The organism is Gilliamella sp. B3892, assembly GCF_026536305.1.
Lineage (GTDB): Bacteria > Pseudomonadota > Gammaproteobacteria > Enterobacterales > Orbaceae > Gilliamella.
The window spans coordinates 57672-115342 of record NZ_JAFNOK010000002.1; the positions used below are offsets into that span (position 1 = coordinate 57672).

Sequence of the window (57671 nt, forward strand, 5' to 3'; positions counted from 1 at the left end):
TGAAAACAACCCATCAAAATATGAACAGATCGCTTTTTGTTTGAGTTTTTTAGCGAATATCGCCAAATAGATACGTCTTTAATAATCAGTGAAAAGAATGTAGGTTGAAAGCGTTTTAAGCCGATATGACCACTCATTTAAACTGTTTATTAATTTCATTGATGATTTTGCAATGTTTTGGTCGCTATCAGAAAATCATATTGCTTAACGGTTTTTGATTTGAAAGGGGGTTGCTGAAATATTTAAATAAAACCAACGCTATTAAAATAACGTTGGTTTGGGATGAATTATTATTGAACGATGAATGGTTTAATGTTTACCAAACTTCTTTACACACCTCATGTACCGTAGAAAAAGGAACTGCTGTCCACTTGTTACCTACAACTTTATGCACGCCACTGTTTAACATAAATACCACATGATGCGTATTGCCATTATCAGTGGTATCTGACACCCATGCATGTCGTTGCGATGTACCATTGACTAATCCTGAAGTGAGGAAATCGGATTTAGGATAATATTCTTTTACCACTTGTCCCCATTCGCCATTTAATCCCCCGTCAAATTTTCTGGTCATGGCAACGCCGTGACCGAGATTCCCACTGTCTGCTGTTGGGTCTAATGCTTGCGGGGTATTATTCCAATCGGCGATAGTTAACTGATTTTGAATGCCACCACATAGATCTTCAGAATACTCATTGGTTTCTCTTACATATTTTGCCCAGAATTTAAGATCCGTCCAAAATACGATTCTATCTTCTATACCCTTACTATCTTTTGGCCAAATAAAAACTTGAAATGTTTTTCTTTGTGGCTTCGCGTTAAAGGTGACTACACCAAGTTCATTGACAGATATATTATCATCATCGGTTGAAAACAGATAATCTTGCTGATCGTTACTCAGCCAAAGTTGAAATGTTGCACCTTTGAAAGCAGTTTTAGGAAATTTATTATTATAGCCATTATTATTTAAGAAAAATCCTAATTCCGGATGCCACTGAGATTGTATATATCCACCACCGTGTTTTGTATTTGGCGTTGCACTGATATGATCACTATTCCAGCCATAACCATAAGGCATATCACCGTCATATTGAATCCATGACCAATTTTTGCTACTCATCATTGGGTTAGGTCGGGCGTAGCAAATTTGATTAATGGATGATTTAAAGATATATTCTTGCTTAACATCAGCATAATCAATATTCGATTCAAAAGGCAAGCCGTATTGGGTTGCCGCTTTTATATTTTTGATTGAAAGCACTAATTTATAAGGCGCACGGCAAGGTTCCATTGTGTTATTTAATTCATTTTCCGGCACCTGCTTATACCGACTATCACCCATGCCGTTTCCACCCGGAAGGCTGTAATACCAAGTGGCAGACAATACCCCCTCCGGTATCCCCTCATCACCGTCTTCATCGAAAATCGTCACGCCTAAATTTTCTGCAATATCGGATAATTTAACTTCTTGACCATTGGCTTCAATGATAAGTTTATTATCTTCGTTTGAATCTTGCTTAGCTGGCAAAACCCATTTGATATCGTTATAAGTGGTTGACGGGCTGATCTTAAAATCTTGAATATTGCTTTGACTATCTCGTAACTGCCCGTTCGGCATACTTACAATACTGAGTTTTTCGGCGAAAGCCGATGAATCAACTATCTCACCATTGATTGAGATACTCGGGGAATGACCATGAATTTTTTCGATCGTTGAAATCGAAAATACGGCATTGGCGCAATTGACATAACCTAAAACAAAAACAACAGGCAAATAATTAAACAAATTTACTAATTTATTGTTTTTTAACACCAGCAATAAACTAATACCTCTCTTAATTAAAATTGATATCCAGCTCAATTTGGCTCTCCTTATAAGTCCATTTTTTATAACAAATTATTTTCATAATAATTTAAATGCCTTTTGGGATATTTTTGTTTTATAGTTACATTAGCTAAGCTAGTAATTATTTGCACTAATTGATTAAATAAATATCACTTCTCTAACATTAAATATCTAACTTGATATCTAAGACATTTTGCGAATTATCGTTCTAATTTTTTAAGCAATCAATATGGTGATTATGGCGATTGATCATCAAATATACAGGATGATATTTAGACGATTAAAAAAAATGGACGGGCTTTTTTTAGAAATTTATAAATCTTTTACGAAAATTATTGATTAATATCATTTTAATTCATTTTTTCCAAATAAAATCAATCATTAAAACGATAGAATTTTTATTCAAAACACTTAAATATGTTTTACCTATTAATTCAATATCCAGAATAAATGAACATTTATTAGTTTAATCACATCACTGTTTTAAAAATGCAAATAAATGACTTAACTTATTGAAATATTGATGATATCTAAGATGGATTTGTACACCAACGCTATCGAAATAACGTTGGTGAGATAGGAATGATTATTGAGGAAAGAATGATTTTATGGTTACCAACGCTCTTTACACACTTCGTATACCATAGCAAAAGGAACGGCTGTCCATTGTGTGCCTTGGACTTTATTTACACCACCATTTAACATAGTGACTACGTTATGTATAGAGCCATTCCCATTGGTATCTGATACCCATGCATGTCGTTGCTCTGTACCATTAACGAATCCTGAAGTTGGAAAATCAGAATTAGGATAATATTCTTTTATAAGTTGACCCCATTCGCTATTTAATCCACCATACGTTTTTCTTGTCATGGTCACGTTAGTCGCCATGACATTGTTATCAGTTGCTGGATCTAATGCTTGCGGGGTATTATTCCAATCAGCGATGGTTAACTGATTTTGAATGCCCCCACACAGATCTTCAGAATACTCATTGGTTTGTCTTACATATTTTGCCCAGAAGTCAAATGCTGACCAAAATAAAACCCTATCTTCCAGACCTTTAGCATCTTTTGGCCAAGCAAAAATTTGAAATGCCGCTCTTTTGGGCTTAGCGTTAAAAGTTACAATGCCAAGTTCATCTATCGATATATTTTCATCATCGGTTGACCACAAATAATCTTGCTGATCATTACTCATCCAAAGTTGGAAAGTTGCACCTTTAAATATGGTTCTAGGAAATCTATTGTTGTAATTATCTTCCAGTAAAAATCCTAATTCTGGATCCCATTCTGATTTTAAATATCCGCCACCGTGTTTTGGATCTGGCGTTGAACTTATATTACGACTATTCCAGCCATAACCATATGGTTCATCGCCGTTATATTGCGTCCATGACCATCTATTGCTATTCATCATTGGGTTAGTTCGGGCGTAACAAATTTTATTAATCTTTGATTTAAAGACATATTCTTGTATCACATCCGCATAGTCAATTTCAGATTCTGACGGCAAGCCATATTCGGTTTGGGCTTTAATATTTTTGATTGACAGCACTAATTTATAAGGCGCACGGCAAGGTTCCATTTTGCTGTTTAACTCACTTTCAGGCACCGGTTTATATTGAGCCTCACCTTTTCCTTTTCCACCCGGAAAGCTGTAATACCAAGTAGCAGATAATACCCCTTGTGGTACCCCTACATCACCGTCTTCATCGAAAATACCGACCCCTAAATTTGCTGCAATATCGGATAATTTCACTTCTTGACCGTTGGCTTCAATGATAATTTTATTATCTTCATTTGAATCTTGCTTAGCGGGTAAAACCCATTTGATATCGTTATAAGTGGTTGACGGGTCGACTTTAAAATCTAGAATGTCGCTTTGGCGATCACGTAACTTACCGTCTGGCATGCTTACCACAGTTAATTTATCGGAAAATCCGGATGAATCAACTAACTCATCATTAATGGCAATAGCAGGGTAATGCCCATGAATTCTTTCGAGCGTTGAAATCGATAAAACGGCATTAGCGCCATTGATATGACCTAAAACAATTAATGCAGTCAAACAATGAATTTTTGTGTTAAATTTATTGTCAAAAGATTGAGATAAGAAGCCTAACCCTCTTTTAACAATTGGTGACATCCAGTTCAAGTTTGCTCTCCTTATAATTATAATTTTCTAAAACAAATAATACTGATAGTGTTGTTATGTCCTTCAGATATTTTTCACAATTTAGCTTACTAAACTGGTTAACAACTAAACTCAAAATGGTTAAGTAAAACTCACTGATTTAAATTAAGTTTCTAACATCATATCAATAGACACTGAGCACATTATCGATCGGATTAATCGATCAATCAATGCGCTATTAATGGTGACTGGCTATCAAATGTACAGATCAGTTTTTCAACAGCACAAAAATAAAAATTAATTTGATTAATTTTTTTTCAGAATAAAAATTCATATCTTTATGATTTGTCATTACTTTATCTTTATTTTTCCAGAAAATTGCCTTAATGCCTAACTAAAATATTTTTCAAAATAAAGTTGCTTATTCATGTTATCTATTGAATTAATAGCCAAAAAAATAGGCTTATTTGACTATTATCCGGCAAAATTTAGGGAAAAAATCGAAGATAGCGAGCAGAAGTTTTTTCAAAAAAAGTGGATTATTGGCCAAAATTGCCAAGCTAGCAATTATTCCATTGCTATCCCAATCTCTTAAACTTAATCAGGGCAAATTTAGAAAGTTTTGCTTGTCGAAAAGATAACAAATTGAGGTTGATTAAACGCTTTGTTAATCGTCATTGAGGCGAGATTTCATCAAGTAGTTAAAAAAGATAACTACTTGATGAAAAACTATTTAGAAGTTAATTTCAGCGCCGACAAAATAGCGTCGACCTTCTAATGTTTTACCATAATCTTGATTGCTGACATCTTTATCAAACAGATTATAAACGCCGGCAAACACTTTAGTACTTTTATGCACTTTATAAGCCGCGCCAATATCCCAGAAAGTGTATCCCGGGTATTCAATCTTCTTACCGGTACGGTTAGTGGTGCTTTCTACACCATAGTATGCCATTTTAGCCCATAAATCCCATTGATCTGTGACGTTCCAGTCAAGTTGAGTATTGAACTTTTGTTTAGGCGTACGATTTAATGGTTTACCTTTATTTTTACCGGTCTTTTGTTCGGTCTTCGTCCAGGCATAGTTAGTGCTTAATAAGAATCGATCAAATAACGGTGTTTTAAAGGTTAATTCCAGCCCTTTAAGATCAGCTTTATCGACGTTTTCACGCCCTTGAACAAAATCAAATTTTTCTCGATAGCCATTGATTTGACATTTACGCGATCCTGCTTCACCACGGCAAATATAATAGGATTGAATTTTATCTTTATATTTAGTGTAGAACGCTGTTGCCGACGCATCCACACCATAATCATTGGTATAACCTAAGCCAATTTCGAAATTTTGGGTTTTCTCAGGTCTCAAATCCGGGTTACCCATAATCATTCCTTTATTACCAGTACCGGAACCGCCGGTCACTTGTCCCCAATCAGCAACAACTTGACGCAATTGTGGGGCGGCAAATCCTGTTGAATAACCGCCTTTTAAAGTGAAGTTATCATCGATGTTCCAAACACTATAAATACGTGGATTCCAGTTACTGCCATAATTCTCATCTTTATTAAAACGTAATCCAAAGGTGAAACTTAAATTATCTAAAACCCGCACCTCATCTTCGGCAAATAAAGCGTAGTTCCAACGGTCAATTTTAGTTAATCGAGTATTTAATTGGTTACCTTTATCATGCAACTCTTGATAGTTATACTTTCCACCAACAGTTAACATATTAATTGAAAACGGAATGGTTATTCGTGTATCGGCATCGGTATTTCGAATCTTCATTTTCCTTTCAGGATTGTTGTTGCCTTCATAAGCCACAAAGCTTGTGGTCGAGATATCGCCAAACATGCCGTTATGTGTTAAAGCAAAGCTACTTCGATGATTATCACGTGGGAAGTCGCCTCGATTAGTTGGGCGAGTTTTTCCGGCGCTGGCTTTACTTTTTTGTAAAGAACGGCCAAAATCCAAATCAAACCTTTGGGTATCGCTGGCATTTAACGATAGCTTACCATTCAAACTTTGTAGCTGTTGCTGTGCATGACCATTGAGAAATTTATCTTCATGCCGTTTCGAATATTGGCCGTAAAGTTGAATACCTAAGATATCTTCAATAATGGGTCCCATTGTTGAAAAACTGGTTACATAGGTATTTTTTTCGCTTGAACGATACGGTATAACAGACTCAAAACGTAATCCGGCATGCCATTCATCCGAGACTTTTTTGGTGATAATGTTAATTACCCCACCCATCGCATCAGATCCATATAATGAAGACATTGGACCCCGAACCACTTCGATGCGATCAATAGCGGTCAACGGCGGCAACCAACCTTGCTCAAAACCCGAATTATCGCCATTTGGTCTGGTCTCACGAGTACTGATTTTTTTACCGTCAACGAGAATCATTGTATATTTTGAATCCATACCACGAATACTGATATCGGTAGAATCACCGCCACCAGTAATTGTAACGCCGGGAATATCTTTCAAGGCATCTGTTACATCTCGATAAGGTTTGTTGCTAATCTCTTCTGGTGTAATAACCGATATCGTGGCTGGCGCTTCCTTGACTTGTTGAGCAAATCCCGAAGCTGTAACGACCATAGTTTCAGTTTCAGAATTGGTGTCGGCCATAGCAGCACTTGACAATAATAAAAGGCTAGTGTTAATGACGTGAGTCGCTAACTTCAATTTTCGCTTTATCTCCATTTTTTATAACCCCATTATTTATAATGATATTTTAGACTTCCCCTCAGGTAACACTACAGTAAATGAGAATAATTATCAATATCTTTAATAAAAATTATTTATTAGTAGACAAAGAGCAATTTTTTAAATAATAATGGTTATCATTTTTATTTGCAGAAAGGAAATTATCATGAACAGAAATAAAAAACTACTTTTAAGCACGCTAGCTGCTGTGATTTTAGGTCTTACAGGTTGCCAATCAACCTCAAAAATGAATGTGGTAGTCGATAATAATAGTATTGAAGTGCCTAAATCACCTAAAAAAGTGGTGGTTATGAATTATGGTGCTCTTGATACTTTAGATGCATTAGGTAAAGGCTCAATAGTTACCGCTGTACCACAATCGGTGATCCCTTCTTATCTACAAAAATATAATAATATTGGTATTGCTGATACCGGCAATATGAAAGAACCCAATATTGACGCAATAAAAAATCTTAAACCCGATTTAATTATCATTGACGGTCGACAAGCCAGTAAAGATGCCCAATTAAGACAAATTGCCCCTGTTCTGAATTTAAGTGTTAATGCCAAAAATTACTATGATTCCACCCGAAATCATATCTATGCGTTAGCCACTATCACCGGTACAGAAAGTAAAGGTAAAGCGATCATTGAGTCGCTGGATGTTAAACTTCAACAAGCGCAAGCAATCAGTCATAATAGCCATAAAAAAGCCATTGTTGCTATCCATAATGACGGAAAAGTAATTCTTATTAATAACAGTTCAAGCGCAGCCCTTATTCATGATGTGTTAAACGTTAAACGTGCTGTTCCTGCGGAAAGTAACAAAATCACACAAATTGGCGAAAAACCTAAACCAGTATTTATTGATAATAACTATATAAAATCGGTTAAACCTGACATTATTTACGTTGTCGATCGCAGTAAAGCAATTGGTAATACAGCGATGAAAGAGAACTTTTTCGATTCAAAAGTGCTGAAAAATAGTAAAACACAAGTCGTTTATTTAACACCTGATCTTTGGTACCTATCCGGTGGCGGTGCAGAAAGTTTAGAGCGCCAAATTGACGAAGTTATCAATGGGCTAAAATAAATCTTATCTAAAAGCATGATGATTGCAGTTTGTATCTTATCCTAACTCCACCTGCCCTCACGTACGTGAGGGCTTTATTATTATCCTCAAACAAGATTGACTGATTAAATACATCTATATTGGTGATTGATTGTTATTTGCTTGCACAATATAACAATCAAATCAACTGAAAATTCTGAACAAATGAAAGCAAATCAAAAATCGCTGTTTCAACAAAATTCAAATGTGATAAAATGCCGTCGTTTTTTTAATAATCAACATTAAGCAGTAAAAGTTTATTAATTCTCAACTTTATACCCCTTAAATATTTAACACTATTATAAATACTATGAATATGTCATCCCCTACTATTGGATTTGTGAGCCTTGGTTGTCCTAAAAATTTAGTTGACTCAGAGCGAATTTTAACCGAATTGCGCACGCAAGGTTATCGTGTGGTACCCAGTTACGATAATGCCGATTTATTGATCGTCAATACCTGTGGCTTTATCGATAGCGCTGTACAAGAATCGTTAGAAGCGATCGGCGAAGCATTAAATGAAAATGGTAAAGTCATTGTGACCGGCTGTCTTGGTGCGAAAGAAGATCAAATACGTAATGTTCATCCGAAAGTGTTGGAAATATCTGGTCCGCACAGCTATGAAGCGGTACTGACTCATGTCAATAAATATGCACCAAAACCGGCTTATAATCCGTTTACCAGCTTAGTGCCGGAGCAAGGTGTTAAATTGACACCTAAACATTATGCCTATTTAAAAATATCTGAAGGCTGTAATCATAGCTGCACCTTTTGTATTATTCCTTCATTACGGGGCGAAATGGTCAGTAGACCAATTGGAAATGTGCTTGATGAGGCAAAAAGATTAGCTGAAAGCGGCGTAAAAGAGTTATTAGTTATTGCTCAAGATACTTCAGCTTATGGTGTTGATATTAAAAATCGCACCAATTTTTGGAACGGCATGCCTTTGAAAACCGATATCCAAACTTTGTGTGAGCAGTTAGCTACGCTAGGCATTTGGGTGAGACTGCATTACATGTATCCTTACCCTAGCGTCGATAATTTAATCCCGTTAATGGCCGAAGGTAAAATCTTGCCTTATTTAGATGTGCCACTGCAACATGCCAGCCCAACCGTTTTAAAATCGATGAAACGACCGGGAACCATTGACCGAACGCTTGAACGAATACATAAATGGCGAGATATTTGCCCCGATATAACATTACGTTCAACCTTTATTGTCGGTTATCCGGGTGAAACCGAGCAAGACTTTGAGTTACTGCTCGACTTTTTAACTAAAGCCGAACTTGATCGGGTGGGTTGCTTTCCTTATAGTCCGGTTGAAGGCGCACAAGCCAATGCGCTCGCAAATCAGATTCCGGAAGCGATCAAACAAGAGCGTTTTCATCGCTTTATGCAATTACAACAAACTATCTCAAGCAAAAAACTTCGTAATAAAGTTGGTCAAACATTATCAGTTATCATTGATGAAGTGGATGCCGAAGGTGCCATTGGTCGCAGTATGGCAGATGCACCCGAAATTGACGGTGTTGTTTATCTTAATGATGAAAATAGTGTTAAAGTGGGCGATATTGTTCAAGTTGAAATTGAACACTCTGATGAATATGATCTATGGGGAACTGTTAAACAGTAAACAAATCAAATGAAGCTACATTATCGACACGAAATTAAACATATCATTACACTTGCAATACCGGTAATGATTGCCCAAATATCACAAACCGCCATTACGTTTGTTGATACCATTATGGCCGGCAACTATAGTAAAACGGCGCTATCTGGCGTCGCCATTGCTGTCTCTATTTGGCTGCCGACAATCTTATTTGGGCAAGGGTTGCTCACCGTTTTAACCCCTATCATTTCAAACTTAAATGGTGCTGCTAAGCGTAATTTGGTCGCTGACCACACCCGTCAAGGTGTGGTTATTGCACTGATTTTGTCGGTAATGATGATGCTGATTTTATATCATTCCGATAAAATCATCAGCTTAAGAAGCTCAGCTGAGCACCCTATTGATCCGCAAATGGTTGAGGTTGCTGTCTCATTTTTACGCGCCATAATGTGGGGCGTTCCTGCATTCTTGCTGTTTTTAGTCTATCGTAATCAGTGCGAAGGGCTATCCAATACTAAACCGGCAATGGTGATAATCTTTATTGCTTTGCTTGCTAATATTCCAATCAACTACATTTTAATTTACGGCAAGCTAGGTTTGCCGGCTTTTGGTGGTGTTGGATGCGGTATCACGGCGGCAATTATCTTTTGGTTGATGTTTATTTTAATGCGCCTTTATACGTTAACCACAGCAAGCCAAAAGGATATTCGTAACACGCCTGTCACTAAACTGGTCGACTTTGCGATCATCAAAAAAGTGATTGTGCTGGGCACGCCCTTGGCATTGGCGTATTTCTTTGAGATGAGCTTGTTTGCGGTTATCGCCCTGTTAATTGCCCCACTCGGACAAATAACGGTAGCTGCTCATCAAATTATCTTCACAATCAGCAGTTTAACTTTTGCTATCCCTTTATCACTTGGGGTTGCAACCAGTATTCGTGTTGGATATTTACTGGGTAAACAAAAGCCTTCATTAGCCAAACAAACCGCTTATATCAGTCTGGCAATTTCATTTGCGATAGCCGTTGTTGTGGCACTGATTTTAGTGATCTTCAGAACGCCAATTATCGAATTGTTTACCAAAGAAGCGGCGGTTATTGCTATTTGTATGCACCTGATTATTTTATTAGCCATTTATCAAGCTTCTGATTATTTGCAAGTGGTAGCCAGTAATGTGCTTCGTGGTTATAAAGATACCCAAAGCATCTTTTTTATTACTCTGCTCTCTTATTGGGTTGTCGGCTTGCCAGTTGGATATATTTTAGCTTTGACCGATCTGGTTATGCAGCCATTGGGGGCTGCCGGTTTTTGGATTGGGATTATTTCCGGACTGGCAGTTGCTGCGGTACTCCTGATTGGCAGAATGTTCTATTTACAAAAACAACCAACCGAATTGATTTTAAAACGGGCTTCAAAATAAGCCCATAATAGCCTTAAGCTGAATAAAAATGTATTTCTCAGTTTTAAGGCTATGTTCTCTATTTTCTTTTCATTACTATCATCGCTCTATACCTATTATCTTGCCATACACAGCTTAATAAATTGGTGGATCATCGGTTGAAAACCAACAATAAACCTTTCAGCTAAACTGACTTTTACAACTAATAATTGCGTAAAGTTCGATTATTTATATAATGTATTTTTTTGAAATTCTGTAAATTATTTAATAAATTGTAATGTTATTTAAAAAAACTATTTTTCCCCACCTAGTTTGTATTGTCCTTTCAGCTTTATTGGTATATTTGTTAGGGTATCCTTTAAGAGTTGATCGCATTTTACTCACTTATTTTTCCTTGATATTTTTTGCTCACTTTACGCTAGGCAAATTTATTTTTGGTTTTCTATTTATTTTAGCTGCGATCTACTTTCCAACCTCTTATTATTATGGTTCGCCGAATGTTGCGGTTATCAGTGCGCTTTTGGAAACAAATTTAGATGAATCGAGTGAATACTTCAGCCAATTACCCCCACTATTACTTGTTGCGCCAATATTTTTAATCTTAGTTTTTATCTTCACATTTACCAAACTTCAATTTCCGAAGATTAATAACAAATATTTTATTTTCTTTGCTCTGGCTGTTTGTCTTTATAAACCGGTTAAAATATTATGTAAAAGCAATGCCAATTTGCCCCCTACGTTTGTGATTGATAATTTCAAATATCCTTTTTTTGAATTTTTTACAGATTTATATACCAGTTTAAAAATTTATACTACCGAAAAGCAGGAGCAACTTGAGCAGATTAAGTTCGCAAATACCATTCCAATTATCTCGGTCAGCCCAAAGCATAAAACTTACGTGATTATGATTGGTGAAAGTGTGCGCAAAGATTATATGAGTGCTTATGGCTTTAAATATGACAATACGCCTTTTGCTAATCATAATGCCAGTATCATTTGGGATGGACTTATCGCACCAGCGCCTAATACACAATCATCAATCCCTCATTTTATTAGCCAATCAGTTTTTATCGATGATAAAAAAGTTACCACGCAAATAAATAACAATATAATTAGTATTGCAAATGCAGCGGGGTTTGAAACTTATTGGCTGTCTAATCAAGGGCGATTAGGTAAAATGGAAATTACCGTACCTCGAATTGCCGCCTACTCAAAACATAGTTTTTATACCAAAAAAGGCGAATACAATGGTAAAAATTCCCGTGGAAAACATGATACTTTGCTGTTACCCGAATTAGACACTATTTTATCGACCGAACAAACTCGACCAAGATTGATTGTTATGCACTTAATTGGCTCGCATCCCCACTTCTGCAAACGGTTAGAGTTTGATGTACAGTTTAATCTGAATAATAAAAATATTTCCTGCTATGTCAGTAGTATTAAAGAAACCGACGATTTAATTAAAGCAACGATTGAATCGTTACAGAAACATCATGAAGATTATGCGCTGGTCTATTTTTCCGATCATGGTCTTGCTCATACTGATAACTATCAAGACTTAAGACACAATGCGAGTTATCAAAATAGTTATCAAGTGCCTTTAATCTTTTTTGATTCCAATCGCACTCAACAACAAAGAATCAATAGAACGATATCCGGCTTTCAGTTTGTCTATCTATTAAGCCACTGGTTAGGAATAGAGTTAGATGTTAAGCACGACTATATGCAAAACGAATTAATGGATATTTCAGAACAGAACGATATTAAGATAAAAGACTGGCAAAGCAACGAACTTTATCAGTTTGATAATTTGAAAAAAGATCCTAACCCGTATTAATTGGTTAGTTTATTAATCTTGATATCAATAAAAAACGCTATGGCTAAATTAATCGCCATAGCGTTTTTAATGTCAGTAACGTCTTACTTCAATAAACTAGAAGCTTTTTCAACAACGTTTTTAACAGTGAAACCAAATTTCTCAAAGAGTTGTTCTGCCGGGCCTGACTCACCAAAGGTTGTCATACCCACTACTTTACCATTCAGACCCACATATTTATACCAGTAGTCACTAATGCCTGCTTCAATAGCGACACGAGCAGTTACGGTTGAAGGTAAAACTGATTCTTTATAAGCGCTATCTTGTTTATCAAACGCATCAGTACATGGCATTGAAACAACTCGCACTTTTCGACCTGCTTGAGTTAATTGGTGATAAGCTTCAACCGCAAGTTCAACTTCAGAGCCGGTAGCAATAAGAATTAATTCTGGTGTACCTTCGCAATCATTTAAGATATAGCCACCACGATAAACATTAGCTAATTGCTCAGCGGTGCGATCTTGTTGTTTAAGATTTTGTCTTGAGAAGATTAATGCAGTTGGGCCATCTTTGCGTTCAACAGCATATTGCCAAGCAATAGCCGATTCAACCTGATCACATGGGCGCCATGTGCTGACATTTGGTGTAACACGTAAACTTGCCATTTGCTCAACAGGTTGATGTGTTGGTCCATCTTCACCCAAACCGATAGAATCATGGGTATAAACAAACAGTGAACGAATTTTCATTAATGCAGCCATACGAATCGCGTTACGCGCGTATTCCATAAACATTAAGAAAGTCGCACCATACGGGATAAATCCACCATGAAGGGCAATACCATTCATGATTGCTGACATACCAAATTCACGTACACCATAATGGATATAATTACCATCCGGATTGGCTAAAATTTCTTTCGATCCTGACCACATGGTTAAATTACTCGGTGCTAAGTCAGCCGATCCGCCTAAAAATTCCGGAAGAACAGGAGCAAAAGCTTCGATCGCATTTTGTGATGCTTTACGCGTTGCAATCGTCGCCGGATTTGCTTGTAATTTAGCGATAAAATCTTTAGCTGTTTGTTGCCAGTTAGTTGGTAAATCACCATTGGCTCGACGTTTAAACTCTTTGGCTAGTTCCGGATACGCTTTTGCATAAGCATCAAAACGGCTATTCCATTCGTCTTCAATTTGTTTACCTTTTGCTTTTGCATCCCATGCATCATAATAGGCTTTTGGAATTTCAAATGCGCCATACGACCAGCCCAGTGCTTTACGCGTTGCTTCAATTTCAGCTTCACCTAGTGGCGCACCATGACTATCATGACTACCGGCTTTATTTGGTGAGCCAAATCCAATAACGGTTTTACACATTAAAAGCGACGGCTTATCGGTGACCGCTTGCGCCTCTTCAATGGCAACACTGATCGCTTTAGCATCGTGACCGTCAATGCCACGAATAACATGCCAACCATAAGCCTCAAAACGTTTAGCGGTATCATCAGTAAACCAACCGTCGATTTCACCGTCAATTGAGATACCATTATCATCATAGAAACTGATAAGTTTACCTAATTTAAGGGTACCGGCTAGTGAACACACTTCGTGAGAAATGCCTTCCATCATACATCCGTCACCCATAAACACATAAGTGAAGTGGTCTACAATGGTGTGACCGGGTTTGTTAAATTGTGCCGCTAATGTTCGCTCAGCAATCGCCATACCCACTGCGTTAGCAATACCTTGACCTAAAGGTCCGGTTGTCGTTTCAACACCCGGCACATGACCATATTCGGGGTGGCCTGCGGTTTTTGCATTTAATTGACGGAAGTTAATTAAATCGTCGAGAGTGACGTTATAACCGGTTAAGTGCAATAGACTATAAATCAACATAGACGCATGGCCATTTGATAAAACAAAGCGGTCACGATCAGCCCAGTTTGGGTTTGTTGGATTGTGTTTTAAGAATCCTCGCCATAGTACTTCAGCCATATCAGCCATTCCCATAGGTGCGCCTGGGTGGCCGGATTTCGCTTTTTGTACGCCATCCATGCTTAATGCCCTTATCGCATTCGCCAGTTCGCGGTGAGATAGTGTCGTTGCATTCATGTTCATGATCTCCAAAAAAATTTAATTAATATTCGTTATTGCCGCTACAGTAGTTGACTGTGCAGATTCGTTAATCAAGTTAACGAAAGAAAAAGAAAATTAAAGGGGAGCAAGCCCCCCAATTGTTATAAAAGTTCACCGATCATTTGTTCTAATTTACCTTGGTCAACGGCAAAAGCACGGATACCTTCAGCCAGTTTTTCAACTGCCATTGCATCGCTATTGTGTTGCCATCTAAACTCTGCTTCGCTCATTAATTCAGGGCGAGCAACGATAGGTTGATTCGGGTTAAGTTTTTGAACCACCGGCGCATCAGATTGTTGCATTTCGGCCAGTAAATTAGGTGAAATTGTTAGTCTGTCACAGCCCGCTAGCGCTAAGATTTGATCCACTTTACGGAAACTTGCTCCCATAACAATCGTTTTATAGCCATGTTGTTTGTAATAATTATAGATATTACGAACTGAAACCACGCCCGGATCTTCATCAGCAATATAAGGGTCGATAGGTTTTTTAGCTTGATACCAATCATAAATGCGACCAACAAAAGGAGAAATTAAAAAAGCATTCACTTCGGCACAAGCTCGTGCTTGGGCAAATGAGAATAACAACGTTAAGTTACAGTTAATACCTTCTTTTTCTAAAACTTCCGCAGCTTTAATACCTTCCCACGTTGAAGCGATTTTGATTAAGATTCTGGATTTATCAATGCCCTTCTCTTGATAAAGTTCGATAAGACGACGAGCTTTATCAATACAACCTTGCTTATCAAATGATAAACGCGCATCAACTTCGGTTGAAATGCGTCCGGGAACGATTTTTAAAATTTCCGCACCAATATTAACAGCGACTTGATCACAAGCATTAATTAATTGTTGTTGTTTGCTTCCACCGATCTTTTTGGCGGTTTCAATAGCTGAATCAATTAGATAACGGTATTGAGGAAGTTGAGCGGCTTTGAGAACTAAAGAAGGATTGGTAGTTGCATCTTCTGGGGAAAACTGCTTAATCGAATCGATATCACCGGTATCGGCCACAACGACGGTTAGTTTTTTAAATTCATCTAATTGACTCATACTTCTGTATCCTCTAGAACTTTAGGTGTTAAACACGATTATAATAGCATTTTTTCTATAATAAAACGACTGTTCAAGCCGTTAATTATGCCGCCATTTTACAACAAAAAACGATTAAAAACAGATTGAAAACAACGGCTAATATCAACGTTGAGTGATATTATTCTCCTAATTTTGGCGGCATAATTATTGAATAAAACAGTTATTCAAGATTATTTACTATATAATTCATCATAATAATTAATACGTTCAACTTTAGGTGTTGAACCCCCGCCCTCAAACTCTGATTCTAGCCATGCTTGTACCAGTTTTTTGGCCAGTTCAACGCCAATGACTCTGGCACCCATGGTCATAATCTGGGCATTGTTACTCTTTCTTGCTCGTTCAGCAGAAAAGACATCATGGCACTGAGCGGCTCGAATTCCCGGTACTTTATTGGCGGCGATCGCAACCCCAATCCCTGTACCACAAATTAAAATCCCACGTTCATGCTTACCCTCTTTTATTGAACAAGCAACAGCATTAGCCACATCGGGATATAAAGGATTTGTTGGCTGTTTATCACTGCTATAATCAACCGTTTCAATCCCTTGTTTAGTCAAATATTCAACAATGCTATTTCTGAACTCAAAAGCGGCATCGTCCGCGCCGATTGCGATAGTTTTCATATTAATTCCCACTCCTTAAATCACGAAAAATGAACATAAGTTCATATTAATATCATTTGTTATTTTTCGATATAAATAAATTCAGTTATGTGACATAAGTCTCGAAAATAGAATTTTTTTTTAAGGAAAAAAACCGCCATTTTATACATAAAAAATGATTTTATACTTAAACGTAGGTATTTTCTGAAACTTCTTGACAAGAATTATTCAAAGGTTACAACACAAAACATTTGATTAAAAGAGACAAGCGTAATGATTAGGGTAAAAACAATGTTTGGTTATTGAGCAATGATAAGCTAATAGATTGAACTGATATAAATCAAGCACAATCGATTGTCGCAATATCTGTTAGCTTGCTGGCGGTAGAATCCAGCTATAAATAGGTTGGGAAAGTAAATCACACCCGACACAAGTGCTACATTTGGTTGATTGACAGACTGTATTAGTTTCGTTGGTCATAACACTGATGATACCTTTATTGACCCAAAAGCTGAGCATTTGGCTTATCGCGCTTTCCGGTAAGCGAAAATGACGGGCAATATCTTGCAAGCTCACCCGCCCTTTTAACTGAACATAATCACGAATTGAGGTTATTAACATACTTACTTAAAGCGCAATATCTTAATTATTGCGCTCCCTTTTATGACATTAATTTGAGAAAACTAGTTACAACAACCGGTATCTTTTGTTGTCGGGCATTTTGGTAATGCCAAATGATTAAATAACGCTAACTGACCTACCTTACGCAAGCACGCCAGTAAAATGCCGATAAATAAACCACAACCAATCAACCAGTAAATGGCAGAATTGGTTTGCCCTAACAAAGTACATTGATAAAAGATGGTCGCAATCAACCACCCAATAATAAATGTCCAACCTGCAACAAACAGCATCCATTTGCTACCCGCTTCACGATAAACCGCCCCTAACGCAGCGGCACAAGGGGTATAAAGTAAAATAAAAATGAGATAAGCCATTGCTGATGTTGCGCTGACAAATGACAATTTGATTTTTGAAACGGTTTGCAAATTGACATCTAAATTATTTTCAATACTCTCCAGATCTTGATCTACCGTTGTCAGTCCTAACGGATCGACAAGTGCATCAGACAAATGGCTCAAATTTTCCGGTATAGTTGCCACAGCCGATTTAATGCCACCAACAAAGTCATATTGGTCGACATCGCTATCCTCACTATCCATTGAATAGAGTGAATTGAGTGTTGCAATAACAGCTTCTTTAGCAAATACCCCGGTAAAAATACCCACAGTTGCCGGCCAGTTTTGCTTATCAATCCCCATAGGTTCAAATACCGGCGTGACCTTTTTACCGATTAGTGATAGCACCGAATTATCAGAATTTTGATGACCAAATGCGTTATCTGTCCCCCATGAATTGAGCACGCTAAGCACCGTAACCATAATCACAATCGCTTTACCAGCCCGCACCATAAACCCCTTAAGGCGTTGCCAGGTTAATTTCAGCATACTGCTTAAGGTGGGTATTCGATAGACCGGCATTTCCATAATAAAAGGGGTTAATTCGCCTTTTAATAAAGTAATTTTTAGAATAAATCCCGTAATAATCGCTACCGCTATGCCCAGTAAATATAAAATAAATACCACGGTTGATGCATAATGCGGAAAAAAAATAACAGCAAACAGCGTATAAACCGGTAAACGAGCACCACAGGACATAAAAGGGATCATGCAAATTGACATAATGCGGTCACGAGTGCTTTCCAGCGTTCGTGTGCCCATAATGGCCGGTACACCACAGCCAAAGCCAACTAACATTGGTACAAAAGCTTTACCCGGTAACCCGATAGCTCGCATAGCCCGATCGACAATCATTGCGGCGCGAGCTAAATAACCACTGTCTTCTAAAAAAGAGAGGACAAAAAACATGGCCGCAATAACCGGCACAAAGGTCGAGACAGTGGTAATGCCGGTACCAATACCGTCAGCCAATAGCACATTTAACCACAACGGAGCATTAATTGAGTGGAGTAAATAAGAGACGCCACCAACAAAGATTGTTGTAAATACCCCTTCGAAAAAGTCGATAAATACGGAGCCAAAATTAATCGCAACAAAAAACATGGCGTACATCGCAAAGAGAAAAAACGGAATGCCACTTAGTCGCCCTAAAACCCATTTATCGAGTTTTTCAGTAAAGCTGATACTTAGCTCCCGCGGTTTATCAATCACGGATTTACATAACCAATCGATAGTTTCATAACGAGCACTGGCTAACGCCACATCGATTTGATTATCGCACCATGCTGATAGTGAATGTCGGCAGTTTTCAAGCTTTTCATTTTCATAATCATTTAACGCATAATGCGCACTATCTAATAACGCATCGATAAGTTGCCAGCGATTAAACTGGTGCACAATACTCTTATCGGGTAATTGACTAATAAAACGGTTGATAATGCTATGTTGCTCGTCACCTAACGTATCGATCGTTGGTTTTGCCACTTGTCGGGTGTTAACCATTTTTTTTATGAGTGAATGAAGTAAATCAATACCCGTTTTACGTTTCGATGAGATAGCCACAACCGGACAGCCCAGCAAATCTGATAATTTTCCAATATTAATTGACTCACCCATAGCCTTAAGCGCATCGGTCATATTAAGCACGACCAACATAGGAACTTGTAGATCAATTAGCTGCATGGTGAGATATAAACTACGCTGCAAATTTGTTACATCAATAATATTAACGATCACACTATCTTGATTTGTTAATACAAATTCACGGGCGATTAACTCATCTTGCGAAACACGCTGTGGATCAGTTTCAATCGAATAAGTACCGGGAAGATCAATAATCTCATATTGTTGATTTTCAATCGTTAATATCCCACTTTTACGCTCAACAGTGACCCCAGGCCAATTACCTACTCGCTGTTTGGCACCGGTGAGTAAATTAAATAGTGTGGTTTTACCGCTATTAGGATTGCCTATCAGTGCCACCTTCATGGTTTAATCTCCTGAACTTGAATTGATGATGCTTCAAGCCGACGTAGGCAAAGAAAAAATCCTCGTATTTTAATTTCGATAGGATCACCCAGTGGCGCTATACGTACTACGGTTACTTTACAACCGGGTGTGATCCCCATAGCGAGTAGTTTACGACGAAAAGGAGAACAATCCGGCAAAAGCCGATAGATAACCGCCTCTTGACCTATAGCGAGGTGATTGAGTGTTAGGACAGACATTAAATTTCCTAGGTTGATTCGATTTTGAAAGATCTATTTAATAATGCGAACGATTCGCAATATTAATACACATCTAATGAGAAAAAAATAAAGGCAATATTAAAAAAATGGAAATGATTGTCAGTATAATGGTGAAAAAACATCAATTTTTAATAATTTTTTTACTAAATGGATCGATAGGCTAATTTTACTTTTCTGCTAATACTTGTCGTTTAAAAATCACCCTGATTTTTACTTATTACTAGCTGTTTCCACCATACTAAGAATTAGCTTAGTTGAGCCAATAAATTGATTATCAATCAAAAGCGTAAACCGCTAAATAGGTTAATTATCTTCATTGCTGTGTTAAGCTGTTAACTGTTATAATCATTTTATTCTTCGCCTATTTGGAACTATTTTTATGTATAAAATCTACGGTATTAAAAATTGTAATACCATGAAAAAAGCCTTTACTTGGTTAGATGAACATCAGATTGATTATCAATTTCATAACTACAAAACAGACGGCCTTTCGGCAGAGCTTTTACAATCTTTTCTGAAATTAGTCGATTGGCAAAGTTTGCTTAATACCCGTGGCACAACTTGGCGTAAACTTGATGAGTCCGTTCGAGCAAAAATTGATAACGAACAAGCAGCCATTAAAATTATATTAGACAATCCTTCGATTTTAAAACGCCCTTTATTGATAAATGGGCAACGAGCGTTGTTAGGATTTTCCGACGAAAGTTATTCACAATTTGTCAGCCAACCAAAATAAGATTGAGATCACCATGAATGAACCTGTTATTGCCTTAACTAAAGCACTGATTGCCGAAAATTCGATAAGCCCTGATGATAAAAATTGTCAGAAAATCATTATCGAACGATTAAAACCGCTGGGATTTACGATTGAAGAAGTCAATATCGGCCAGACGAAAAATTTATGGGCTTATCATGGTGATCGCCAGGCTAAAACGTTGATGTTTGCCGGTCATACCGATGTTGTGCCAGCGGGCGACGAAAGTAAATGGCAATACCCGCCTTTTGAACCGACCATAGATGAAAATGGCGTACTTTACGGGCGCGGCGCTTCGGATATGAAAAGCGGCGTTGCCGCCATGGTGTGTGCCGCTGAAGCGTTTGTTAAAAAGTATCCTAACCATAGCGGCTGTGTTGCTTTTTTACTGACCTCTGATGAAGAGGCCGATGCCACCGACGGAACGACTAAAGTTGTGGATTTATTAATGAAACGGCAAGAACGAGTGGATTATTGTATCGTTGGCGAGCCGTCAAGTGATAGTGTGCTGGGTGATCAAATCAAAAATGGTCGTCGAGGCTCATTAACAGCCAATTTAGTGGTACACGGTATTCAAGGCCACGTTGCCTATCCTCACCTTGCTGATAACCCGGTACACCGTTTTGCACCAGCTTTACATGAACTTGTTACCACAGTTTGGGATAACGGCAATCAATATTTTCCGCAAACTACCATGCAAGTAGCCAATATCAATGGTGGAACAGGCGCAGAAAATGTTGTTCCCGGTGAGTTGTCTGTACAATTTAATTTTCGTTATAGTAGTGAACTGACTGATGACATCATCAAATCCCGTGTTGAGCAAATTTTACAAAAACACCATTTGAACTATACCTTAACTTGGCGACTATCGGGTCACCCATTTTTAACACCACAAGGTGAATTAACTAACGCTGCGGCGAAAGCAATTAAACAATTTACTCAAATTGACACACAATTATCGACCAGTGGTGGCACATCGGACGGCCGTTTTATTGCCAAAATGGGATGTCAGGTTATCGAATTAGGCGTGCTTAATAAAACCATTCATAAAGTCAATGAAAATGCTAATTGTCAGGATATCATTACCTTAACTGCTATCTATCAAAACATACTTGAACAGTTATTATTGGCCTAACAGCTATTTAATTTCAGCGTTTTTAAACTGGTAATAAAGCGGTCGTTTATTACTCCGCTTTATATCAAGCACATGACCTTTGCAAAAGGAGATAACATGGAATGGCTAAAAGATTATTGGTGGATTATTTTAATCATCTTAATTGGCATCTTTATTAACACCATTAAAGCGTTAAACAAACTTAGCTATAAACACTATCTTGAAAAAAAGAAAGGGATAAAACCTATCCCTTATCAAGATGATGATGACGATGATTGGCCGTCAAATAATAAACCGCATAAAAATTAATACGTTTAGCGAAAATCTTCCTTATTGCTTGAAAACAGCGCCGGATGACGATAACGATCGACCCACATTGCTGTCGAACCACAAACAGCAATTGGCATAATAATTAAATTTAACAATGGCACCATGGTAAAAAGGCTGACTAAACTGCCAAAGATTAAATTATCTGCACGGTCTTGTCGAAGTAGTTGTCGCATTCGGTCAAAGGTGATCTTATGATTATCAAATGCATAATCAGCATATTGGATATTAACTTGCCATGCGGTAAATAAAAACCAGATCACCGGCGTTACCGATTGCCCAAAAACCGGAATAAAATAGCTAAGTAGAATTGGAATTGCCCACAGTAAATAATAACCTAATTTTTGCAGTTCACGACGAAAAATCCTAGGTAGATCTTTGATTAAACTCAACCACGAGGTATCGGGGGATGTAATACCGGTTAATTGCGCTTCAACTTGCTCAGCAAGCAAACCATTAAATGGCGCTGCAATCAGGTTGGCTACGGTACTGAAAAAGTAACAAAAGAGTATCACCAGCATTATAATCACAATAAAACCGATAATGTAACCGAGCCAATGCAGCCAGCTAGGTACGAAAGATAATCCCCAATCCACAAAGCCGGTAATCGAGGTGAAAAACCAATAAAATAGCGCTGACATAATCACAATATTTGCAATCAGCGGTAAAAAAACATAGCGCTTAATACCGGGACTAAACGCCAAAGACCAACCTTGCATAAAATAATCAAACCCCGATTTTCTATGTAATTGAGGTTGATTAAAATGTCGATTGTCATTTTTATCTTCTAATTTGTTTGAATTCACATTCAGTTCCTTTAATTTAAATTTAGTGCCGAAAATAGTTATATTAAAACGATCAGTGATAACACTGTGGTCATTTAATTCACGTTTAAATAGTTTAAGATAATGATTTAAGGCACTGGTTAACTTCTTGCTTAATCGCCTTCATTAAGTCATTTCGGCCGGTTAAGTGATACTGTTTTATCACTTGTTGCTCACTTTGAGGATTATGCAGTAACGTTTTTAAAATGGTTAATTTTACTAAGGGTAATTGTTGCTCATGGTGCTGACATAATCGGCAAAGTGCAGCATAAGTTGCTTGAAAAGGACGATGATAGCAGCAAAATCCATAAAGTTCATCTATATCTTGTATTGATAAATGTTGGTTATCATCGATGTTTAACATTGTATCAAAAGGTAAATCGATAATATTTTTAAGCCAAAACGCATTGCGGGCAAGTTTTCGCTGTAATTTGTCAGTTAATGCCTGCCCTTGTTCGGTCAAAGGTCGCAATGCCATAACAGAGTAACTACCACTACTGGCTTGTTTATGGCTTGCAATATGGACTGGCGTAAAACCACAAGCTAGCCAAAACCGATAATTTTCTTCACTGTAGGCAAAGCTTACAGATAAAAAATCATGATGCTGATTGATTGCTTTTGCCATAATCGTTTCGATTAATTGCTTGGCAATATGTTGTCGACGATAAGCACTGGCAACCACGATACGATTAATCCTTAAAGAGTGTAACTGAGCGGCTTGTTTTTCACCGGCATGAGCAACTAAGGATTGCGCCACTAAATTACCTTTAGGTCGACGGCTACCTTGCCATACTTGTTCGATCAGCTCATCGGGCAAATTACCCTCATCAATGGTGACAGCGGCGGCAATGGTTTTATCAGCCATAGTAGCTTGAAATACGCTTAAGTTTTGCGCATCAAACAGGCGCCTTAAATCGATTAATGTGGTTTGATAATGCGCCATTTTTAACAAATAAAAGATCGACCTTAATAGGCTAATATTCGATCTATCTACCTTTGAGTAACTCACTGATTGTGAATAGCTAGGTGAAGAATCTGCTTGGCTCAAGCCACCGTTTAGTAATAGACGATCGGTAAATTGCTCAACCACATCCCCCGCTTGCCAGCGAATTGGCGTGTTAAGCGCAAAAATTTGATAGGATTTATCGTGTAAAAGTTTTAGTAAAAAACCCTGACCGGTACCTTCATAGCCTTCAACGGTGGTGGTTAATAATACCCGACGATTTTGCGCTAATGCTAAATTTAGTAATTTGTCGAGCATCGGTAATGGGATCATGGCAGCTTCGTCAATAATCAAGTAATCGGCTACCAGTTCGGTAGCGTTTTCAATTAAGTCATCGGGCGCATCAAACCGGATATCGGGCTTAGCAAATTCAAAAAAAGTGGCCAGCGCACCCTTGTTTGGAGCAGTTACTTGACAAGGTTGATGACGGCTAAATAGACCGGCTAAAGCGGATTTGCCACGCCCTCTTTTAGCAAGCAAAACATTAATGCGTTTATCACTCTCTAAAAGCTGTGTGAGTACTTTTTGCTGCTCAGACACATCGATAGCGAGCGTATCTATTGGTGGAAAATCTTGACTGAGAAAGCCGGCAAACTCAGCTAACGTTTGTTGCAAATGCGCAACAAAGTTAGGCACACCAATAGGTAAGCAACTTTCATTCCACCGTAAACTGTCCTGATCTTGCCAATCATTAAAATTCTGCGGTAACAGTAATATTAATACACTGCCTTTCACCAGTGTACCAACCAACATAGCAAAAGCATCAAGATTAAATGCTTCGGTGGCATCAAAAATGGCATGCAAATATTGTTGACCGAGCAAAGCTTTGGTTTTAGTTGGCTCAACAATATTTGGGAGATAATCGGGCAAGTCGGACTGCGCAGTAACAGTTATCCAATCGCCATGATGCTTATCGATTGTGTTACTTAATTGGTTAAATAGTTGCTTTGCCTCACCATGTAACACCCATAGCTTTCTGGTGCTATTAGGATTCATAGTTTAACTTTTACCAATCAGCAAGGATAATATGCCGGCGGCAATCAAAGGACCAACAGGAATACCTTTAAAGAAGGAAACGCCAATTAGCGTACCAATAATTAAGCCATTGATAATAGTTGGCTGAGCACCAATTAACGAAATGCCACGGGTGCCGAGCCATGAAACCAATATACCCACTAAAATCGCCAGCAAAGATTGCCATGTGGTAAATGATTTAACAATGTCACTGATCTTTAATGATCCGTCGGCTAAAGGTACCATCATTGCCGCGGTTAAAATAACAATGCCAATGGTTAAACCATATTTATTCAGAAATGGGAAATAGCTGATAAGGGGTGTAAGTTTGAAAAGTAACAACAGTAAAACGGCAAACGTCACTGTGTTATTATGGGTTAAATAACACAGTGCTGCTAATCCCAATAGTAGAAAAAAAGAGATATCAAACTGAGCAAACATTACAATGGAACACCAATACGCTTAGCGACTTCTTCGTAAGCTTCAATGACGCCACCCAATCCTTGACGAAAACGGTCTTTATCCATTTTTTTCAAAGTCTCTTTTTCCCATAAACGACATCCGTCAGGTGAAAACTCATCGCCTAAGGTGATTTCGCCGTCAAATAAGCCAAACTCTAATTTGTAATCAACTAAAATTAATCCGGCTTTATCGAATAATTCAGTTAATATGGTATTGATTTTAAAGCTTAGCGCTTGCATTTCATCAAGCTGTTCATCACTGGCTAAGCCGAATGTTTTGCAGTGCGAGCGGTTAACCATTGGATCATGTAACGCATCGTTCTTCAAAAATAATTCAAATGTTGGCGGATTGAGTACTCTGCCCTCTTCAATACCTAAGCGCTTAACTAACGACCCTGCCGCACGATTGCGTACCACGCACTCAACGGGCAACATTTCAAGTTTTTTTACGATAACTTCATTATCTGATAGTAAAGCTTCAACTTGGGTTGGAATACCCGCTTCACGCAATTTCGTCATAATAAAGTAGTTAAATTTATTGTTTACCATACCTTTACGTTCTAATTGTTCAATTCGTAGTCCATCGAATGCAGATGTATCATTTCTAAACTCAAGAATTAGGAGTTCAGGATTGTCAGTGGTATAGACCGTTTTTGCTTTACCACGATAAAGCTCAGCCAACTTTTTCATCTTTATAACCTTATATCAAATTGCCAATAAATAATTAAGGAGCTAATCGCTCCTTAAATTCAAAACTATAGTGTTGCTATGATTAGCACTCATTTGACAGATAACTTGAAATAGCAACATTGCCTGCTCCTTTAAGCTTTAACGCAAAACCCGTCCGATAAGACTCAACCGGGTTATTTATCAGAAATTAGTTTTTAAGATCTTCTTTCAATTCTTGGCTTAGTGATGATCTTTCTGTTTGCTCTGCACCTGTATTTTCATCATTATCTGTTTTGCGTGGTACCACACGTAAAGATTCAGGGGCAACTTCATCCATAATATCATTGAATAAGCCCACTACATAACGTTGAACTTCAATTGGTTGGGATAAGATATCTTCATTTCCACGTGTTAACGAAGTTAAACGTAACGTAATTGTTTCTGTTTGACCGAGCACTTCTCTGTTAAAAACAAAGGAAGCTTCAATGGATTGATCTTCATCAGCCCGAACAATAAACGCTTTGTCAGTCGTAATTGATTTATTATCACTGTGTTTAATTGGGATGTTTTTATTTGTTAAAACATTACCAATTCGCCCCCAAACATTATCACTCAATGGCGTATTAAAAGTGACTGCGCCATTACTGTAGTCAGCAAATGCATCGGCAATAGTAGGAATCGGTAAAACTGGCGGTCTAATATCTAGTTTTTTGCCCAATGCACCTTGCACCTCGTTATTATCAACGTAATAATCATTCGTTTCAGCAGGAACAGTGACACCTTGCGGAATGATTAACGGTTTTAGTGCCGGTGATTGAAGATAATCTTCATTACCGTCGACTTCACGTTTGTAATTTTGATCACTACCACAGCCAACAAGAAATACAGAAACTATTGTTGTTAAAATAGCGATTTTTTTTATGGCATTACTTTTAGATAAAGTTTTATTAAACATAGATATCTGCTTATTAATTAAAGGTTATACATAAATTACAGTAAATTGGCTTCTTTTAACGCTTTTTCAACCACAGGAATTGAAGCTTCGCTCAGCGATACCATTGGTAAACGGATTGTTGCATTTTCCATTAAACCTAATTTTGCACAAGCCCATTTTACTGGCGTTGGGTTTGGTTCAATAAATAAATTACTATGCAAAGCTAATAGTGTATCATTCAACATTCGTGCTTCTTTAATTTTGTTTTGCGCAGCAAGTTCACAAACAGTTGCGACCTGTTTTGCTGCCACATTAGCCGTAACAGAAATGACGCCGTCGCCACCTAAAATCATAAAATCTAAAAAGGTTGAATCATCACCGCTGAGCAGTTTGAAATCATCGCCGACTAATTTTCTGGTTTTATAAACTCGAGATAAGTCACCTGTTGCATCTTTTAGTGCCACAATATTTTTAATTTTGGCTAATCGCCCTACCGTTTCAGGTTTGATATCGCTGCTGGTTCTGCCCGGTACATTATAAAGAATTTGCGGTAGCGCTGTGCTTTCGGCTATCGCTTTGAAATGTTGATACATGCCTTCTTGAGTAGGCTTATTGTAGTATGGCGCAACGGTCAAACATCCCACTACGCCAATATTTTCAACCCGGCGGGTTAATTCAATGGCTTCTTTAGTTGCATTAGCGCCAGTGCCGGCAATGATGTCAATGCGGCCATCAGCGTACTCAATAGTGCGTTTAATGACATCAATATGTTCATGATGATCAAGCGTTGCTGATTCGCCAGTGGTACCGACTGAAACAATAGCACAAGTGCCGCTTGCAATATGATATTCTACCAATTTTTTTAAGCTTACATGGTCGACATTTCCTTTAGTATCCATTGGGGTGACAAGTGCGACCAGACTTCCTGTAAACATAAAGCGACCTCTCATATTATGTGTTTATAAAACAACTTAAAAGAATAAAAAAACTGCGAATAAGTATGCGATATTTCTTATTTAAATTCAACTTTTGTTATGCAGGATTATCAATATCGATAAAAATATTTTCTAAGTTATAGTTTCGCGCTAACCATTCACCTAGCATTTTAATACCATATCGCTCAGTAGCGTGATGTCCACAGGCATAAAAATTGATACCGTATTCACGTGCAATGTGAATAGTTCGTTCAGAGACTTCGCCAGTAAAAAAAGCATCAAATCCTTGCAAGGCAGCAGTTTCAATAAAATCTTGTCCGCCACCGCTACACCAAGCTACACGTTGAATCACCACAGGGGCATTATCACCACAAAACAGAACGGAGGATTGATTGTTGTGTAAGATTTTTTCAAGTAAATTTTTGAATTCTAATGCAGTCATCGCTTCAGATAAGCGACCTTTAAACAGCAGATCGGTTATATCTTCACGCTTATCCATTTCGATATTTAATCGCTGGGCTAATTGTGCATTATTTCCTAGGATTGGGTGACCGTCTAATGGTAAATGATAACCAAACAAGTTAATGTCATTCGAGAGTAGCGTTTTGAGTCGTTGATATTTTATGCCGGTAATGGTTTGCGGTTCACTTTTCCAAAAATAGCCATGATGAACTAATATCGCATCGGCTTGCAATTCAACCGCCTTATCTAACAAGCGTTGACAAGCTGTAACCCCAGTCACAATTTTTTTAATTTCACTTCGGCCTTGCACTTGTAATCCATTGGGGGCATAGTCACGATAGCGTAATACTTGCAGTTCAGTATCAATAATGTGTTGAAGTTCGAAATTATGCACAATACTCCTCGCTATTTTTATACTCAAACATAGGGTAAATCTGAAACTTTTTGACAAACAGCTAACCGTTAAAATTAGCTTTAAAATGTTGAGTCCTTTTAATTGACGCCAATTATAGACGCTTTCTGAAAATATCTCACGTGATATTATGTTGAAGTGATAATTAACCTAATTCACATTTATCCACTACGATTGGCAGCCCATTATCATTATGCTGAATCAAGATAAATCTTGATATTAAATAATACCTCTTTAACCCATTGACTTTAACCAATCACAACAAAAAGATTCTATCTGTTACTTTAAACAAATTAGGATAAAAGCACTTTTTACATTGTTCAATTGCTGATTGACTTGTTTTCCAGTTAAATCTTGTGAAAAATTGACGCAGGGCGCAACAAACTAAAAAACTTGGTGTAATTTACTGATTAAAATTTAGTTAAAACACACTGCGAAACAGTTTATTCAAACCGATTATTATGCTAAATTTGCACTTTTTTGGAGTTGAAGGACATATAGTATGCCACTATTAGTTGTAATAAGTATCGTTATTGCATTATTTTTTGCCATTCATGCTGTTAAAAACGGTCAAGATCGTATATGGCTCTATATTCTATTTCTTTTCCCGATACTAGGCAGTGTTGTCTATTTTTTTGCAATCTATCTTTCCGATATTCGCGCTACCCACGTTGGTTACCAATTTGAATCCAAATTGCGCAAAGCACTTGATCCACAGCGTTCACTACGTGAAGCACAAAAAAATTATGATTTATCACCCACTGTCGATGCAAAATTAAGCTTAGCTAAAGCTCTAGTTGATAGCAATCGTGCTAGCGAGGCATTACCTTTTTATGAAGAAGCATTAACCGGTATTTATCAAACTGCGCCGGACATCTTGTTGCAATACGCTAATGCACTTTACGAAGATAAACAATTTAATAAAGCAAAACAACAGCTTGATTATCTAAGAGAAAAGAATCCAAATTACAATTCTGAGGAAGGTCATTTACTTTACACTAAAATTTTGGTTGCGTTAGATGATAAACAGCAGGCAAATCAAGAATTTGATGCGCTAATTGGTTACTACCCAAGTTTAGAAGCGATTTCCTATTATTTACAAACATTAATCAATTGGAACGAAATTGATCAGGCTAGAGCAGTATTACAAACCATTGAACAACGTTTAAAACATATGCCTAAACACTCGAAACGAATTAATTCACAATGGATTAAAGAGATAGAACAATCAAAACAAAAACTATCACATTTAAACTAAAGTATATAATTGTAGTGTTCACTGATTTATAGCGAAAATGCTAAGGTCACTCAGGTAAAACTAGGCGAATAACGTAAAAACTGGCATAATAACTCTCATTTCAGATAGATAAGACGAATATTGTGCCTAACACTAAACTCTGTGAACGTTTTCGAGGATTCTATCCGGTGGTTATTGATATAGAAACCTCCGGATTTGATCCAAAACTCAATGCTATTTTAGAGATCGCAGCCATTACGCTGAAAATGACGGATGACGGCTGGCTGGAGCCTGATCAAACATTGCAATTTAATGTTAATCCTTTTGCCGATGCGATTTTAGAGCCTACTGCATTAGCTTTTAATGGCATTGATCCTGACAACCCTTTACGTGGCGCAGTTGATGAGAAAGTTGCACTTGAAGCTATCTTTAAAATGGTGCGCAGCGGAATCAAAGCCAATGACTGTACCCGAGCGGTGATTGTGGCACATAATGCACATTTTGATCACAGTTTTTTGATGACTGCAGCTGAAAGAGCTGGCATTAAACGCAACCCTTTTCACCCGTTTGCCACCTTTGATACCGCATCACTTTGTGGTTTAGTATTTGGGCAAACAGTTCTGGCTAAAGCATGTGAAACGGCAAATATTCCGTTCGATCATAAACAAGCCCATTCAGCGCTTTATGATACAGAAAAAACAGCTATCTTATTTTGTGAAATGGTCAATCGGTTTAAACGACTAGGCGGCTGGCCACTGATGCCAAATGAACAGCTTCATAGTTAACACTAATAATGGTTAACACCAATAATAAAGGGAGTGAATACTCCCTTTTTAATGAATACTCAAATGATTATGCAGATTTATATTTTTCCGCAGTTTGCTTAATTAGCGATTGTAATTCACCAGTTTGATACATCTCTAACATAATGTCACAACCACCGACTAACTCACCTTCTACCCATAATTGAGGGAAAGTTGGCCAATTGGCAAATGCCGGCAATTGCGCACGAATATCCGGATTTTGCAAAATATCAACATAAGCAAATGGCACGCCACATTGTGATAAAACTTGCACAGCTTGCGCCGAAAAACCACAACTAGGCAATTTTGGCGATCCTTTCATATAAAGAATAATTGGATTGTCGGCAATTTGCTTTTTAATTTTATCCAGCGTTGTCATTTCAGTTGTCATAAAAATGGATTCCTTTTAATGATATTTCAAAATTTTGCTCTATTTTAACGTAGATTTTAAATCAGTCCTATTCTCATCAATTCCATTTGCTAGATGTATAACCTAAACTCTGGTCGATTGTTGAAAAATAAATCACAAAATATAAACATTTAAAACGAGATAACTTACTAAAAATCAATAAATAATAATTTTTTTAAAGATAATTTAGCAACGATATAGCCAACTAAAAGGCTTTGCCTATTTTTGTGATAAATAGTTTTAAACAACAAATAACCAGTAGTAATATTCAGACATATCAACTGTTTTTTCAAAATAATTTAGAGGGTTAAATTGAGTGATGTTAATAATTAATCAGTTAATTTTGCTCAGTGGCCTTACCCTTTTACTCCTTTGAACAATATAGTATGCTACTCATAATCATTGCAACTGACAAATACAATCGTGCAAACAATTCTCTTAACTTTACGTAAAGTTTTTTACAGCAGTAATCTCATTTTCAGTATTCGTATGTTAATTAGCTTAACAGGCTCAACGTTAGTGCCATGGTATTTAGGCTATGTGTCATTAGTCATACCTTTAACGCTGGGTGTTGTTGCTGCTGGATTATCAGAAATTGATACCCGACTATTAAGTCGCTGTATCAATATTGTTTTAACCCTAGTTTGCTTTGCCATTGCCACTTTTTCAGTCGAACTGTTATTCGATTTTCCGTTGTTATTTATTATTGGATTAGTTTGCTCTACCTTTATCTTTATTATGCTTGGCTCTTTAGGGCAAAGATATGGTGTTATTGCCTTTGGCTCGTTGCTCATCGCCGCTTATACCATGCTGGGGCATAATTTATTTAATGATAATTATACCTTACCCTGTTTTCTACTCTTAGGAGCACTTTGGTACAATGTCGTTGCACTGATTGAATCGATTATTCAACCAATCCGAACCACTCAGCAAACATTGACCGATTGTTTTATCAAGTTAGCACAATATTTGGATGCCAAAGCCGCAATGTTTGACCCTGATGAAACAGACAGATTTTCTAAACAGACGCTGGAATTAACAGAAAGTAATAATCAATTAATTGCGGTTTTTAATCAAGCCAAACGCTCACTATTTAATCGGTTAAAAAGCTATCGTGGTCAATCCTATATAAGAAAGATGCTTAGTTACTATTTCGTTGCGCAAGATATTCATGAAAGAGCTAGCTCTTCTCATGGTGATTATCAAGCATTGAGTAAGCAATTTAAGCATAGTGATATTTTATTTCGTTTTGCTCGAATCTTGAATTTACAAGCTAAAGCGTGCGCAAAATTAGCCTTATCGATTAAATTAAATCAAACTTATCAACACGATCCACTATTTGCTCGCTATTTTGCATACCTTGAGGAGGCAATTAATCAATATCAAGCTAATAATCATAGCCATAGCTTACTGATTAAATCATTGCAAAATCTACTACAAAATTTACAGTCTATTGATCTACTGTTAGCCAATATCGATACCGAACAACACCTTTCCAAAGAGCAGGAAAACAATCAACTCGTAGATGAAGAGTTAACCAGCTTTTATGATTTTTTTGCCAAAATTAAACATAACTTAACCATTAAATCGGCGCTGTTTCGGCATGCTATACGAATGAGTGTGGTACTTTTTGTTGGCTATATGGTGATCGCTTTTTCGCATCTGTCGCACGGTTATTGGATTATTTTAACCAGCCTTTTTGTCTGCCAACCTAACTATTCAACCACTAAATATCGATTGAAATTGCGGGTACTTGGAACAATTTTAGGGATTATAGTTGGTATTCCGTTAACTTATTTATTTCCAACTGTTGAAGCGCAACTGATATTAATAATTTTAACCGGTTGGTTATTTTTTCTCTTTAAAAATTCGCAATATGCTTATGCAACTGCTTTTATAACTCTATTGGTATTTTTTAGCTTTAGCTTAATTGGTGAAAGTAGTATCGAGGTTGCAGTTTCAAGAATTATCGCAACCCTAATTGGTTGTTTTATAGCTTGGTTTGCGGTCAGTTTTATTTGGCCAGACTGGAAATTTCGCAATTTATCGAAATTAGTTGATCGTGTTTGCCATGATGACAGTCATTATTTAGCCTTAATCGGTCACCAATATCTAACAGGTAAAAGTAATGATCCACAATATCGTGTGGCTCGCCGTGCTGCGCATGATAGCAATGCCGATCTGTCGTCATTGATTAGTTTGATGACCAAAGAGCCACATATGAATCCAGCGGTAATCGATAGCGGATTTCGGTTGTTGACACTCAACCATACACTGATCAGCTATCTTTCCACTTTAGGTGCACATCGCGATAAACAGGTTTCCGAACAAACCTTGGAATTGTTTGATGATCTGACGGTTTATATCATCAATATGCTCACTGTTAAGCAATTAGACACCGAATACCAACCGATTAAGCAATCGGTGGCTAATTATATTGAGTCTATTTCAAACAATGATGATCAAATCAATAATGATCTGCTGGTTATACAACAATTAGCATTGATTTTGGATATTTTGCCAGAAATTGTTTCCCTGATAGGGGAATTGGATATTAAATCAGTTTAATTAAAACTGATTTAATATCGTTAGTTACATTTGTTATTTTAATTTTTTTAGCAAACTTAGTGTGCCTTTCTATTACATTTTTATTGTAATTCTTTCAAATACCAATGTACTTTGGTTAAATTTTAACTGGATAATGTCTTGAACGTCCCATTTAATGGCGATTATCACCTTTGGTGTTATTCCGTCATTGTAAGGGAAATAAAATCGAAGTCTTCACAGCTAAATACGAACTATTCAAAGCAAAATACCACTAAAGGTAAATCTTTGAATAGTTGCTCTCTCCAATGGTATTTTTAATTTAATTTTCTTTACTCTGTGCTTTTAACCATGCAATTTCTTGCGCCCAAATATCCGGATCGATAGTTTCGAGAATCAGCGGGATTTCATCAATTCTTGGATCTTGCATAATATATTTAAAAGCCGTTTCACCAATGTTTCCTTTTCCTAAACTATTATGGCGGTCAACATGGCTGGCAAGTTCACTTTTGGCATCGTTTAAATGCATGCCTCGTAAATATTTAAAACCAACAATTTTTTCAAATTCGGCGAAGGTTTCTTGACAAGCTTTTTCAGTACGTAAATCATAACCAGCTGCAAAGGCGTGACAGGTATCGATACAGACACCGACGCGACTTTTATCTTCTACCTGATCAATAATTTGAGCCAAATGTTCAAATTTATAACCTAAATTAGAGCCTTGACCTGCGGTATTTTCTATCACTGCAACGACATTGCTAGTTTTATCTAAAGTCATGTTAATGGATTGAGCAATACGGCTGAGGCATTCATCAACTGATATCTGCTTTAAGTGGCTACCCGGATGAAAATTAAGCAAGGTTAATCCGAGTTGCTCACAGCGCTGCATTTCATCTAAAAAGGCGGTGCGTGATTTTTCAAGTTGTTCACTATCCGGATGACCTAAATTAATAAGGTAACTATCATGTGGCAATATTTGTTTGCTGGTGAAACCATATTTTTCACAGCGCTTTTTAAAGCTATCAATCATGCTGGTTTCAAGCGGCTTGGCATGCCATTGACGTTGATTTTTGGTAAATAGCGCAAATGCAGTCGCGCCGATTTGATAAGCATTAATTGGGGCGTTATCGACCCCACCAGAAGCGCTGACATGCGCACCGACATATTTCATATTTGTGAATCCTGATAATGGTGTTAAAAAAAAGGGAACTTATAATTAGTTTGAACCACTATTACGTTGCAACTGATCACGCAAATTAGGCGGTACACCTTTTATGACTAATGAGTCGGTTTGCGGATCCCATTTAACACGTTCACCCAATAGGTCGGAATCAAAGCTTAATGTTAATCCCCCACCACTTCCTGAAAATTTTTTAAGTTGTCGCAATGCACTACGATCAACCGGAAACGTTTCTTCCAAATCGTAATCACTGTTTTTAACAAATTCCATAAAATTGTTATCGCCATTAGTTGGTAATTCATTAGCGAGATTTTTAAGCTCAATTTCTTCACCGGCTTGCAACTGAGCTTGGCAATAATTGTAAACATTTTCACGTGCGTGAACTTTGTCTTGTTTATCAAATTGCATTTCCTGACAATAATCATCAACCGCTTTCACCAGCGTTTTATTTTGTGCTTTAGCATCTAACCCTTCGCTGGCACCTAAATAATCCATAAAAAAGTCAGATACTTTACGCCCAACTCGCCCTTTTAAGAAGGTTAAATAACGTTTAGAGTCAGCTTCCGTTTCCCATTCTGTTATATCGATTCGAGCGATAATGTCAGCATGATCAATATCTAAGTATTGAGTTTCAGTAATATCTAATTGTTCATTAACCAACATGCTAAAGCAACTATTGAGCACAGCAATAATTAAATAATCGACAGCAAGATAACGATAATGACAAAAGACCACCGTTCCGCCTTCAGCAAATGGGTATTTGGCAAGTTCATTACGTAACTGCTTAGTCGATTCTTGGCTAAAATTTAAAAAATCTTGATTCCCTAAGCGGAGTTCTTTAAGAGATTGTTCAAATAAACTTTCGCTATTAAATAGACCATAAGCTTTGCTTTTGTTGTTGTAAATACGATTGATATCTTCGATGAGATTGACCACCGCTTGCTGATTGCTCAGCAATGAATCACGTAATTGTAATTCAATTTCAGTATCACTTTTTCTGATTAATTTATGTAAAATAACTTGTTCTATTTGCACACTCATTGAAAGGATTCCTATTTGGATCGATGTATTAAATTATGCTATATTCTAACAAAGCTCTATAAAAGTTCTATCAACAATTTGTAACTCTGTTAGACTAACGCATCATTAGTATCTATTTTATACTCAAACGTATACAATTTCTGAAACTTCTTTACAACGTCTAATAGTGGGAAAAAAATAATATGGCTCACTCTCAAGATATTTATCAAGATTTTAAGAATAAAAAAATCAGCTTACTCTTTTGGCAATATGCGTTACCGGCAATCATCGGTACTATTGTTAATACGCTTTATAATATTATTGACGGCATCTTTATTGGTCACTGGATTGGTCGAGAAGCGCTCAGCGCAGCAGGCTTAATTTTACCGGTAATGAATTTAGCTGCAGGAATTGGTATGCTAGTAGGTATTGGTTCAGCAAGCCGGATTTCGATATTTTTAGGTCGTGGTGAAAACGATAATGCCGAGAAAGTTGCCGGTACCTCTTTTATGCTTACCGCAGTGTTGAGCGGTATAACGCTGTCACTGTTGCTCTATTTTGTTGATCCTGTTTTAAGGTTTGTTGGCTCAAGTCCGGTCAATCATACCTATGCAAAAGAATTTTTAGAGATCTTCTTACCCGGCAGCATATTTACCACACTGACTTTCAACTACAACAATATGATGCGAGCAAGTGGCTATCCATTTAAAGCCATGGTAACCATGTTTGTGAGTGTAATAGCCAATATTATCTTAGCCCCGATTTTTATTATTGGACTGGGTTGGGGAATGCGAGGAGCAGCACTGGCAACAACATTGTCAATGTTGATAAGCTTTATATTTGTTATGCAGCATTTTTTAAGTAAAAACAGTAATATAAAATTATACCGTCGCAATTTCACGCTTAATTTCCAATATGTAAAAGCCATACTATCTATCGGTATGTCGCCTTTTGCTATGCAAGTTGCCGCATCAATTGTTGTGGTATTTATTAACTGGCAACTTAATCATTATGCATCTTCAGCACATCAATCCGGCGATGATGCCATTGCCGCTTATTCAAATGCCAACCGGCTTATTACATTAATCATCATGATCGTAATCGGCATTAATCAAGGTATGCAACCAATTATTGGTTACAACTATGGCTCTAAAAATTATATTCGAGTTAAGCAAACTTTTATCTATGCAGTTAAGGTCGCAACCGCAGTAACCACATTCGGTTTTCTATTAGGATTTTTTATCCCGGATATTTTAGTCCGGGCCTTCAGTTCCGAAAAGGATTTAGTCGATCTATCAGCACTTGCGTTACGTTATACTACTTTAGCCTTTGCATTTGTTGGCTTTCAAATGGTAACTACTAGCTTTTTCCAATGTATTGGTATGGCAAAAATATCGATTCTTTTAAGCCTTTCAAGGCAAATTTTAATCTTGCTCCCTGCCTTATATATTTTGCCACTATTTTTTGGTTTTGATGGCGTTTGGGCTGCATCACCAACCGCAGATCTGCTTTCAACCGGAACAGCTTATCTTGTACTGTTTTGGTATTTCAGATCAATTAAAAATCGACAATGTTTAAACGACTAATCATTGATTAAATTCAGAGATAGTGAAAACGGCGCAGATTTGCGCCGTTTTTTATAAGACAATTGCAATTAAGCTCAATGCTAACGATATTGACATGTTCGCCCCGTGGATAGATTAAAACAAGATATCCTCTACTTTTATTACAAAAGTAAAAGATTGAAAAAAATATTAAAAATTTAATTTGTTTTCTTCACCATATCAGGCAGATCACAAGCCATTACGATCTTACCGTCCAAAGATACAGTTTCCTTCGCCATATCAAGCATACAACAAGCCATTGCGATCTTACCGTCTAAAGATACGGTTTTCTTCGCCATATCAAGCATACAACAAGCCATTGCGATCTTACCGTCCAAAGATACGGTTTTCTTCGCCATATCAGGCATACAACAAGCCATTGCGATCTTACCGTCTAAAGATACGGTTTTCTTCGCTATATCAAGCATACAACAAGCCATTGCGATCTTACCGTCCAAAGATACGGTTTTCTTCGCTATATCAAGCATACAACAAGCCATTGCGATCTTACCGTCCAAAGATACGGTTTTCTTCGCCATATCAAGCAGACAACAAGCCATTGCGATCTTACCGTCTAAAGATACGATTTTCTTCGCCATATCAAGCATACAACAAGTCATTGCGATCTTACCGTCCAAAGATACGGTTTTCTTCACCATATTAGGCAGACAACAAGCCATTGCGATCTTACCGTCCAAAGATACGGTTTTCTTCACCATATCAGGCAGACAACAAGCCATTGCGATCTTACCGTCCAAAGATACGGTTTTCTTCACCATATCAGGCAGACAACAACAGGGAGCGATGTCCCTGTTGTTCTATTTTTGCAAATTAATATAAATTTCGTTTTTGAGTTTGGAAAATTTCATCAGTCTTTGCATCAATATAGTTATTATTTACTAGAATTGAGTCAGAATCTGTTACCGCTTCATATTCTTTCTTATTTTTTTTCAGCTTGATTTTTAGAATACTCAATAGGTTTCTTTCATGACAGTTTGGACATTGGCAGTAAATGTAATTCAATCCTGTTATTTCTTCGGATGTTGGTTCGGACTGCTGAACTAATTCATTTAAATTTTTATAAAAAACAACCTGAGACAATACGTCGGCATAATGGCCTGACTGGCAAGTATTAATATTAGTCACTAACGAATCGTCACTTGCTGAATAAAAATTAAATTTAGAATACCATTTTTGACAGTCCTCACAAAAACAATCATCCATATTTAGTGCAACCGCAGCTGGCCATAAAAACACAATCAACTCAACTAAATAGACAATGCCAAGCAAGATACCTGATATTTCTAAACCAGATTTTGAACTACCTTTAGTAATAGTTATGACACGATTAGGAATAATATCACTGATAATAATGTCAAATACAGTTACAGGAGAAAGGAAAAAATCTAACCAATATTCATAATCCATATCGAAGATCAACAGTTCAAAAGTGACCGTCGCAGAATAGTAAGCAAATAAACAAATGATAAGCGCCATTAAAAAACTGACAAGCTCATTTCTTACTTTTGCCAACTTTGTTAAATTACTGGTAATCGTTGTTAATACCCAAGCCATCCCGACAGCCAAGCCGATATCGAGCAGAATTAGCGGGGAAAAACTTGAGATAATTGAATATAAAACACCCAGAAAAATGGCAATGAAAATACCAACTACAGTAAACAAAATGGTTGGAATTAATTGAAATTTTTTCGATAATTGGTATTGACTGTTTGAAAGGTTCATTATTCTATTCCTTACTTATTTCTAAAACATTTAAAAAGTTGAAGCAAAATACAAAAAACGACTACTTGTAAACATCTGTCAGCGTTAAAATTGTCAATTAATTATTATTTTCATTAGACAATGATAGATATTGATTATAAAAAGGCCTGTTATTCTAGACAGGCTAAGTTAAAAGTAAAGATAAATAAATAAAAAATTGTAAAGATCTGAATTGGTAAGGTAATTCAACTCAATTTAAAAATGATTGACGAAATTACAAAATAACATTTAGATAGGTCAGGACAAATAACACGCTAGACGCTCTCACTTTGAGGGATAAAGGTATTGGAGAAAAGAGTCAAATCGGCAGGGAAAACTAACGAAAAATAGCTACAGAGACATAAATACATGCAATAACTATTGGGCAAACAAGATACAATACCTGTTGTGCCCAAGTTAACATAAAAGCGAGAAGATCACATAAGTTTGATAATTGATGACTTGTATCTGCAATAATTAAACTTACTCAATATTTTGTACTTGCTCTCTAATTTGTTCTATCAACACTTTTAGTTCAATTGCACTAGCAGTCACTTGCGCATTAATTGATTTTGAGGCAATGGTATTGGACTCACGGTTAAATTCTTGCATCATAAAATCCAATCGACGCCCGACAGCTTCGTTTTTCTTCAAGATTGAATAGGTTTCTTTAACATGTGTCATTAGACGGTCTAGCTCTTCAGCAACATCAATTCGCTGAGCTAACAGGACTATCTCTTGTTCTAATCGAGAACTATCAAGGTCAATATTTACTTCTTCTAACTTACTTTTTAACCGATCTTTTTGCCATTGAAGTATTTGAGGCATGAAAAGACGAATTTTCTCGACTTCGGCGCTTATCCCTTCTAATCGTTGAGTGATGAGTTGACTTAACGCTTGTCCTTCACGTTCCCGAACAGCAATAAACTCATCTAATGCCGTTTCTAATAACGCTAAAATTTCTTGTGAGATTGTATCTAAATTTTGTTCTTTAGCGGAGAGAACGCCAGGCCAACGTAAAACATCAATCGGATTGACTTCGCCGGATTGATGCTGTGCGGCAATCCAATCAGCGGCATTTAATATTTGCTCAGCTAGCTCTTTATTTAAGGATAATTGTTGATGTTGAGTAGCTGGGTCTAACTCGAATCGTAAACTACATTCGACTTTACCTCGTGTTAATCGGTTTCGTAAACGTTCACGAATCAGCGGTTCAAGTGAACGAAACTGTTCTGGTAATCGAATATAAGTCTCTAAATAGCGTTGATTGACCGAGCGCAGTTCCCAAGAAGCATTTCCCCATGATTGGTTTAACTCTTTTCTTGCATAAGCGGTCATACTTGAAATCATGATTGTGTCCTAATTTTAGCAAAATGTTGCTGGGCATTGTATCACAAATTCTGTATAATGTGCCCTTAGCTTAGGCTAAACATCAACGCTATCTGGTTGGTGTCCTCCTAAATGAATAATCAAGACATTTTTTTAAACTGCTGGAGAATTGCATGCGCCCGTCTGGTCGAACTGCGGAACAAGTCCGCCCTATCAAAATTACCCGTCATTATACTAAGCATGCAGAAGGATCTGTATTAGTTGAGTTTGGTGAAACAAAAGTACTTTGTAATGCAACAGTTGATGAAACTGTACCGCGCTTTTTAAAAGGTCAAAATCAAGGTTGGGTAACCGCCGAGTATGGTATGTTACCACGAGCGACTAATTCAAGAACGCAACGTGAAGCGGCTAAAGGTAAACAAACTGGTCGAACAATGGAAATTCAACGTCTTATTGCCCGTTCATTGCGAGCAATGATCGACCTTAAAGTACTGGGTGAATACACAATCACTTTAGATTGCGACGTTATCCAAGCTGACGGTGGTACTCGAACTGCATCGATTACCGGCGCCTGTGTAGCACTCAATGATGCTATTAACACCATGTTAGCCAATGGTCAAATCAAACAAAACCCGATTAAATCTTTAGTTGCTGCTGTTTCTGTCGGCATTGTAGAAGGTGAAGCGATATGTGATTTGGAATATATTGAAGATTCTAATGCGCAAACTGATATGAATGTCGTTATGACAGACGATGGCCGCATAATTGAGATTCAAGGAACAGCAGAAGGTGAGCCATTTAGCCATGATGAGTTATTAAAATTATTAGACTTAGCCAAAAATGGCATAGCAACTATTATAAAAGCTCAAAAACAGGCCTTAAAAGATTAATTGGAGATAATCGATGAAATCATATAAAAGTGAATTTATTGAATTTGCTTTGGATCGGCAAGCATTAAAATTTGGCGAATTCACCTTAAAATCAGGTAGAAAAAGCCCCTATTTTTTTAATGCTGGATTATTCAATACCGGTAAAGATTTAGCGTTATTAGGCCGTTTTTATGCTGCGGCATTGATGGATGCCAACTTAAAATACGATGTTATTTTTGGTCCTGCCTATAAAGGCATACCAATTGTTTCATCAACGGTTGTTGCTTTATCAGAACACCATAATGTAGATGTTCCTTATTGCTTCAACCGCAAAGAAGCTAAAGACCATGGCGAAGGCGGTAACTTGGTTGGTAGTTCAATCTATAAGCAACGTGTTATGCTTGTTGACGATGTAATTACGGCCGGTACAGCGATTCGTGAATCAATGCGCATTTTAGAAGATAATCAATCGAAACTAGCAGGTGTCCTGATTTGTTTAGATCGTCAGGAAAAGGGACGAGGTGATTTATCTGCCATTCAAGAAATTAAACAAACCTATCATTGTGATGTCATTTCCATTATCACTCTAGATGATCTTATTCAATATCTCTACAAAGATCCAACAAGACAAGGTCAAGTAAAACAAGTCGAAGCTTACCGTGCCGAGTATGGAATCAAATAAAATCAACCCCGTGTAACTTAACTATTATTAGTAACAAAAGCATCGTAAGATGCTTTTGTCAATTTATTGTTTTAACCCCCAATTTATTGTCAATTTTATCACTCCGAAGTTTTTACATCTTTTTACAACTTTATACATTTTTAAGACATATTTGATTTTTTTTGAATTACAATCTCTTTCATACAATAAAACGTATACTTGTTAAAATCTTAAACAAGATACTGACCAGTAATACAACAAAAAAACATAAGGCAATAAGAAAACAATGATAAATATAATAAAAACAAAAAAAACAGGGATTTTGTTAGCGATGTTCCTGAACTTAGGGGCTGCTTCGGCAGTCCATTCCTTTCCAAATTCTAACAACTTAAATGTTACTGATGCCTATCTTGAACTTGAAAAATCTAAATACGGAAATGGTTTAGTTCCAGTCGGAACAATTGATGTCAAACATATAGAAATGATCACATTGAAACCGGATGTTATAAACTTTAGCGTAACGGTCTATAGCGAAGGGTTAACACTTACCGAAGCATCGGAAATTAATGATAAGAAAATAAAAGAATTTAAAGATTATTTAATTAAATTAGGGTTGTCAGATAAAAGTTTAACTTCTGTGGGGTATGACAACCAAGAGAAAGAGGAAATAGTATATAAAAAAGTTGCAGGGATAGAGCGGCAATATAAAGCACGCTATTCGATATTTATATCGATTGAAGATAATGATAGTTTTATGAAAGTAAAGGAAGTATTAGGTCAACATAATATTTATGAACTGGTAGGCGAGTCTCAAACTCCAAACTCTGATTCGTATAATTTTATCATCAATGCAATAGCCAATAGTGAAAAAGAAGCCGATAAAAAAGCGAGGGATATTTATTATGCCATTGTTGAAAAATTAAATAAGTTGAACTTAGATACTACTTCAATTGCCGCTACTGATGTTAGCGCCTATAGCCCCGACGGATTAAAAGAAAAACATCAAACGATCACTCACCGTTTAGCGATTAGCACAGATAAAATTGATGAAATAGGTAAAATTATCGGTAAAGCTCAAGAATTGGATATCATCGTTAACAATGATGCCCGTTACGACGTTTCAACAAAAGCTAAGCAAAAAGCAATTGAAGATGTTGAACCATTATTACTCCAGAAGTTGGAAGATAAAGCAACCTCATTTTTATCGAAAAAATATATTTTAGGTGTGCCTACCCGAATTGATATCACAGACTTAGCTATCGTTGAAAAATTAAACAATAATTACTCCTTTGAGGATAGAGGTTCTATACGTATGGGTATTGGTATGGATAGATACCTAAAAAAAGGCGTCGATATTTCGATTCAATCGGAGCAGAAAATGCAGTTAATCATAACCGGTACTTTTGAAATGCTTAAGCAGAAAGTTAATGAGTAATATTATGTTTAGATCCAGATTGATTTATATCTTTGTTCCACATGTTTTACTTGACAATAATTAGTAATTTAATCTCCTTAATTAGTGGTTGTGATAGTTGTTTGTAATAGTTAGTTGTGATAGTTAGTTAAGATAGTTCGCTACTAATTAAGGAGAAATTTTTTATCCGCTCGATTTTCCCTTACGACTTTATCTTACTTAGAATGACTTTGTACATAAAATTTTGCATTATCGTAGTGATAAATAATTTTCGAAAAATCAAATGGCTCACCCGCTGAAGTATAAAAAATTTCTTCCACGCAAAGTGCAGGATCGCCAGCTTGTAAACCTAAGTATTGTGCGATTTCATCATTAAGCTTAATTGCCTTAAAATATTTATCAGAAAAACCAATATTAATTTTACAAATATCTTTAACATAGCTAAAAATTGAGTGTTCGGCAATTTCTTTATTAAGGTAGGGTACGAGCTTTTTGCGATAATATGATTGCTCAAAACCATACACTTTGCCATCAACATAACGCAAACGTTTTATATAATAAACTTGCTCAGTATCATCACACTGTAAGGTCTCTTTTACTTTAGCATTCGGCTGCATTAAATCGACATTAAAAACTTGTGATGTGCCAGGTAGATCGTTTAAATCAACACTAAAACCATGACTCTCTAGAAAATTAAGAAACCCCTGCTTTTTAGGTTGTCGTACGAAGATGCCACTACCTTGTATTTGATAGATAACACCATGCCGCTCTAATCGATTAAGTGCCTTAATAATAGTTGTTCGACTGACTTGATATTGAGCAATTAACCCTTCAATATTGGGTAATTGAGTGTCTTTTGGCAATTTTTGCCGATAGATTTCTTGTTTAATCTTTTCGGCAACATCTTGATATTTTAGCATTTATTTCTCTTTATTGTTTTTATAAATAAATAGCTCTCATTGTAACTTGTTTTAAGTAATTAGTAAGCAGTTTAGGTTAAAAATCAGATCTAGATCACAAACAATATAATTGGTCATTAACAATTTTAAAATTAGGTTTAAGATAAGCTCATTAATTAGTCTAAGGAGCTTAATCGATGTCATCAAAAATAAGAGATTATAATAAACTTGCGGTCGATATTTTAAACGAGCTGGGTGGTGAAAATAATATTGTCACCGTTGCTCGTTGCACAACTCGTTTGCGTATAGTAACTGAGAAAACACCGCCTGAGGCAAAAGACAATATTGCCAATATGCCCGGTGTGATCACCGTAGTTGAAAAAGGAGGACAAATACAAATTGTTATTGGAACAAATGTAGAAAAAGTTTATAACGCCTTTATTCAACTTATCAACACCGATAATAAAGTCGCCAATGAAAACCAAGCCAGCGTACTTAATCGCATCATTGCTACCATGTCAGCGGTATTTGCACCATTTGTGTATGTTTTGGCCGCTGCCGGTATATTGCAAGGGATCCTGATTTTAATTAAATTAGCATACCCGGCGTTTGAGACAACCGGTACTTGTCAGGTTTTAAACTTTATATCATGGGCTCCTTTTGCCTTTTTACCAATCTTTATTGCCATAACCGCTTCTCAACATTTCCGCTGTAATATTTATATTGCCGTTGCTTGTTGTGCGGCGCTGCTATCACCAACATGGGCTGAATTAGCCACACTAATCAAATCCGGACAAGAAATTGATTTATTCGGTATTGCATTATCTGAAACTACTTATACTTCTACTGTCCTACCTCCACTTTTTTTAGTTTGGTTATTGTCTTATTTAGAAAGAGCTTTAGAGCCTCGCTTACATAGCATCATTAAACCACTATTAATGCCACTAATCTGTTTAGTTGTTATGGTACCTCTTACACTACTAGCAATTGGTCCAATTACCGCCGGTGCAGCGCACTATATTGCCAGCGGTTATAACTGGGTGGTTAATTTAGCGCCTTCGATTGCCGGTGGTCTTATTGGTGCTGTATGGCAAGTATTTGTTATTTTTGGTGTGCATTGGGGGATTACGCCAGTTATCATCGAAAACATTAATCAATATGGTCAAGACTCATTCCAAGCATTCCAAACCATTGCCGTTATTGGTCAAGTGGGCGCGGCATTAGGTTTTTATCTAAAAACCAGAAGCAAAGATATGAAGGGCGTGTCACTTTCAGCATTTGTTACCGGTTTATTTGGCATAACAGAACCGGCGATTTATGGGGTAAACTTACGCTTTAAACGACCATTTATTTACGGTTGTTTATGTGGTGCGTTAGGTGGAATTGTTGCTGGATTCTTCTCACCATATTACTATACTTACGCCGCTTTACCGGGACCGTTAACAATTGTGAATGCGATTAATCCGGAACATACCGGATCCTTCACTGGCGTCCTATTGGGATCAGCTATCGCCTTATTTGGTCCTGTATTATTAATGCAATTTTTAGGCACCAATGAAACCGAAAAAGGTAGTGCCAATAACATTGAAAATGATAATCCTAAAGTAATATTAGATGAAGTTGAAATTCAAAGCCCTATGACTGGCAGTGCTTTACCACTCTCTGAAGTACCCGATCCAGCTTTTGCTCAAAAATTAATGGGTGAAGGTATTGCTATTGAGCCAACTGACAACAATGTTTACGCACCAGATAATGGTATTGTCACCGCTGTATTTGAAAGCTCTAAACATGCTATCGGGTTAACACTGGATAATGGTGTAGAATTGCTGATTCATGTTGGAATTGATACGGTTAATTTAACCAATAATGAATTTAGCTACCATGTAGCATTAAACCAAAGAGTCAATAAAGGGGATTTACTTATCAGCTTCGATCCTGACAAAATTAAACAAGCAGGCTATCCACTGATTACACCGATTATTATCGTCAATACCGATCAATATCAACAGATCACATTAACGGAAAATAAACCGGTTACCCCTGAAGATATCGTATTTATAATTAAGCAATAAGAAGGAACAACAAATATGAAGCAAAAACCATTTTTATGGGGCGGTGCATTAGCCGCTCATCAATTCGAAGGTGGCTGGAACGAAGGCGGGAAAGGTCCTAGCGTTGTTGATGTTATGACCGCTGGTGCTCATGGTGTGCCTAGACAAATTACCCAAGATATTCAAGCAGACAAATTTTATCCAAATCATACTGCTATCGATTTTTATCATAATTATAAAGATGATATTAAGTTGTTTGCCGAATTAGGCTTAAAATGTTTACGTACTTCAATTGCTTGGACACGTATTTTCCCTAAAGGAGATGAGTTAACGCCGAATGAAGAAGGCCTTCGTTTTTACGATAATGTGTTTGATGAACTCATTGCTAACGGAATTGAACCGGTGATAACACTTTCTCATTTTGAGATGCCATTACACATTGCTCGCCATTATGGTGGTTTCCGTAATCGTAAAACGGTAGAATTTTTTGAACGATTTGCGATCGCTTGTTTTGAACGATACAAAAATAAAGTTAAATACTGGATGACATTCAATGAGATCAATAACCAAATGGATACCAGTAATCCGATCTTCTTTTGGACTAATTCCGGGGTACAAGTCAAACCGGGTGAAAATCCACAAGAAGTCCTTTATCAAGTCGCACACTATGAGCTATTAGCTAGTGCGAAAGCGGTAATCGCCGGTAAAAAAATTAATCCGGATTTCCAAATTGGTTGTATGATTTCTCATGTGCCTATTTACCCATATTCTTGTAATCCTGAGGATATGATGGCATCGGAAATCGCTATGCATCAACGCTTCTTCTTCCCTGATGTGCATGTACGTGGTTATTATCCGGCTTATGCGCTTAAAGAGTTTGAACGTGAGGGGTATAAACTTGATATCACAGCCGACGATTTGGCACTGTTAAAACAAGGTACCGTCGATTACATTGGTTTTAGTTACTATATGTCAACAGTAGTTAAAGCGGATGTGAAAAACGACAATCGCGATAACATCGTCAATGGTGCATTACCAAATGCGGTTGAAAATCCTTATATTAAAAGTAGTGATTGGGGTTGGCCGATTGACCCTGAGGGATTACGTTATACCTTAAATCGCTTATATGATCGCTATCAGCTACCGTTATTTATTGTCGAAAATGGTTTTGGTGCCATTGATGAATTAGAGAATGGTAACCAAATTCATGATAAACCAAGAATTGAATACTTAGGCGCACATATTAAGGCGATGTTAAAAGCGATTGATTATGATGGCGTTGATATTATGGGTTATACCGCATGGGGGATTATCGATGTTGTGTCGTTTACCACTGGTGAAATGAAAAAACGGTATGGCGTCATCTATGTTGACCGAGATAACGAAGGAAACGGTAGCATGAAACGTTATAAAAAAGATTCATTTGAATGGTATAAACACGTCATTAGCACTAATGGTCAATGCTTAAAGTAAGCTTTTAGGCTATCGCTCAATTTAAAATAAAGGGGAGCGGTTTGATTAAACACTCCCCTACTTTTATTGGTAACCATTAATTGGGCTTCTATTTAGGCTTGATAATTTTGCTTAAGCAAAAATCAAAAATTAAAAATCAATTGTTTATCCAGTTGTGGATCGATAAGCGTGACATGAAAACCGATAAGGCGCACACCCCGATCTTGTCTGCGTTCATGCCAAACTTTATAAGCCTGTTCAATCAAATCCTGTTTATCGAGTTTTGACCACACATGCTCTTGAGTAGTCAGCTGAAAATCATCAAACTTGAATTTTACCCCTTGTCTGGCTATTGATAAATCAGAACGTACTTTGCTTAATCTTTTTTCAAGTTCATCAAACAAAGGATCAAACTGCATAAGGCACTCTTCCCAACTATGAATATCGTTAACCAACGTACGCTCAACCCCAACTGATTTTCGTTGCCGATCATTACACACTTCTCGTTCATCAATACCTTGACAGCGTTCATATAAGATTCGACCAAATTTACCAAATTGATTAAGTAGTTTGTTTAAATCATAATTGAGCACATCTTTACAGGTATAAAGTCCTAGCTCAGTCAATTTCTTTTCAGTCACTTTGCCGACACCAGGAATTTTTTTCAACGGTAATTGCTGAATAAAACTATTTACCGCATCGGGTGTAATCACATATTGTCCGTTAGGTTTATTCATGTCGGAAGCAATTTTGGCTAAGAATTTCAGCGGAGCCACTCCCGCTGATGCGGTAAGTTCAAGCTCATTGTAAATCGTTTGACGAATATCTTGCGCAATTAAGGTCGCCGACCCTTGGCATAACTTACAATCGGTAACATCTAAATAGGCCTCATCGAGCGATAGTGTTTCAATAGCTTTGGTATAACGCTGGAAAATTTGATGAATTTGATTTGATACCTCTTTATAAACAGCGTGTCTGCCCGGTATCACCTTAAGATTAGGGCATAACTTAACCGCTTGTGCCATTGACATGGCACTATGAATACCAAATTGCCGAGCCTGATAATTTGCGGTGGCAACTACGCCACGTTTACGCGGATCACCCCCTACCGCAATTGGCATATTACGGTAACGGGGATTATCTCGCATTTCAACGGCGGCATAAAAACAATCCATGTCGACATGAATAATTTTTCGCATAATGGCTTTTTAACTAGATCGGTAATATAACTGTATAAATATACAATATCATACCTTAAAAACTTGTGCAAACCGCTAAAAAATTACTTAAGCAACTTATCGAAATCAATGAGTCCATTTTTATCATACGGATCGCCAATCCAGCGGATCGATTGATGAAAATTAGGGTTCACTATACTTTTTTCCGGCTGGTATGAATCATAACTCAAACCGGCTAAATCAGACCATGTGTGAATCAAATCTTGAGTACTAAATTTACGCTCTACATAGGATTGATAATTATTAGGATGACTTGCTCGCCACTTAGGCGATTGCCAAAGCATAAATGGTACCGTATACATTGTTTGGGTTGGTGCTTTTTCATTGCGCCCTAACACATCATGTGGCGGTGATTGGTAAACATCTTCCCCATGATCAGAAAAATACAACATAAAACCGTTTTCTTGACTATTTTTAAACAAGTTAAAAAGTGTGGTTGTGACATAATCGTTATATCTGATCGCATTATCATAACTGTTATAATAGTCTAACTTTTCATCATCAATCTTAAATGCTATTTTGTCTTTATCTTTAAAGTAATTCCACTGTTCATCTTTAGGATAACGCAAGGAATATTTCATATGGGTACCAAGCAAGTGTATAACAATAAATTTCTTCTGCGCCGGATCGTTTAACACTTCTCTAAAGGGTTCGAAAACGGATGAGTCATATTGTCTTGAACTTTGATTACGATCGTTATTCATATAAAACTGTTCATCGGCCTGCTTAGAAAACATAGTTAGCATTGTATTGCGTTTGGTCATAGTTTGCTGGTTAGTTATCCAAAAAGTTTTATAACCAGCCTGTTTCATTAAATGTATTAACGACGGTTTTTTCAAATAGAGATCCGGATGCTGTTCATCAGCAAAGGTTAAAGCTTGTTGCAATATCTCAATGGTATAAGGTCTTGATGATACCACGTCATTGAAAACCAAAAATTCCGGATTCTCTTTTTTAAATTGCTCTATTTGTGGTGTTGTCGGCCTGTCATAACCGTAAATGCCCATACGTTGACGAGACGTTGACTCACCAATGACCAGCACCAATGTTCTTGGTGTATCACCATTAGCATCTTTTAAATTTTCAAAAGCAGGCAGCGTTTGCAAATGATTCAAAATATTTTCCATATTAGTTAATTGCGAACGATAGGCTAAATAGCTATTTAAAAGTTGCCATGGCACGGTTGTTTCCATGCGAGACATTAAGTGCGCTGTAGCTTTTTCAAATGAAGTCTTTTTAACTGCCATACTAATAAATAACGGCATTAAAGCATAAGTGATAATTAACAGCGAGCAGATCCACTTGGTCGAATTTTTAACATAAATCGGTTTTACTTTTCGCCAAAGATAAATACCGATTAAAATATAAATCACTAATACTGCTAATAACTTAAAGCTAAAATATTGTTGAATAAATTCATGAGATTCATTGTAGTTTGATTCAGCCATAACGAAAAAGACACTTTGTGAAAACTCTTGACGATAAATCACAAAGTAACCAATGGAGATAAGCGACAAAGCGCCAATAACCAGTCCATAAACGGCGGCAATTTTCCGGGTATGATTTGGAAACAGCAGAACTGGTATCAGCCAAATTAAACTATAAATTATCGCATCACGTAACCCAATTAAATTCGAATGACCCGATAACACAATATAAAGTTGTAACGCACAGGAAAAGTAACAAAAAAATAGAATAACAAAAATAAGTGCAGACCAGCTAAATTTTTGGTTGTCTTTTAACTTTTGCATGAATATCTAACAATATTAAATAATAGGTGATAACACTTTATCTAGCCTAAATTAATAAAACCTTAAAGGCGCAATAGGCGCAATTTATGCAGCAGTCTTTGCTAAAAAAATAAGTTAACAGGCGGGTATCAATAAAGGGATTGACTGAAAAAAGCCAAACTTTCTAGTTAACGAGTCGATGCAGTAGGATTTTGATAACAACCACTAAACCATTTGTTCCTTTAATTAAAAATCTCAGTCAAACTGGCAATATTCATCTATTTAAAATTTGCTATTAGCACTATTGGCCAATGCCACCAATTTAGCCAATCTTTAAGCCTAATATTTTAGCTATATGCTGATTTTCAGAAAGTTTCAACTTTTCGGGATGATCATTAAAGATAATTTGCCCATTATCAACAACCAAACAGCGTGAAAAATAGCTTAGAGATTCATCCAGATAATGTGACACCATCATCAAAGTCAGACCATATTGATTACAGATCTGATCTATCAGCGCTAACATCTCAAATCGCAGCGCTTGATCTAACGCCGAAAAAGGCTCATCTAATAGTAAAATAGGACGATGTTGAATCAAACATCGGGCAAGCGCCACACGTTGTGACTGACCACCGGAAAGCTGTTCAGGAAAACGCCCGGCAAACCCTTTAAGCCCAATTTGCTCGAGTATATGACCTATCAACGACTGCTCATTAGCACTCAATTTTAAAGAGGGTTTGATGCCTAATGCAATATTTTGTTCAATGGTTAAATGGCTAAATAAATTATTATGCTGAAATAGCATAGATGTCGGACGTTCGCTCGGTGGCAAATGGGTAACATTTTGCTGATTAAGAATGATATTTCCACATTGAGGATAAACAAAGCCGGCAATAAGATTTAACAGCGTACTTTTACCTGCGCCACTAGGACCAACGACAATCACCCGCTCTTTAGCGGCGATGTTGAAGTCAAAATAGGTTTTGAAATCATCGTGCTGATAACTGATTTGGTTAAGTTCGATCATCATCTATCACAACCAATATACTTAAAGATAAGATTAATAGAAAAGCAGCAGTAACCATACTATCATGATAATAATAATGTGATATTTGCTCGTATAAATAATAAGGTAATGTGATCACCGATTGCCCACCAAACAACGCAATCACACCAAAATCGCCCAACGATAAAATCATCGAAAATGCAAAACTCATCATAATCAATTTTTTTAATGCTTTAAATTCGATTAAATAAAAATGCTTTAAACCGGTAATATTGAGCGATTGGCTAAGCTGCCAGTAACGCAAAGTAACATCATACATGGGTGCGGCAAGATTTTTAAGCACAAAAGGTAATGCCATAAGCCCATTACAAAGCATAACCAACAGACAAATAAACAGCTTATTATCGGCGTAACGAAATAGCAGTAAAAAAAGCCCCGATGCTAAAACCATACTGGGAATAACCAAAATTAACGAGCCGATCATCATTAAATAATTACTCAAATTTGTCTGCTGGAAAATAAGTAAACGGCTATTCGTCCAAAGTAGCGACAAGCCTAACAACATAGCAATCATCGCTGAGCCTAAAGCAATCAAAATGGAGTACATTAACGCTGATAGAAAAGATTGATTAATCGCAGATAAGCGAAAATAATAAATCCCTTCAACCAATACCGTCAGCATCGGAAGGAAAATAAATAGCACACCTACCCAAATGATGATTCTACATAAAAAACCTAAATAACCCGGTATGGCGAGTTGATAATCGGCTTTAACAAATTTTATGCTAAGTTTCTTTTGTTGATTCAATTTTTGCATCAACAAAATAAAAGTTACACAGCACACAATCTGCAACGCTGAAAGCACAACCGCTTGCATAATGTCAAAATCACGAATAGATTGATAGATTGCCACTTCAATTGTGGTAAACTTTGGTCCCCCACCCAGCGCAAGCACAACGGCAAAACTGGAAAAACAAAGCATAAAAATTAATGCTGCCATAGGTAAGATTTGCCGGCGCAACAAAGGCCATTCAATCAGTTTAACAAAGGCAAAATGAGAAAAATTAAGCTGCGCTGCTAACTGTTTATGTTCGACCGGCACACTTATTAACGTTCGATAAAATAAACAGCAGGCATAGGGAAAATTCAAAAAAACATGCGCCAATAAAATACCCTGTAACCCATAAATCGACAGCGAATAAGGTAAATTAAGAGACTGAAAAAAAACCGATATTAGACCCTGCTTGCCATATACCGACAATAGTCCGGTAACAACCACTAGTGTTGGTAAAATAAAGGTGATCGGCATCAGCTTTAATAGCAGTGCTTTGCCTTTAAAATCAACCATTGATAAAGCTTTCGCCATTAATAATGCAAAGCCGATAGATAAAACAGTCGATAACAGTGATTGATAAAACGTTATTGCTAGAATATGTAATAAATAACTATCAAAATAGACAGTTAAATTATCAGACTCTATGGCAAAGCGAACTAGTGCAAAAAGCGCCGTTGCTAATACCATAAAAATAAAACTAGCGGCGCCAATACCTGCCATTAGCGGTTTTAATTTAAACATCAAATTAACCGTTTTATTTGATCACCGCTGATTGCCATTCACGAATCCACGCTTTTTGATGCTTGCTAACTTGTTCTGCATCAAATTCCAGCGGCTTGTCTATCGGTTTAATTTGCTCAAAAGCCGGTGGTAAATCAGTTTTGATAATTGGATACATCACATTTTTTTCAGCAAATAAACGTTGCACTTGTGGCGTTAATAGATATTTTAAAAATTGGCGAGCCAATGGAACTTCTTGGCTATATTTGATAATACCGGCTACCTCAACTTGACGATAATGTCCTTCATCAAAAATGGCCGCTACATAGCGATAATCGTTATCATTTAAAATATGTGCAACCGGTGAAGTGTTATAACTCAACACAAAATCAGCTTCGCCTTTCAAAAACATATTGTAAGACTCGCTCCAACCTTTGGTTACTGTAACGGTATTTTTCGCTATTTTTTGCCACGCTGTAGCGGCATCGTCATCATAAACTTTCTTCATCCAAAAAAGCAATCCTAAACCGGGTGTACTGGTTCTGGGATCTTGATAGATAATTTTCCAATTTGGCTTGTTATCAACTAATTGATGTAAAGATTGAGGTGGATTTTTTATTTTCTCTTTATTATAAATAAAGGCAAAATAACCATAATCATAAGGCATAAAATCTTCATTCCACCAATCGGTATTTAAGTTATCCGGTTTCTCAATTTGATGAGGTATAATGATATCGGCAAGTTTAGCTTGTTCTATCAGATTGTTATCTAACCCCAAAATCACATCAGCATTGGTTTTATCACCTTCAAGCCGAATACGATTTAAAATCGATACACCGTCTCCCAATGTTATCACATCAAGTTGACAATCACACTGCGCCTCAAAACCTTTTTTGATCGCTTCACCAGGACCCCACTGTGACATAAAAGAGTTATAACTATAGACGGTTAAAGTTGGCTGCTCAGCAAAGACAGCGCCGGCAAAGCACAATAAAGGAAAAACAATAGACAATAACAGATTGTGACGAAACATTTTGCCTCCAAAATAGTAAGTAAAAGACAAAAGGTTTGAGCAGATATTATAACTCAAATCCCTCCGCTGGCATGATCCAGTTCAGGTTCGACGGGTTATGTTAGCAAGTTAACATTCTCAGCCCAACTCGGCACCCCGTTGAGAACGATATTAGTTTAGAGGCTCAAGGTTTAATTGTAAATAGTTACCCTTCACTGTTGCCATTCAAATTTCTCTGCCATTTTGGAAGAGACTAACTTAAATTGCCCTTGATTAATCTGATATACCTGTTCTTTATAAAATTCCGGCTTAGGATCTATATATTCATAGTCCTCATCATAATAGTAAGTCACAAACTGTTTTAGGTTTATTGTTAAATCTTCATTGACAGAAAATTGATTAAAACTACTAACATCTTCATAGCGATATTGACTATCTAAAAGCAAAGCATCAATCAATTTACCTTGTTCATCGTAACTATTTAGTTGAATATTTAACATCTGGGTATCAGCTTCACCATAACCATTGTAAATTATCACTTTATAGAGATAATTATCCTGAACAAAGCCACCTACTACGTAATAGCGGATATCTTGTGTAAATCGATCATATCCAAAAGACTCATTTTTAATCGGAAAATTGATTTCTTGCTCATTCAAGAGTTGAGTGAGTTTTGAATACTTGTCCAAAAAGATAGCGTAACCATCATTATCTTTTTTATAGTATTTTATAAATTGTGAAGAAGTTATGGGGAGTTTTAGGTTTGGCACAGTGTCGGGGGCTTGAGCAAAGACTAAAGCAGAAAAAAATAAAAATATATTGACAATTACACTCCATTTAACAAATTTTTGGAACATTTATCACTCTCTTTATTTATGCAATTTATTTTGAACATAAAGTAATCTATGTCACGCTAATTTACAATAATTTTATCTTATACAAACACGCTGTATTTACTTGTCCTTAACTAATCCCACAGTGACAATTTATCAATTTACCAGTATTATATTGGGCATTTTATTACAATCAATTAGGTTTAGTGTGAATATTCAACAATTATTAATGCAACGCATTTCACAAGCAATGATTATGGCAGGCGCCGATAAAAACAGCGACGCGCTAATCAAACAATCTGCTAAAGTACAATTTGGTGATTATCAAGCTAATGGCATTATGTCTGCCGCTAAAAAGTTAGGCATGCCACCAAGAGAGCTTGCTGAAAAAGTATTGCAACATCTTGATATCAACGATATCGCTGATAAAGTTGAGATTGCCGGCCCTGGCTTTATTAATATCTTTTTAAAAAATAGCTGGATTGCGCAACAAAATGAAATTGCTTTAAGTAGTGATAAATTGAATATTACTTTACCGGCTAAACCACAAACGATAGTTGTTGACTATTCAGCACCGAATGTCGCCAAAGAGATGCATGTAGGACATTTACGTTCAACGATTATTGGTGATGCCACTGTCAGAGTATTAAGTTTTCTAGGTCATAATGTTATACGAGCCAACCATGTCGGTGATTGGGGCACGCAATTCGGTATGCTTATTGCTTACCTTGAAAAGATGCAAAATGAGCATGCCAATGATATGGATTTGTCAGATTTAGAATCATTTTATCGTGCCGCTAAAAAACACTATGACGAAGACCAAGCATTTGCTGAAAAAGCCCGTAATTACGTGGTTAAATTACAAGGTGGTGATGAGTATTGCCGAGAAATGTGGCGAAAACTTGTTGATATCACTATGACACAAAATATCGCAACCTATAAACGTCTTAATGTCACACTATCATTAGAAGATACCATGGGGGAAAGCATCTATAACAGCATGCTACCGGGTATTGTGGCTGATTTAAGACATAAAAAACTGGCGGTTGAAAGTGACGGGGCAATCGTTGTCTTTTTAGATGAATATAAAAACAAAGAAGGCGAGCCAATGGGTGTCATCATCCAAAAACGTGATGGCGGCTACCTGTATGCTACAACCGATATTGCTTGTGTCAAATACCGTTACGAAACATTGCATGCTGACCGTATACTCTATTATACCGATTCACGTCAACACCAACACCTTGAACAAGTTTGGGCAATTGTACACAAAGCTAAATATGTCCCGGAATCACTAAAACTTGAACATCATATGTTTGGTATGATGTTAGGTAAAGACGGAAAACCATTTAAAACTCGTTCGGGCGATACAGTTAAATTAAATGATCTGCTTGATGAAGCGACAGAACGTGCAACCGTTTTAATTCGCAGTAAAAATCCACAGTTGACCGAACAAGAGCTGGCGCAAGTGGTTGATGCTGTTGCTATCGGTGCGGTTAAATATGCCGATCTATCAAAAAACCGCACAACCGATTATGTATTTGATTGGGACAATATGCTGTCGTTTGAAGGCAACACCGCACCCTATTTACAATATGCTTACACTCGTGTACTATCAATCTTCAGAAAATCAAACATTAATGAAGATAGCTTAACCGGTACTATCAGTCTTGAAACGGATAAAGAGCGTGCATTAGCTACCCGCTTAATCCAATTTGATGAAACGATATCAACCGTTGCTAATGAAGGCACACCACATGTGCTGTGTGCTTATTTGTACGATATTGCTACACTATTTTCTAGTTTTTATGAACACTGCCCAATCTTATCTGCTGAAAATGAAAGTCTAAAAACCAGCCGTTTAAAACTGGCTTCATTAACAGCAAAAACCCTTAAAACGGGACTTGATATGTTAGGCATTAAAACCGTTGAAAAAATGTAATACTCCTTACCACCGATATAATATCGGTGGTAATTGATCCCTATTCCTTGAGTAACAATTAGACAGCAAGATAAAATGATTGGATTTATTGTTCGGCAACAAAATAAATTAATGGCAATTGTATTAATCTTGCTAACACTCGTTGCAATTCGCTTATTTCCTCATCCTCCTCTATCCGAATCTCTCTCTTTTTCTAAACGTTTTTACGATGATAACAATCAATTAATCAGAATGACTTTAGCCGACGATGACCGGTATCGGCTTTGGACACCGCTTGAAGAGATATCGCCAGATATTATTAATGGCTTATTACTGCATGAAGACCAATGGTTTTATTATCATACCGGCTTTAATCCATTTAGCTTGAGCCGAGCATTTTGGCAAACGTTCGTGAGCGGCGGGAATCGACAAGGCGCATCAACCATTACCATGCAACTGGCTCGCATGCACTGGCGATTAAATACCAAAACGAT

48 protein-coding genes and 1 riboswitch (1 of these 49 only partly in view) are annotated in these 57671 nt (G+C 37.0%); of the genes, 19 read left to right on the plus strand and 29 right to left on the minus strand.

What is annotated here, in order from left to right:
* Positions 1 to 316: 316 nt before the first annotated feature.
* Both J3U74_RS02970 and J3U74_RS02975 read right to left on the minus strand, forming a co-directional pair.
* On the minus strand, positions 317 to 1864 hold the full coding sequence (locus tag J3U74_RS02970; protein ID WP_267329723.1) for a hypothetical protein: 1548 nt from the start codon (positions 1862 to 1864) through the stop codon (positions 317 to 319).
* Positions 1865 to 2461: 597 nt separating this feature from the next.
* On the minus strand, positions 2462 to 3997 hold the full coding sequence (locus J3U74_RS02975; protein ID WP_324099766.1) for a hypothetical protein: 1536 nt from the start codon (positions 3995 to 3997) through the stop codon (positions 2462 to 2464).
* Between the two features lie 415 nt (positions 3998 to 4412).
* Here J3U74_RS02975 and J3U74_RS02980 point away from each other — a divergent pair, with 415 nt between their 5' ends.
* Positions 4413 to 4580, plus strand: coding sequence for a hypothetical protein (locus tag J3U74_RS02980; RefSeq protein ID WP_267329721.1), 168 nt, complete (start codon positions 4413 to 4415; stop codon positions 4578 to 4580).
* A gap of 138 nt (positions 4581 to 4718) precedes the next feature.
* Here the strand turns inward: J3U74_RS02980 and J3U74_RS02985 are convergent, their stop codons facing one another.
* A complete protein-coding gene (locus J3U74_RS02985; protein ID WP_267329720.1) occupies positions 4719 to 6695 on the minus strand; it encodes a TonB-dependent receptor domain-containing protein in 1977 nt (658 codons plus the stop codon).
* Positions 6696 to 6864: 169 nt separating this feature from the next.
* Here J3U74_RS02985 and J3U74_RS02990 point away from each other — a divergent pair, with 169 nt between their 5' ends.
* From J3U74_RS02990 to J3U74_RS03005, 4 genes are all read left to right on the plus strand, one after another.
* On the plus strand, positions 6865 to 7791 hold the full coding sequence (locus J3U74_RS02990; protein WP_267329719.1) for an ABC transporter substrate-binding protein: 927 nt from the start codon (positions 6865 to 6867) through the stop codon (positions 7789 to 7791).
* Between the two features lie 334 nt (positions 7792 to 8125).
* Positions 8126 to 9442 (plus strand): 30S ribosomal protein S12 methylthiotransferase RimO, encoded by a 1317-nt coding sequence (gene rimO / locus J3U74_RS02995; RefSeq protein ID WP_267329718.1) that lies wholly within the window; start codon positions 8126 to 8128, stop codon positions 9440 to 9442.
* Between the two features lie 9 nt (positions 9443 to 9451).
* Positions 9452 to 10840: an MATE family efflux transporter gene (locus J3U74_RS03000; protein WP_267329717.1), complete on the plus strand. Its 1389-nt coding sequence runs from the start codon at positions 9452 to 9454 to the stop codon at positions 10838 to 10840.
* Positions 10841 to 11096: 256 nt separating this feature from the next.
* Positions 11097 to 12659 carry a phosphoethanolamine transferase gene (locus tag J3U74_RS03005; RefSeq protein WP_267368650.1) on the plus strand — a complete coding sequence of 521 codons (1563 nt, stop codon included), beginning with the start codon at positions 11097 to 11099 and terminating at the stop codon, positions 12657 to 12659.
* 83 nt (positions 12660 to 12742) lie between these two features.
* On the opposite strand, the gene tkt is transcribed toward J3U74_RS03005, so the two are convergent.
* The 6 genes from tkt to J3U74_RS03035 form a co-directional block, all read right to left on the minus strand.
* Positions 12743 to 14749 (minus strand): transketolase, encoded by a 2007-nt coding sequence (tkt, locus tag J3U74_RS03010; protein WP_220219627.1) that lies wholly within the window; start codon positions 14747 to 14749, stop codon positions 12743 to 12745.
* Between the two features lie 125 nt (positions 14750 to 14874).
* Positions 14875 to 15825: a transaldolase gene (gene tal, locus J3U74_RS03015; RefSeq protein WP_220219373.1), complete on the minus strand. Its 951-nt coding sequence runs from the start codon at positions 15823 to 15825 to the stop codon at positions 14875 to 14877.
* Between the two features lie 212 nt (positions 15826 to 16037).
* Positions 16038 to 16493, minus strand: coding sequence for a ribose 5-phosphate isomerase B (rpiB, locus tag J3U74_RS03020; RefSeq protein WP_220219372.1), 456 nt, complete (start codon positions 16491 to 16493; stop codon positions 16038 to 16040).
* A gap of 348 nt (positions 16494 to 16841) precedes the next feature.
* Positions 16842 to 17093, minus strand: a complete 252-nt coding sequence (locus J3U74_RS03025; RefSeq protein ID WP_267329715.1) for a FeoC-like transcriptional regulator — start codon at positions 17091 to 17093, stop codon at positions 16842 to 16844.
* 62 nt (positions 17094 to 17155) lie between these two features.
* Positions 17156 to 19480, minus strand: a complete 2325-nt coding sequence (gene feoB / locus J3U74_RS03030) for a Fe(2+) transporter permease subunit FeoB (protein WP_267329714.1) — start codon at positions 19478 to 19480, stop codon at positions 17156 to 17158.
* Positions 19477 to 19719 (minus strand): FeoA family protein, encoded by a 243-nt coding sequence (locus tag J3U74_RS03035; RefSeq protein WP_220219369.1) that lies wholly within the window; start codon positions 19717 to 19719, stop codon positions 19477 to 19479. The genes feoB and J3U74_RS03035 overlap by 4 nt, the downstream gene beginning before the upstream one ends.
* Positions 19720 to 20119: 400 nt before the next feature.
* Between J3U74_RS03035 and J3U74_RS03040 the strand changes: the two genes are divergently transcribed.
* The 3 genes from J3U74_RS03040 to J3U74_RS03050 all read left to right on the plus strand — a co-directional run bounded on the left by J3U74_RS03040 (position 20120) and on the right by J3U74_RS03050 (position 21917).
* Positions 20120 to 20476: an ArsC family reductase gene (locus J3U74_RS03040; RefSeq protein WP_267329713.1), complete on the plus strand. Its 357-nt coding sequence runs from the start codon at positions 20120 to 20122 to the stop codon at positions 20474 to 20476.
* 13 nt (positions 20477 to 20489) lie between these two features.
* Positions 20490 to 21629 carry a succinyl-diaminopimelate desuccinylase gene (gene dapE, locus J3U74_RS03045; protein WP_267329712.1) on the plus strand — a complete coding sequence of 380 codons (1140 nt, stop codon included), beginning with the start codon at positions 20490 to 20492 and terminating at the stop codon, positions 21627 to 21629.
* A 96-nt stretch (positions 21630 to 21725) separates the two neighbouring features.
* The gene (locus J3U74_RS03050) at positions 21726 to 21917 is read left to right on the plus strand and encodes a YpfN family protein (RefSeq protein ID WP_220219366.1); all 192 of its coding nucleotides are present in this window, start codon (positions 21726 to 21728) and stop codon (positions 21915 to 21917) included.
* A 5-nt stretch (positions 21918 to 21922) separates the two neighbouring features.
* On the opposite strand, the gene cysZ is transcribed toward J3U74_RS03050, so the two are convergent.
* The 7 genes from cysZ to J3U74_RS03085 form a co-directional block, all read right to left on the minus strand.
* The gene (gene cysZ / locus J3U74_RS03055; RefSeq protein ID WP_220219365.1) at positions 21923 to 22741 is read right to left on the minus strand and encodes a sulfate transporter CysZ; all 819 of its coding nucleotides are present in this window, start codon (positions 22739 to 22741) and stop codon (positions 21923 to 21925) included.
* 94 nt (positions 22742 to 22835) lie between these two features.
* Entirely contained in the window at positions 22836 to 24758 is a 1923-nt protein-coding gene (locus J3U74_RS03060; RefSeq protein WP_267329711.1) for a tRNA(Met) cytidine acetyltransferase TmcA, read from the minus strand.
* Between the two features lie 3 nt (positions 24759 to 24761).
* The gene (locus J3U74_RS03065) at positions 24762 to 25217 is read right to left on the minus strand and encodes a DUF441 domain-containing protein (RefSeq protein ID WP_267329710.1); all 456 of its coding nucleotides are present in this window, start codon (positions 25215 to 25217) and stop codon (positions 24762 to 24764) included.
* Positions 25217 to 25927 carry a phosphoribosylaminoimidazolesuccinocarboxamide synthase gene (purC, locus tag J3U74_RS03070; RefSeq protein ID WP_267329709.1) on the minus strand — a complete coding sequence of 237 codons (711 nt, stop codon included), beginning with the start codon at positions 25925 to 25927 and terminating at the stop codon, positions 25217 to 25219. The genes J3U74_RS03065 and purC overlap by 1 nt, the downstream gene beginning before the upstream one ends.
* A 187-nt stretch (positions 25928 to 26114) precedes the next feature.
* Positions 26115 to 26861: an outer membrane protein assembly factor BamC gene (gene bamC, locus J3U74_RS03075; protein WP_267329708.1), complete on the minus strand. Its 747-nt coding sequence runs from the start codon at positions 26859 to 26861 to the stop codon at positions 26115 to 26117.
* 35 nt (positions 26862 to 26896) lie between these two features.
* Entirely contained in the window at positions 26897 to 27775 is an 879-nt protein-coding gene (gene dapA, locus J3U74_RS03080) for a 4-hydroxy-tetrahydrodipicolinate synthase (RefSeq protein WP_267329707.1), read from the minus strand.
* A gap of 97 nt (positions 27776 to 27872) precedes the next feature.
* Positions 27873 to 28631, minus strand: a complete 759-nt coding sequence (locus J3U74_RS03085) for a Nif3-like dinuclear metal center hexameric protein (RefSeq protein ID WP_267329706.1) — start codon at positions 28629 to 28631, stop codon at positions 27873 to 27875.
* A 520-nt stretch (positions 28632 to 29151) separates the two neighbouring features.
* On the opposite strand from J3U74_RS03085, the gene J3U74_RS03090 reads away from it, so the two are divergent.
* The gene (locus J3U74_RS03090; RefSeq protein WP_267329705.1) at positions 29152 to 29907 is read left to right on the plus strand and encodes a tetratricopeptide repeat protein; all 756 of its coding nucleotides are present in this window, start codon (positions 29152 to 29154) and stop codon (positions 29905 to 29907) included.
* Between the two features lie 122 nt (positions 29908 to 30029).
* Entirely contained in the window at positions 30030 to 30671 is a 642-nt protein-coding gene (gene rnt / locus J3U74_RS03095) for a ribonuclease T (protein ID WP_220219357.1), read from the plus strand.
* 67 nt (positions 30672 to 30738) lie between these two features.
* Here rnt and J3U74_RS03100 read toward each other — a convergent pair whose 3' ends face one another.
* Positions 30739 to 31068 (minus strand): Grx4 family monothiol glutaredoxin, encoded by a 330-nt coding sequence (locus tag J3U74_RS03100; RefSeq protein ID WP_294833667.1) that lies wholly within the window; start codon positions 31066 to 31068, stop codon positions 30739 to 30741.
* A gap of 453 nt (positions 31069 to 31521) precedes the next feature.
* Here J3U74_RS03100 and yccS point away from each other — a divergent pair, with 453 nt between their 5' ends.
* Positions 31522 to 33666 (plus strand): YccS family putative transporter, encoded by a 2145-nt coding sequence (gene yccS / locus J3U74_RS03105; protein ID WP_220219356.1) that lies wholly within the window; start codon positions 31522 to 31524, stop codon positions 33664 to 33666.
* 298 nt (positions 33667 to 33964) lie between these two features.
* Here yccS and nfo read toward each other — a convergent pair whose 3' ends face one another.
* Both nfo and yejK read right to left on the minus strand, forming a co-directional pair.
* A complete protein-coding gene (gene nfo, locus J3U74_RS03110) occupies positions 33965 to 34813 on the minus strand; it encodes a deoxyribonuclease IV (protein WP_220219354.1) in 849 nt (282 codons plus the stop codon).
* Positions 34814 to 34858: 45 nt separating this feature from the next.
* The gene (gene yejK / locus J3U74_RS03115; protein ID WP_220219353.1) at positions 34859 to 35863 is read right to left on the minus strand and encodes a nucleoid-associated protein YejK; all 1005 of its coding nucleotides are present in this window, start codon (positions 35861 to 35863) and stop codon (positions 34859 to 34861) included.
* Positions 35864 to 36045: 182 nt separating this feature from the next.
* Between yejK and J3U74_RS03120 the strand changes: the two genes are divergently transcribed.
* Positions 36046 to 37428, plus strand: coding sequence for an MATE family efflux transporter (locus J3U74_RS03120; protein WP_267329703.1), 1383 nt, complete (start codon positions 36046 to 36048; stop codon positions 37426 to 37428).
* A gap of 176 nt (positions 37429 to 37604) precedes the next feature.
* Here the strand turns inward: J3U74_RS03120 and J3U74_RS03125 are convergent, their stop codons facing one another.
* The 3 genes from J3U74_RS03125 to J3U74_RS03135 all read right to left on the minus strand — a co-directional run bounded on the left by J3U74_RS03125 (position 37605) and on the right by J3U74_RS03135 (position 40557).
* The gene (locus tag J3U74_RS03125) at positions 37605 to 38225 is read right to left on the minus strand and encodes a hypothetical protein (RefSeq protein WP_220219351.1); all 621 of its coding nucleotides are present in this window, start codon (positions 38223 to 38225) and stop codon (positions 37605 to 37607) included.
* A gap of 52 nt (positions 38226 to 38277) precedes the next feature.
* Positions 38278 to 39189 carry a hypothetical protein gene (locus tag J3U74_RS03130; RefSeq protein WP_267329702.1) on the minus strand — a complete coding sequence of 304 codons (912 nt, stop codon included), beginning with the start codon at positions 39187 to 39189 and terminating at the stop codon, positions 38278 to 38280.
* Positions 39190 to 39690: 501 nt separating this feature from the next.
* Positions 39691 to 40557 (minus strand): YicC/YloC family endoribonuclease, encoded by an 867-nt coding sequence (locus tag J3U74_RS03135; RefSeq protein ID WP_267329701.1) that lies wholly within the window; start codon positions 40555 to 40557, stop codon positions 39691 to 39693.
* A 152-nt stretch (positions 40558 to 40709) separates the two neighbouring features.
* Here J3U74_RS03135 and rph point away from each other — a divergent pair, with 152 nt between their 5' ends.
* The 3 genes from rph (at position 40710) to J3U74_RS03150 (ending at position 43501) form a co-directional block, all read left to right on the plus strand.
* Positions 40710 to 41426 carry a ribonuclease PH gene (gene rph / locus J3U74_RS03140; RefSeq protein ID WP_220219348.1) on the plus strand — a complete coding sequence of 239 codons (717 nt, stop codon included), beginning with the start codon at positions 40710 to 40712 and terminating at the stop codon, positions 41424 to 41426.
* Between the two features lie 13 nt (positions 41427 to 41439).
* Positions 41440 to 42087 carry an orotate phosphoribosyltransferase gene (gene pyrE / locus J3U74_RS03145; protein WP_267329700.1) on the plus strand — a complete coding sequence of 216 codons (648 nt, stop codon included), beginning with the start codon at positions 41440 to 41442 and terminating at the stop codon, positions 42085 to 42087.
* 265 nt (positions 42088 to 42352) lie between these two features.
* Complete coding sequence (locus J3U74_RS03150) at positions 42353 to 43501, plus strand: SIMPL domain-containing protein (RefSeq protein WP_267337937.1); 1149 nt, start codon at positions 42353 to 42355, stop codon at positions 43499 to 43501.
* Positions 43502 to 43695: 194 nt separating this feature from the next.
* On the opposite strand, the gene J3U74_RS03155 is transcribed toward J3U74_RS03150, so the two are convergent.
* Positions 43696 to 44400 (minus strand): GntR family transcriptional regulator, encoded by a 705-nt coding sequence (locus J3U74_RS03155; protein WP_267329698.1) that lies wholly within the window; start codon positions 44398 to 44400, stop codon positions 43696 to 43698.
* Between the two features lie 176 nt (positions 44401 to 44576).
* Here J3U74_RS03155 and J3U74_RS03160 point away from each other — a divergent pair, with 176 nt between their 5' ends.
* Both J3U74_RS03160 and J3U74_RS03165 read left to right on the plus strand, forming a co-directional pair.
* Complete coding sequence (locus tag J3U74_RS03160) at positions 44577 to 46451, plus strand: glucose PTS transporter subunit IIA (RefSeq protein WP_267329697.1); 1875 nt, start codon at positions 44577 to 44579, stop codon at positions 46449 to 46451.
* 15 nt (positions 46452 to 46466) lie between these two features.
* Positions 46467 to 47903: a 6-phospho-beta-glucosidase gene (locus J3U74_RS03165; protein ID WP_220219343.1), complete on the plus strand. Its 1437-nt coding sequence runs from the start codon at positions 46467 to 46469 to the stop codon at positions 47901 to 47903.
* A gap of 122 nt (positions 47904 to 48025) precedes the next feature.
* Here the strand turns inward: J3U74_RS03165 and dinB are convergent, their stop codons facing one another.
* The 6 genes from dinB to J3U74_RS03195 all read right to left on the minus strand — a co-directional run bounded on the left by dinB (position 48026) and on the right by J3U74_RS03195 (position 55280).
* The gene (gene dinB / locus J3U74_RS03170) at positions 48026 to 49081 is read right to left on the minus strand and encodes a DNA polymerase IV (RefSeq protein ID WP_267329696.1); all 1056 of its coding nucleotides are present in this window, start codon (positions 49079 to 49081) and stop codon (positions 48026 to 48028) included.
* An 83-nt stretch (positions 49082 to 49164) separates the two neighbouring features.
* A complete protein-coding gene (gene cptA / locus J3U74_RS03175; RefSeq protein ID WP_267329695.1) occupies positions 49165 to 50871 on the minus strand; it encodes a phosphoethanolamine transferase CptA in 1707 nt (568 codons plus the stop codon).
* A gap of 301 nt (positions 50872 to 51172) precedes the next feature.
* The gene (thiQ, locus tag J3U74_RS03180) at positions 51173 to 51877 is read right to left on the minus strand and encodes a thiamine ABC transporter ATP-binding protein ThiQ (RefSeq protein ID WP_416379790.1); all 705 of its coding nucleotides are present in this window, start codon (positions 51875 to 51877) and stop codon (positions 51173 to 51175) included.
* Complete coding sequence (thiP, locus tag J3U74_RS03185; protein WP_267329693.1) at positions 51864 to 53432, minus strand: thiamine/thiamine pyrophosphate ABC transporter permease; 1569 nt, start codon at positions 53430 to 53432, stop codon at positions 51864 to 51866. Before thiP ends, thiQ begins: the two co-directional genes overlap by 14 nt.
* Before the next feature lie 13 nt (positions 53433 to 53445).
* Complete coding sequence (gene thiB, locus J3U74_RS03190; RefSeq protein ID WP_267329692.1) at positions 53446 to 54444, minus strand: thiamine ABC transporter substrate binding subunit; 999 nt, start codon at positions 54442 to 54444, stop codon at positions 53446 to 53448.
* 40 nt (positions 54445 to 54484) lie between these two features.
* Positions 54485 to 54592: riboswitch (TPP riboswitch) on the minus strand.
* A 43-nt stretch (positions 54593 to 54635) separates the two neighbouring features.
* Entirely contained in the window at positions 54636 to 55280 is a 645-nt protein-coding gene (locus J3U74_RS03195) for a hypothetical protein (protein ID WP_220219337.1), read from the minus strand.
* Positions 55281 to 55464: 184 nt separating this feature from the next.
* Between J3U74_RS03195 and argS the strand changes: the two genes are divergently transcribed.
* Together argS and pbpC are read left to right on the plus strand one after the other, a co-directional pair.
* Positions 55465 to 57198 (plus strand): arginine--tRNA ligase, encoded by a 1734-nt coding sequence (argS, locus tag J3U74_RS03200; protein ID WP_220219336.1) that lies wholly within the window; start codon positions 55465 to 55467, stop codon positions 57196 to 57198.
* Positions 57199 to 57273: 75 nt separating this feature from the next.
* Positions 57274 to 57671 carry the beginning of a penicillin-binding protein 1C gene (gene pbpC, locus J3U74_RS03205; protein WP_220219335.1) on the plus strand. It continues 1942 nt past the right edge of the window, so only the first 398 of its 2340 coding nucleotides appear in the window; it begins with the start codon at positions 57274 to 57276; the stop codon falls past the right edge of the window.

Coding starts and splice junctions, on each gene's coding strand:
- thiP (WP_267329693.1), bottom strand. CDS start 53,432: ATGTTTAAATTAAAACCGCTAATGGCAGGTATTGGCGCCGCTAGTTTT.
- J3U74_RS03005 (WP_267368650.1), top strand. CDS start 11,097: ATGTTATTTAAAAAAACTATTTTTCCCCACCTAGTTTGTATTGTCCTT.
- J3U74_RS02975 (WP_324099766.1), bottom strand. CDS start 3,997: ATGTCACCAATTGTTAAAAGAGGGTTAGGCTTCTTATCTCAATCTTTT.
- J3U74_RS03060 (WP_267329711.1), bottom strand. CDS start 24,758: ATGAATCCTAATAGCACCAGAAAGCTATGGGTGTTACATGGTGAGGCA.
- pyrE (WP_267329700.1), top strand. CDS start 41,440: ATGAAATCATATAAAAGTGAATTTATTGAATTTGCTTTGGATCGGCAA.
- dapE (WP_267329712.1), top strand. CDS start 20,490: ATGAATGAACCTGTTATTGCCTTAACTAAAGCACTGATTGCCGAAAAT.
- rph (WP_220219348.1), top strand. CDS start 40,710: ATGCGCCCGTCTGGTCGAACTGCGGAACAAGTCCGCCCTATCAAAATT.
- J3U74_RS03160 (WP_267329697.1), top strand. CDS start 44,577: ATGTCATCAAAAATAAGAGATTATAATAAACTTGCGGTCGATATTTTA.
- J3U74_RS03195 (WP_220219337.1), bottom strand. CDS start 55,280: ATGTTCCAAAAATTTGTTAAATGGAGTGTAATTGTCAATATATTTTTA.
- J3U74_RS03165 (WP_220219343.1), top strand. CDS start 46,467: ATGAAGCAAAAACCATTTTTATGGGGCGGTGCATTAGCCGCTCATCAA.
- thiB (WP_267329692.1), bottom strand. CDS start 54,444: ATGTTTCGTCACAATCTGTTATTGTCTATTGTTTTTCCTTTATTGTGC.
- J3U74_RS03025 (WP_267329715.1), bottom strand. CDS start 17,093: ATGTTAATAACCTCAATTCGTGATTATGTTCAGTTAAAAGGGCGGGTG.
- J3U74_RS03065 (WP_267329710.1), bottom strand. CDS start 25,217: ATGTTTGCTCAGTTTGATATCTCTTTTTTTCTACTATTGGGATTAGCA.
- J3U74_RS03040 (WP_267329713.1), top strand. CDS start 20,120: ATGTATAAAATCTACGGTATTAAAAATTGTAATACCATGAAAAAAGCC.
- J3U74_RS03135 (WP_267329701.1), bottom strand. CDS start 40,557: ATGATTTCAAGTATGACCGCTTATGCAAGAAAAGAGTTAAACCAATCA.
- thiQ (WP_416379790.1), bottom strand. CDS start 51,877: ATGATCGAACTTAACCAAATCAGTTATCAGCACGATGATTTCAAAACC.
- J3U74_RS03100 (WP_294833667.1), bottom strand. CDS start 31,068: ATGACAACGCTGGATAAAATTAAAAAGCAAATTGCCGACAATCCAATT.
- bamC (WP_267329708.1), bottom strand. CDS start 26,861: ATGTTTAATAAAACTTTATCTAAAAGTAATGCCATAAAAAAAATCGCT.
- J3U74_RS02990 (WP_267329719.1), top strand. CDS start 6,865: ATGAACAGAAATAAAAAACTACTTTTAAGCACGCTAGCTGCTGTGATT.
- J3U74_RS03130 (WP_267329702.1), bottom strand. CDS start 39,189: ATGAACCTTTCAAACAGTCAATACCAATTATCGAAAAAATTTCAATTA.
- cptA (WP_267329695.1), bottom strand. CDS start 50,871: ATGCAAAAGTTAAAAGACAACCAAAAATTTAGCTGGTCTGCACTTATT.
- purC (WP_267329709.1), bottom strand. CDS start 25,927: ATGAAAAAGTTGGCTGAGCTTTATCGTGGTAAAGCAAAAACGGTCTAT.
- nfo (WP_220219354.1), bottom strand. CDS start 34,813: ATGAAATATGTCGGTGCGCATGTCAGCGCTTCTGGTGGGGTCGATAAC.
- dinB (WP_267329696.1), bottom strand. CDS start 49,081: ATGCGAAAAATTATTCATGTCGACATGGATTGTTTTTATGCCGCCGTT.
- tkt (WP_220219627.1), bottom strand. CDS start 14,749: ATGAATGCAACGACACTATCTCACCGCGAACTGGCGAATGCGATAAGG.
- J3U74_RS03090 (WP_267329705.1), top strand. CDS start 29,152: ATGCCACTATTAGTTGTAATAAGTATCGTTATTGCATTATTTTTTGCC.
- J3U74_RS03125 (WP_220219351.1), bottom strand. CDS start 38,225: ATGGTGAAGAAAACCGTATCTTTGGACGGTAAGATCGCAATGGCTTGT.
- dapA (WP_267329707.1), bottom strand. CDS start 27,775: ATGTTTACAGGAAGTCTGGTCGCACTTGTCACCCCAATGGATACTAAA.
- J3U74_RS03050 (WP_220219366.1), top strand. CDS start 21,726: ATGGAATGGCTAAAAGATTATTGGTGGATTATTTTAATCATCTTAATT.
- J3U74_RS03150 (WP_267337937.1), top strand. CDS start 42,353: ATGATAAATATAATAAAAACAAAAAAAACAGGGATTTTGTTAGCGATG.
- J3U74_RS03120 (WP_267329703.1), top strand. CDS start 36,046: ATGGCTCACTCTCAAGATATTTATCAAGATTTTAAGAATAAAAAAATC.
- J3U74_RS02985 (WP_267329720.1), bottom strand. CDS start 6,695: ATGGAGATAAAGCGAAAATTGAAGTTAGCGACTCACGTCATTAACACT.
- J3U74_RS03155 (WP_267329698.1), bottom strand. CDS start 44,400: ATGCTAAAATATCAAGATGTTGCCGAAAAGATTAAACAAGAAATCTAT.
- rimO (WP_267329718.1), top strand. CDS start 8,126: ATGTCATCCCCTACTATTGGATTTGTGAGCCTTGGTTGTCCTAAAAAT.
- J3U74_RS02980 (WP_267329721.1), top strand. CDS start 4,413: ATGTTATCTATTGAATTAATAGCCAAAAAAATAGGCTTATTTGACTAT.
- yejK (WP_220219353.1), bottom strand. CDS start 35,863: ATGAGTGTGCAAATAGAACAAGTTATTTTACATAAATTAATCAGAAAA.
- J3U74_RS03035 (WP_220219369.1), bottom strand. CDS start 19,719: ATGTCTGTCCTAACACTCAATCACCTCGCTATAGGTCAAGAGGCGGTT.
- J3U74_RS03000 (WP_267329717.1), top strand. CDS start 9,452: ATGAAGCTACATTATCGACACGAAATTAAACATATCATTACACTTGCA.
- tal (WP_220219373.1), bottom strand. CDS start 15,825: ATGAGTCAATTAGATGAATTTAAAAAACTAACCGTCGTTGTGGCCGAT.
- feoB (WP_267329714.1), bottom strand. CDS start 19,480: ATGAAGGTGGCACTGATAGGCAATCCTAATAGCGGTAAAACCACACTA.
- rpiB (WP_220219372.1), bottom strand. CDS start 16,493: ATGAAAACTATCGCAATCGGCGCGGACGATGCCGCTTTTGAGTTCAGA.